Origin of the sequence: Lysobacter sp. (assembly GCA_013141175.1) — a bacterium.
Classification (GTDB): Bacteria; Pseudomonadota; Gammaproteobacteria; order Xanthomonadales; family Xanthomonadaceae; genus Lysobacter_I.
Map to the genome: position 1 here is coordinate 3,673,611 of JABFRN010000001.1, position 57,671 is coordinate 3,731,281.

The 57,671-nt window shown below is 64.4% G+C and carries 48 protein-coding genes and 3 pseudogenes (2 of these 51 cut by a window edge); 32 read left to right on the forward strand and 19 right to left on the reverse strand.

The features are described 5' to 3' along the window. Together cphA and HOP03_16205 are read left to right on the forward strand one after the other, a co-directional pair. Positions 1 to 1,955 carry the 3' portion of a cyanophycin synthetase gene (gene cphA, locus HOP03_16200; GenBank protein ID NOT89701.1) on the forward strand. Its footprint begins 838 nt before the window's first position, so the window shows 1,955 of its 2,793 coding nt (coding positions 839-2,793); the start codon falls outside the window, past its left edge; the stop codon is at positions 1,953 to 1,955. A 101-nt stretch (positions 1,956 to 2,056) separates the two neighbouring features. Further along, the gene (locus HOP03_16205; protein NOT89702.1) at positions 2,057 to 3,757 is read left to right on the forward strand and encodes a Mur ligase; all 1,701 of its coding nucleotides are present in this window, start codon (positions 2,057 to 2,059) and stop codon (positions 3,755 to 3,757) included. A 12-nt stretch (positions 3,758 to 3,769) separates the two neighbouring features. Here HOP03_16205 and HOP03_16210 read toward each other — a convergent pair whose 3' ends face one another. Both HOP03_16210 and HOP03_16215 read right to left on the reverse strand, forming a co-directional pair. Beyond that, positions 3,770 to 4,183 (reverse strand): M28 family peptidase, encoded by a 414-nt coding sequence (locus tag HOP03_16210; GenBank protein ID NOT89703.1) that lies wholly within the window; start codon positions 4,181 to 4,183, stop codon positions 3,770 to 3,772. Then, positions 4,158 to 4,685, reverse strand: a pseudogene (locus HOP03_16215) (M28 family peptidase). The gene HOP03_16210 and the pseudogene HOP03_16215 overlap by 26 nt, the downstream one beginning before the upstream one ends. A 193-nt stretch (positions 4,686 to 4,878) precedes the next feature. Here HOP03_16215 and HOP03_16220 point away from each other — a divergent pair. After that, complete coding sequence (locus tag HOP03_16220; protein ID NOT89704.1) at positions 4,879 to 5,526, forward strand: response regulator transcription factor; 648 nt, start codon at positions 4,879 to 4,881, stop codon at positions 5,524 to 5,526. Between the two features lie 18 nt (positions 5,527 to 5,544). On the opposite strand, the gene rne is transcribed toward HOP03_16220, so the two are convergent. Next, the gene (gene rne, locus HOP03_16225) at positions 5,545 to 8,604 is read right to left on the reverse strand and encodes a ribonuclease E (GenBank protein ID NOT89705.1); all 3,060 of its coding nucleotides are present in this window, start codon (positions 8,602 to 8,604) and stop codon (positions 5,545 to 5,547) included. Positions 8,605 to 9,117: 513 nt separating this feature from the next. On the opposite strand from rne, the gene HOP03_16230 reads away from it, so the two are divergent. Both HOP03_16230 and HOP03_16235 read left to right on the forward strand, forming a co-directional pair. After that, positions 9,118 to 10,095, forward strand: coding sequence for an RluA family pseudouridine synthase (locus tag HOP03_16230; protein NOT89706.1), 978 nt, complete (start codon positions 9,118 to 9,120; stop codon positions 10,093 to 10,095). Between the two features lie 84 nt (positions 10,096 to 10,179). Beyond that, positions 10,180 to 11,442 carry a hypothetical protein gene (locus HOP03_16235; protein ID NOT89707.1) on the forward strand — a complete coding sequence of 421 codons (1,263 nt, stop codon included), beginning with the start codon at positions 10,180 to 10,182 and terminating at the stop codon, positions 11,440 to 11,442. A gap of 405 nt (positions 11,443 to 11,847) precedes the next feature. On the opposite strand, the gene HOP03_16240 is transcribed toward HOP03_16235, so the two are convergent. The 3 genes from HOP03_16240 to HOP03_16250 all read right to left on the reverse strand — a co-directional run bounded on the left by HOP03_16240 (position 11,848) and on the right by HOP03_16250 (position 13,479). After that, the gene (locus HOP03_16240; GenBank protein ID NOT89708.1) at positions 11,848 to 12,567 is read right to left on the reverse strand and encodes a thioesterase; all 720 of its coding nucleotides are present in this window, start codon (positions 12,565 to 12,567) and stop codon (positions 11,848 to 11,850) included. Between the two features lie 119 nt (positions 12,568 to 12,686). Further along, positions 12,687 to 13,133 carry a hypothetical protein gene (locus tag HOP03_16245; GenBank protein ID NOT89709.1) on the reverse strand — a complete coding sequence of 149 codons (447 nt, stop codon included), beginning with the start codon at positions 13,131 to 13,133 and terminating at the stop codon, positions 12,687 to 12,689. A gap of 4 nt (positions 13,134 to 13,137) precedes the next feature. Next, on the reverse strand, positions 13,138 to 13,479 hold the full coding sequence (locus tag HOP03_16250) for a 4a-hydroxytetrahydrobiopterin dehydratase (GenBank protein NOT89710.1): 342 nt from the start codon (positions 13,477 to 13,479) through the stop codon (positions 13,138 to 13,140). A gap of 100 nt (positions 13,480 to 13,579) precedes the next feature. Between HOP03_16250 and HOP03_16255 the strand changes: the two genes are divergently transcribed. Both HOP03_16255 and HOP03_16260 read left to right on the forward strand, forming a co-directional pair. Further along, positions 13,580 to 14,173, forward strand: coding sequence for an NfuA family Fe-S biogenesis protein (locus tag HOP03_16255; GenBank protein NOT89711.1), 594 nt, complete (start codon positions 13,580 to 13,582; stop codon positions 14,171 to 14,173). 133 nt (positions 14,174 to 14,306) lie between these two features. Beyond that, complete coding sequence (locus HOP03_16260; GenBank protein ID NOT89712.1) at positions 14,307 to 15,860, forward strand: hypothetical protein; 1,554 nt, start codon at positions 14,307 to 14,309, stop codon at positions 15,858 to 15,860. A 67-nt stretch (positions 15,861 to 15,927) separates the two neighbouring features. Here the strand turns inward: HOP03_16260 and HOP03_16265 are convergent, their stop codons facing one another. Both HOP03_16265 and HOP03_16270 read right to left on the reverse strand, forming a co-directional pair. Continuing rightward, positions 15,928 to 16,377 (reverse strand): c-type cytochrome, encoded by a 450-nt coding sequence (locus HOP03_16265; protein NOT89713.1) that lies wholly within the window; start codon positions 16,375 to 16,377, stop codon positions 15,928 to 15,930. A gap of 11 nt (positions 16,378 to 16,388) precedes the next feature. Next, entirely contained in the window at positions 16,389 to 16,742 is a 354-nt protein-coding gene (locus tag HOP03_16270; GenBank protein ID NOT89714.1) for a cytochrome c, read from the reverse strand. Positions 16,743 to 17,057: 315 nt separating this feature from the next. Between HOP03_16270 and HOP03_16275 the strand changes: the two genes are divergently transcribed. The 4 genes and pseudogenes from HOP03_16275 to HOP03_16290 all read left to right on the forward strand — a co-directional run bounded on the left by HOP03_16275 (position 17,058) and on the right by HOP03_16290 (position 25,049). Beyond that, positions 17,058 to 18,206, forward strand: a complete 1,149-nt coding sequence (locus HOP03_16275) for an efflux RND transporter periplasmic adaptor subunit (GenBank protein ID NOT89715.1) — start codon at positions 17,058 to 17,060, stop codon at positions 18,204 to 18,206. Between the two features lie 97 nt (positions 18,207 to 18,303). Then, a pseudogene (locus HOP03_16280) lies at positions 18,304 to 19,884 on the forward strand (efflux RND transporter permease subunit). 255 nt (positions 19,885 to 20,139) lie between these two features. Next, a pseudogene (locus tag HOP03_16285) lies at positions 20,140 to 21,945 on the forward strand (efflux RND transporter permease subunit). Beyond that, complete coding sequence (locus HOP03_16290) at positions 21,942 to 25,049, forward strand: efflux RND transporter permease subunit (GenBank protein NOT89716.1); 3,108 nt, start codon at positions 21,942 to 21,944, stop codon at positions 25,047 to 25,049. The pseudogene HOP03_16285 and the gene HOP03_16290 overlap by 4 nt, the downstream one beginning before the upstream one ends. 31 nt (positions 25,050 to 25,080) lie before the next feature. Here HOP03_16290 and HOP03_16295 read toward each other — a convergent pair whose 3' ends face one another. The 5 genes from HOP03_16295 to rpmJ all read right to left on the reverse strand — a co-directional run bounded on the left by HOP03_16295 (position 25,081) and on the right by rpmJ (position 28,999). Then, entirely contained in the window at positions 25,081 to 26,328 is a 1,248-nt protein-coding gene (locus tag HOP03_16295) for a TraB/GumN family protein (GenBank protein NOT89717.1), read from the reverse strand. Positions 26,329 to 26,404: 76 nt separating this feature from the next. After that, positions 26,405 to 27,307 carry a carbon-nitrogen hydrolase gene (locus HOP03_16300; protein NOT89718.1) on the reverse strand — a complete coding sequence of 301 codons (903 nt, stop codon included), beginning with the start codon at positions 27,305 to 27,307 and terminating at the stop codon, positions 26,405 to 26,407. Then, a complete protein-coding gene (locus HOP03_16305; protein ID NOT89719.1) occupies positions 27,304 to 28,341 on the reverse strand; it encodes an agmatine deiminase family protein in 1,038 nt (345 codons plus the stop codon). The genes HOP03_16300 and HOP03_16305 overlap by 4 nt, the downstream gene beginning before the upstream one ends. 2 nt (positions 28,342 to 28,343) lie before the next feature. Then, positions 28,344 to 28,673, reverse strand: coding sequence for a hypothetical protein (locus tag HOP03_16310; protein ID NOT89720.1), 330 nt, complete (start codon positions 28,671 to 28,673; stop codon positions 28,344 to 28,346). A 200-nt stretch (positions 28,674 to 28,873) separates the two neighbouring features. Then, positions 28,874 to 28,999 (reverse strand): 50S ribosomal protein L36, encoded by a 126-nt coding sequence (gene rpmJ, locus HOP03_16315; protein ID NOT89721.1) that lies wholly within the window; start codon positions 28,997 to 28,999, stop codon positions 28,874 to 28,876. 175 nt (positions 29,000 to 29,174) lie between these two features. On the opposite strand from rpmJ, the gene HOP03_16320 reads away from it, so the two are divergent. From HOP03_16320 to galU, 8 genes are all read left to right on the forward strand, one after another. Next, complete coding sequence (locus HOP03_16320) at positions 29,175 to 29,876, forward strand: (d)CMP kinase (GenBank protein ID NOT89722.1); 702 nt, start codon at positions 29,175 to 29,177, stop codon at positions 29,874 to 29,876. A gap of 191 nt (positions 29,877 to 30,067) precedes the next feature. Then, complete coding sequence (gene rpsA, locus HOP03_16325; protein NOT89723.1) at positions 30,068 to 31,798, forward strand: 30S ribosomal protein S1; 1,731 nt, start codon at positions 30,068 to 30,070, stop codon at positions 31,796 to 31,798. Between the two features lie 87 nt (positions 31,799 to 31,885). Next, positions 31,886 to 32,188 (forward strand): integration host factor subunit beta, encoded by a 303-nt coding sequence (locus HOP03_16330; GenBank protein ID NOT89724.1) that lies wholly within the window; start codon positions 31,886 to 31,888, stop codon positions 32,186 to 32,188. Between the two features lie 35 nt (positions 32,189 to 32,223). After that, positions 32,224 to 32,652, forward strand: coding sequence for a DUF1049 domain-containing protein (locus HOP03_16335; protein ID NOT89725.1), 429 nt, complete (start codon positions 32,224 to 32,226; stop codon positions 32,650 to 32,652). A 1-nt stretch (position 32,653) separates the two neighbouring features. Then, a complete protein-coding gene (lapB, locus tag HOP03_16340; GenBank protein NOT89726.1) occupies positions 32,654 to 33,832 on the forward strand; it encodes a lipopolysaccharide assembly protein LapB in 1,179 nt (392 codons plus the stop codon). Further along, positions 33,833 to 34,849, forward strand: a complete 1,017-nt coding sequence (locus tag HOP03_16345; GenBank protein ID NOT89727.1) for a glycosyltransferase family 4 protein — start codon at positions 33,833 to 33,835, stop codon at positions 34,847 to 34,849. Then, positions 34,846 to 36,759 carry a polysaccharide biosynthesis protein gene (locus HOP03_16350; protein NOT89728.1) on the forward strand — a complete coding sequence of 638 codons (1,914 nt, stop codon included), beginning with the start codon at positions 34,846 to 34,848 and terminating at the stop codon, positions 36,757 to 36,759. The genes HOP03_16345 and HOP03_16350 overlap by 4 nt, the downstream gene beginning before the upstream one ends. Continuing rightward, positions 36,759 to 37,673 carry a UTP--glucose-1-phosphate uridylyltransferase GalU gene (galU, locus tag HOP03_16355; protein NOT89729.1) on the forward strand — a complete coding sequence of 305 codons (915 nt, stop codon included), beginning with the start codon at positions 36,759 to 36,761 and terminating at the stop codon, positions 37,671 to 37,673. Before HOP03_16350 ends, galU begins: the two co-directional genes overlap by 1 nt. A gap of 188 nt (positions 37,674 to 37,861) precedes the next feature. Here the strand turns inward: galU and HOP03_16360 are convergent, their stop codons facing one another. From HOP03_16360 to HOP03_16370, 3 genes are all read right to left on the reverse strand, one after another. After that, entirely contained in the window at positions 37,862 to 39,067 is a 1,206-nt protein-coding gene (locus tag HOP03_16360) for an acetyl-CoA C-acyltransferase (protein ID NOT89730.1), read from the reverse strand. A 90-nt stretch (positions 39,068 to 39,157) separates the two neighbouring features. Further along, positions 39,158 to 41,530, reverse strand: coding sequence for a 3-hydroxyacyl-CoA dehydrogenase/enoyl-CoA hydratase family protein (locus tag HOP03_16365; protein NOT89731.1), 2,373 nt, complete (start codon positions 41,528 to 41,530; stop codon positions 39,158 to 39,160). 65 nt (positions 41,531 to 41,595) lie between these two features. Further along, entirely contained in the window at positions 41,596 to 42,225 is a 630-nt protein-coding gene (locus HOP03_16370) for a TetR/AcrR family transcriptional regulator (protein NOT89732.1), read from the reverse strand. A 261-nt stretch (positions 42,226 to 42,486) separates the two neighbouring features. Between HOP03_16370 and ndk the strand changes: the two genes are divergently transcribed. From ndk to HOP03_16420, 10 genes are all read left to right on the forward strand, one after another. After that, on the forward strand, positions 42,487 to 42,912 hold the full coding sequence (ndk, locus tag HOP03_16375) for a nucleoside-diphosphate kinase (protein ID NOT89733.1): 426 nt from the start codon (positions 42,487 to 42,489) through the stop codon (positions 42,910 to 42,912). Between the two features lie 4 nt (positions 42,913 to 42,916). Beyond that, complete coding sequence (gene rlmN / locus HOP03_16380) at positions 42,917 to 44,098, forward strand: 23S rRNA (adenine(2503)-C(2))-methyltransferase RlmN (GenBank protein ID NOT89734.1); 1,182 nt, start codon at positions 42,917 to 42,919, stop codon at positions 44,096 to 44,098. An 87-nt stretch (positions 44,099 to 44,185) separates the two neighbouring features. Next, a complete protein-coding gene (locus HOP03_16385; protein ID NOT89735.1) occupies positions 44,186 to 45,025 on the forward strand; it encodes a helix-turn-helix domain-containing protein in 840 nt (279 codons plus the stop codon). 255 nt (positions 45,026 to 45,280) lie between these two features. Then, positions 45,281 to 45,913, forward strand: coding sequence for a tetratricopeptide repeat protein (locus HOP03_16390; protein ID NOT89736.1), 633 nt, complete (start codon positions 45,281 to 45,283; stop codon positions 45,911 to 45,913). 61 nt (positions 45,914 to 45,974) lie between these two features. Continuing rightward, complete coding sequence (gene bamB / locus HOP03_16395; protein NOT89737.1) at positions 45,975 to 47,138, forward strand: outer membrane protein assembly factor BamB; 1,164 nt, start codon at positions 45,975 to 45,977, stop codon at positions 47,136 to 47,138. Between the two features lie 103 nt (positions 47,139 to 47,241). Beyond that, positions 47,242 to 48,657 carry a ribosome biogenesis GTPase Der gene (der, locus tag HOP03_16400; GenBank protein NOT89738.1) on the forward strand — a complete coding sequence of 472 codons (1,416 nt, stop codon included), beginning with the start codon at positions 47,242 to 47,244 and terminating at the stop codon, positions 48,655 to 48,657. Positions 48,658 to 48,718: 61 nt separating this feature from the next. Then, positions 48,719 to 49,306, forward strand: coding sequence for a molybdenum cofactor guanylyltransferase (locus HOP03_16405; protein NOT89739.1), 588 nt, complete (start codon positions 48,719 to 48,721; stop codon positions 49,304 to 49,306). Beyond that, positions 49,303 to 50,526 carry a molybdopterin molybdotransferase MoeA gene (locus HOP03_16410; GenBank protein ID NOT89740.1) on the forward strand — a complete coding sequence of 408 codons (1,224 nt, stop codon included), beginning with the start codon at positions 49,303 to 49,305 and terminating at the stop codon, positions 50,524 to 50,526. Before HOP03_16405 ends, HOP03_16410 begins: the two co-directional genes overlap by 4 nt. Before the next feature lie 115 nt (positions 50,527 to 50,641). Next, the gene (gene moeB / locus HOP03_16415; GenBank protein NOT89741.1) at positions 50,642 to 51,790 is read left to right on the forward strand and encodes a molybdopterin-synthase adenylyltransferase MoeB; all 1,149 of its coding nucleotides are present in this window, start codon (positions 50,642 to 50,644) and stop codon (positions 51,788 to 51,790) included. Between the two features lie 58 nt (positions 51,791 to 51,848). Next, positions 51,849 to 52,772 carry a DUF2272 domain-containing protein gene (locus HOP03_16420; GenBank protein ID NOT89742.1) on the forward strand — a complete coding sequence of 308 codons (924 nt, stop codon included), beginning with the start codon at positions 51,849 to 51,851 and terminating at the stop codon, positions 52,770 to 52,772. A gap of 22 nt (positions 52,773 to 52,794) precedes the next feature. Here HOP03_16420 and HOP03_16425 read toward each other — a convergent pair whose 3' ends face one another. The 3 genes from HOP03_16425 to HOP03_16435 form a co-directional block, all read right to left on the reverse strand. Then, on the reverse strand, positions 52,795 to 53,568 hold the full coding sequence (locus HOP03_16425) for an alpha/beta hydrolase (GenBank protein ID NOT89743.1): 774 nt from the start codon (positions 53,566 to 53,568) through the stop codon (positions 52,795 to 52,797). A gap of 40 nt (positions 53,569 to 53,608) precedes the next feature. After that, positions 53,609 to 54,247 (reverse strand): CatB-related O-acetyltransferase, encoded by a 639-nt coding sequence (locus tag HOP03_16430; protein ID NOT89744.1) that lies wholly within the window; start codon positions 54,245 to 54,247, stop codon positions 53,609 to 53,611. 115 nt (positions 54,248 to 54,362) lie between these two features. After that, positions 54,363 to 54,668, reverse strand: a complete 306-nt coding sequence (locus HOP03_16435) for a DUF1244 domain-containing protein (protein ID NOT89745.1) — start codon at positions 54,666 to 54,668, stop codon at positions 54,363 to 54,365. A gap of 62 nt (positions 54,669 to 54,730) precedes the next feature. Here HOP03_16435 and folD point away from each other — a divergent pair, with 62 nt between their 5' ends. The 3 genes from folD to guaA all read left to right on the forward strand — a co-directional run. Next, positions 54,731 to 55,597 carry a bifunctional methylenetetrahydrofolate dehydrogenase/methenyltetrahydrofolate cyclohydrolase FolD gene (gene folD, locus HOP03_16440; GenBank protein NOT89746.1) on the forward strand — a complete coding sequence of 289 codons (867 nt, stop codon included), beginning with the start codon at positions 54,731 to 54,733 and terminating at the stop codon, positions 55,595 to 55,597. 136 nt (positions 55,598 to 55,733) lie between these two features. Further along, entirely contained in the window at positions 55,734 to 57,191 is a 1,458-nt protein-coding gene (guaB, locus tag HOP03_16445) for an IMP dehydrogenase (GenBank protein NOT89747.1), read from the forward strand. Positions 57,192 to 57,325: 134 nt separating this feature from the next. Beyond that, positions 57,326 to 57,671 carry the 5' end (the start) of a glutamine-hydrolyzing GMP synthase gene (gene guaA, locus HOP03_16450; protein NOT89748.1) on the forward strand. 1,247 nt of this gene lie beyond the right edge of the window, so the window shows 346 of its 1,593 coding nt (coding positions 1-346); its start codon is at positions 57,326 to 57,328; the stop codon falls past the right edge of the window.

The window sequence follows — 57,671 nt, forward strand, 5'->3', positions numbered from 1 at the left end:
TCCGCCTCCGCACCGATGAGGAAGTGGTCGAAGGCTTCCTGAAGGCGAAGGAGATTTCGCGTTCGGTCATCGTCGAGACCTATCTCGAGGGCGACGATCACCGGCTGCTGGTGGTCAACGGCGAGCTGGTCGCCGCGACCCGGCGCACGCCGGGGCATGTGGTCGGCGACGGCCAGCACTCCGTGCGCGAACTGGTCGATATCGTCAATCAGGATCCGCGTCGCGGCGTCGGCCACGAGAAGGTGCTGACCCGCATCGAACTCGACGCGCAGGCCGAAATGATGATGGCGCGCGAAGACGTGACCGCCGACAGCGTGCCCGAAGCCGGCCGCATCATCTATCTGCGTTCCACCGCCAATCTGTCGACCGGCGGCACCGCGACCGACGTGACCGACATCATCCATCCCGACAACCGCGAAATGGCGGTGCGTGCGATCAAGGCGATCGGTCTGGACGTGGGCGGCGTCGATTTCCTCAGTACCAACATCGCCGAGAGTTACAAGAACATCGGCGGCGGCATCTGCGAAGTGAATGCCGCGCCGGGGTTCCGCATGCACGTGTCGCCGAGCGAAGGCAAGTCGCGCGATGCCGCCGGCCCGGTGATCGACATGCTGTTCCCGCAGGGCACGCCGTCGCGCGTGCCGATCGCGGCGATCACCGGCACCAACGGCAAGACCACCACCTCGCGCATGCTCGCGCACATCGCCAAGATGACCGGCTTCACGCCGGGCCTCACCACCACCGATGGCGTGTACATCGATGGCCAGCGTACGGTCGAAGGCGATATGACCGGGCCGGTGTCGGCGCGCATGGTGCTGGCCGATCCGCAGATCGATTTCGCGGTGCTGGAAACCGCGCGCGGCGGCCTGCTGCGTGCCGGCATGGGCGTACCGAAGGTCGACGTGGGCGCGGTGCTCAACGTGCAGTCCGATCATCTCGGCATGAAAGGGATCGACACGCTGGAGCAGTTGGCCGAGGTCAAACGCATCGTCATCGAAGTGGCCGAAGACTGCGCGGTGCTCAACGCCGACGACCCGAACGTGCTGAAGATGGGCGGCTACACCGACGCCAAAGTGCTTTGCTACGTCACGCTCAATCCTTCGCACGGGCTGGTCCGCGAACACATCCGCGCGGGAGGCCGTGCCTGTGCGCTCGAAGCGGGCGTCAACGGCCAGATGATCACGCTGTACGACAAGGGCAGCCATATCCCGCTGCTGTGGACGCACCTGATTCCGGCGACGCTGGAAGGCAAGGCGCTGCACAACGTGCAGAACGCGATGTTCGCGGCGGCGATGGCCTTTTCGATGGGGATCAAGCTCGATGCGATCCGCCAGGGCCTGCGCACCTTCGACAGCACGTTCTTCCAGGCACCGGGCCGGATGAACGTGTTCAACGAGCATCCGTTCAAGGTGCTGTTCGACTATGGCCACAACGCGCACGCGGTCGCGGCGATGGCCGATCTCGCCCAGCGGCTCGAAGTGACCGGTCGCCGGATCGTGGTGGTCGCCGGTCCCGGCGATCGTCGCGATGAAGACCTGCGCGAGATCGCCAAGGCCGTGGCCGGCGGTTTTGATCACTACATCTGTCGCCGCGACGACGGTCTGCGCGGGCGCGCGCCGGACGAAGTGCCGAAGCTGATCGCCGCGACCCTGCGCGAACAGGGTGTCGCCGATCACCAGATCAGCATCATCCCCGACGAACAGGACGCGATCGACGCCGGATTGCGCATGGCCCAGGCCGGCGACGTGCTGCTGGTCTTCGCCGATACGCTGGTGCGCTCATGGAAGCAGATCATCAAGTTCAAGCCCGAGGGCGTGGCCGAGAAAGTGGCGGTCGTCGCTGCGGCGAACGTCGATGCGGAGGAGACGACGGAGCCGCACTTCTCGCCCGAACAGTGGGAAGGCGTGAGCCGCGACGAGCGCGGCATCTTCATCTCGCGGGAGAGCGACGACTGAGCGCCGTGATCGGATTGTCGGGCGAGCCGCCGTTCGAGGATTCGCGGCGGCTCACCGGATCGAATGTTTATTTCGCAGGCTGCGGCGCTGCGCTGGAAACCATGGGCCCGCAGGCGCGCGATCCGGTCGCCCTCGCGGCGTGGTGGATGCGCGCCAACGCGGCGCGCGAAGCGCTGGGCTGGGCGGCCACCGAACCGGTGGTGCGCGTGCACCGCACGGCGACGTCGCTGGCCTTCACCGCCCCTGCGGATCAGCTCTACACCGCGACCGAAATCAACGAATGGGCGTGGTGCGCCAGCGTGGCCTTCCACGACTTCCACGCGCCCGGGCATCCGTCCACGCACGACACCGCGTCCGCGCTGCATACCTTGCAGCGTTTCGCGGCGGAAGAGCGCTGCCCGGATGCGATCGCATTGCTCGATGCCGCGCGGGCGCACGGCGTGCCGGCGCTGCACGACGACGATGCCCTGAGCCTCGGCCTCGGTAAGCATGGGCGGACATGGCCGATCGACGCATTGCCGTCGGTGGGCGATGTGCCGTGGACGACGCTCGGCACGATTCCCGCCGCGCTGGTCACCGGTTCCAACGGCAAGACCACCACCGTGCGCCTGATCGCGGCGATGCTGCGTGCGCAAGGGCTGCGCACCGCGCATTCCTGCACCGACGGCCTGTTCGTCGGTGGCGGCGCGAGCGATGCCGCCGATGTCGAACGCCTCGAAAGCGGCGACTATTCCGGCCCGACCGGCGCGCGCCAACTGCTGCGACGCACCGACGTCGAAGCCGCCGTGCTCGAAACCGCGCGCGGTGGCCTGCTGCGCCGCGGCCTGGCGCTGGCCGACGCGGATGTCGCGGTCGTCACCAATATCAGCGCCGATCACTTCGGCGAATACGGCGTGCATTCGGTCGAGGATCTGGCTGCGGTCAAGCTCACGGTGGCGCGCGCAGTCGCAGGCGAGCGCGCATCCGGCGGTTGGCTGGTGCTGAATGCGGACGATCCGCTGCTCCGCGCGCAGGGACCGCAGACGGCGCCGCGCATTGCGTGGTTCGCGGTCGACGATCAAGCGTTACCGGCGGATGCGATGGCGCTGCCGCGCTGCGCAACGCGCGATGGCCGCCTGTTGCTGGACGATGGCGTCGAAACGCTCGATCTCGGCGCCATCGCCGCGATGCCGCTGACGCTCGGCGGTCGCGCTCGCCACAACATCGCGAACATCGCTGCGGCTGCGCTCGCAGCGATGCTGATGGGCGTGTACGTGGAGACGATCCGCAAGGTGCTCGCGGAGTTCGGCCGCAGCCATGCCGACAACCCCGGCCGCCTGCAGCACTGGGCGTTCGCGGGCATCGAAATATTCCTCGACTACGCCCACAACCCCGATGGCATGACGGCGCTGCTCGACATCGCACAGGCGCGACGCGGCGATGGGCGGATGGCGCTGTTGCTCGGCCAGGCCGGCAATCGCGGCGACGAACAGGTGCGGGAATTGGCGGCGGTCGCCGCGCGTTACGCGCCGGATCTCGTGGTGGTGAAGGATATCGACGGCTACCTGCGCGGGCGCGAAGCAGGCGAGGTCGCGCAGGTCATCCGCGATGCATTGCTGCGACACGGCCTGTCCGAATCCGCGCTGCCGGTGCGCCTGCGCGAAGCCGATGCCGCGCGCGAAGCCCTGGCCTGGGCGCGGCCGGGCGATGTGCTGGTGCTGCCGGTGCACAGTCTCGACGCGAAAACCGAAGTCGCGGGTCTGCTGGATGCGCTGCAGGCGAGCGGCTGGCTGCCGGGACAGGCATTGCCCGACGCCGGCTGAGCGGGAGTGTACTTACTGCGTCTGCGCGTCCCACGCGCGGATCGCGGCTTCCACGGCATCGATGCCTTTCGCCGCCGCCGCATCGTCGATATGCGCCATGGTGTCGTTGTCGGTATGGATCACCTTCATCGCTTTCGGCACCCGCAGGGGCTTCCGTCCCTCGAACATGCCGATGATGCCCGGGATTTCGTCGCCGCCGACCAGCGAGTAGGAGACTGCCGGCCAACCTGCCTTGAGAAACGGGATGTGGTCGCTGGGTGGATAGCGATCGCCGGCAACGATCCGCATCCGCTGCGCCTGCGCAGCGTCGTGGCTGGCGGCGACCAGCGGATGCGCGGCATCGCGGCGCATCAGCCATAGGGTGTCGCCCCAGCCGAACACGTCGAAGTTGATGTAGAGCGCGGGCTTTCCGGCGTTTTTTTTCATCGTTCTGTTCGATATACGCATGGGCGCCGAGCAGCCCGCGTTCTTCGAGGTCCCAGAACGCGGCCTTGACCCGATGGTGCACGAGCGGCCGACGTTTCAGACGTTCGGCCAGCGCCAGCACGGCAGCGCTGCCCGTAGCGTTGTCGGTGGCGCCACGACCGGCATGGACACGGTCGGAGTGCGCGCCGATCAGCAGCAGCGGCGCCTCGGCAGGACCGCCGACATCGGCGATCAGATTCTCGCCCTGCAGATTGCCGGACACGAACGGCTGTGCGGCGACCGCCATTCCGGCGTTGAGCAGACGCTGATGCAGATACGCGCGGCGTCCGGCGTTGTCCTCGGCATCGGCCATGCGGCGGACGTCCATATGCCAGGTGCCGTGCGCGGTGTTCTTCGTGATGTCGCGATGAGCGGGCGCGCGTGGTTGGCTGGACGCGCAGGCGGCGACCAGCAAAGCCGGGAGTGCGATCGTACCGATCAGTGCGAGGCGGCATACGGACATGTTGATCGGGACCAGCAGGCGAAAGGCAGGAGCGTGCCAGAGAAACCGGGCGGGGTGCGGTGCCGGAAGTCACCGGCCCCGGATGCGCCGACCCGGGGTAGGCATTTTCCTACCCCGTAAAGCGGCGAAGTCCGCTTGTCCGCATCGGCGGCCTTGCCTAGTCTGTGCGCAGGACGACTCCACAGGGACCGACATGACGATCCGCGTATTCCTTCTCGACGATCACGCGCTGGTGCGCAGCGGCATGCGCATGATGCTCTCGGCCGAAACCGATATCGACGTGGTCGGCGAAGCCGACACCGGCGAGATCGCGCTGCCGATGATCCGCAAGCTCATGCCCGACATCGTGTTGTGCGACCTGCATCTGCCCGGCATCAGCGGCCTCGAAGTCACCGAGCGCATCGTCAAGGGCGACTATGGCTGCAAGGTCGTGGTGGTGTCGGTGCTGGAAGACGGACCGATTCCGAAACGATTGATCGAAGCCGGCGCGTCCGGCTATGTCGGCAAGGCCGGCGACGCGGCCGAGCTGTTGCGTGCGGTGCGCGATGTCGCTCGCGGCAAGCGCTTCCTGGCCAACGGTGTGGCCCAGCACTTGGCGCTGGCGGGTATCGGTGGCGGAGCGTCGCCGTTCGACAGCCTGTCGCCGCGCGAGTTGGAAGTGGCGATGCTGTTGGCGCAGGGCCTGCGTCAGGAAGAGATCGCGAAGCGGCTCAGCCTCAGCGCCAAGACCGTCAACACGCACAAGGCGCGTCTGTTCGAGAAACTGGAGATCCAGGACAGCATCGCGCTGGCCCGGCTGTGTTCGCAATACGGGTTGAGCGATCCCGCGCGCGTCGTGTGACGCGCGCGGGGCGACCCATCAAGCTTTGAGGCTGTCGGTGTCGTCGCTGGAGGCGTCGTCGGTGCCGGAAACCGCCACCGTGGCATCCGGTAAAGGATCGAACAACTGCAGACCGATACCGTACTGCGGCGCCGCGATGTCGTTGGCGAGTTCTGCCGCGACTTCCGGCGCAGCGACGATCACCGCAGGCTCCGCAACGGGTGTCGCAGCTGGCGCAGAAACGAATTCCACGACCGGTGCTTCCACGGGGACCGCCGCGACCGGAACCGCTTCGGCAGCGGGTGCGTCGATGATTTCGGCGGCGTGGGGCACGACAGGTGCCGTCTCGGCAATGCTTGTTTCGACAGTATCCGTCTGGATTGCGGCTGTCTCGACAGCGGCCAGTTCTGCGGGGGCAGGCTCAATGGCGGCGATGGTGCGCTCGACCGGTACGGTTTCGATCACGGGCTCTGCTTCGATCCGCGCGGGCGCGGGCGCCATCGACGTCTCGGCTGCAGGCGCAGGCGGTGCGACTTCGACGGCAACGGGTGCAGTGGCGACGACAGGCGCGCGCTCCGCGACAGGCAGATCGTCGAAATCGAACTCGGGCTGATTGCGATCGACGGCGGACTGGGGCTCGTCGCTGGTCAACGCATCGTCGGCCATGACTTCGCCGGCAACGGCGCCTTCGCCATTGCCACGACGACGACGGCGACCGCCACGACGACCGCGACGACGACGGCTGCTGCCGTCCTGTGCGGCGTCATCGCCGCCGTCGGCTGCGAATTCCTGATCGCCCATCTGCGCATCATCGGTCGTCGTCGCTGCGGTATCGATCTCACCGGTCGACAACATTGCTGCAGTCGTCAACGGTACGACCGGCTGCAGCGCAATCGCTTCGATCGGCGGCAGTGCCTGTGGCTTCGGCGCTTCGGCCGCAGCGGCCACCGCACGCTCTTCGCGACGGGGTTTGTCGGGATTCGCGGCTTTGGGCAGCTGTTGTTGCGGCTGCGGCTGCGGCGATGGCGGTTGAGGCGGGTTTTGAGGTGGCCGCGGCTGCCCTTGTTTCTGCTGCTGCGGCTGCTGCTGACGTGGCGCTTGCGGCTGGCGCGGTTCGCCTTGCTGCGGCTTCGGTGCCTGGCCCTGTGGCGCGTTGCGCCGCTGATCGTCGCGGCGCTCATCCCGGCGCTGATCGCGCTGGCCTTTTGGACCACGCTCATCCCGGCGCTGATCGCGACGCGGACTACCGTTGCGGTCCGGACGTTCGTTGCGATCGCGACCCTGCTGAGAACCGGACTGCGGACGGCTGGGGGCCGGAGCGGGCGATGGCTCACTGCCGAACAGACCTTTCAACCAACCCATGAAGCCACCGGGCTTGGCGGCCGGGGTGGGCTGCGCGAACGCAGGTGCGGGGACCGACGCCTGTTGCGGCTGCGCTTGCACTGCGGCTGCGCGGGGCGCTTCCTCGCGCTCCTCCCGGTCTTCGCGCATCGGTGCGGGACGCGCCGGTTTGACGTTGGTCACGGCCGGCGCTGCAGGCACATTGAGGTTCGCCTTCGTCAGCGCGATCGTCGCCAGCTTGCGCGGCGTGCCGCGCTGGTAGCTCGGCTTCGAAGTCTCTTCGGTCAGCTCGTTCTCGCGGATGCGGGTGACTTCGTAATGCGGCGTGTGCAGCGATTCGTCGGCGACGATCACGATCGGCGAGTCGTGGCGCTTCTCGATCTCGCTCAGTGCGCGGCGCTTTTCATTGAGCAGATAGTTGGCGATCTCCACCGGGACCTGTACCAGCACCTGGCCGGTGTTGTCCTTCATCGCGTGCTCTTCGGTGAGCCGGATGATCGACAGCGACAGCGATTCGATGCTGCGCATGCGGCCATGACCGTCGCAGCGCGGGCAGACGAGCTGGCTGGATTCGCCGAGGCTCGGGCGCAGGCGCTGGCGTGACATCTCCATCAGGCCGAACTTGGAAATGCGGCCGAGCTGGACGCGGGCGCGGTCGTGCTTCAGCGCCTGGGCGAGGCGGTTTTCGACGTCGCGCTGGTGCTTGTTCGACGCCATGTCGATGAAGTCGATCACGACCAGACCGCCCAGATCGCGCAGACGCATCTGGCGCGCGACTTCATCCGCCGCTTCGAGGTTGGTGTTGAACGCGGTCTCCTCGATGTCGCCGCCCTTGGTGGCGCGCGAGGAGTTCACGTCGACAGCGGTCAGCGCTTCGGTCTGATCGATCACCAGCGAACCGCCGGAAGGCAGGCGGACCGAGCGCTCGTAGGCGTTCTCGATCTGCGATTCGATCTGGAAGCGGTTGAACAGCGGGGTGTCGTCGGTGTACGTCTTGAGCTTGCGCAGGTTCTGCGGCATCACCTGCTCGACGAACTCTTTCGCTTCTTCGTACATCTCCGGCGTGTCGACCAGGATCTCGCCGATATCGGCGCGCATGTAGTCGCGCAGCGCGCGGATGATCAGGCGCGATTCCTGGTAGATCAGGAACGGAGACGGTTTCTTCAGCGCGGCTTCGGCGATGGCTTTCCAGACGCTGAGCAGGTAGTCGAGATCCCACTGCAGCTCTTCGGCATCGCGACCGACGCCTGCGGTGCGGATGATGACGCCCATTTCATCGGGAATCGCGAGCACATCCATCGCCGCCTTCAATGCGGCGCGGTCGTCGCCTTCGATCCGGCGCGAGACGCCACCGGCGGTGGGCGAGTTCGGCATCAGCACCATGTAACGGCCGGCCAGCGAAATGAACGTGGTCAGCGCCGCGCCCTTGTTGCCGCGCTCTTCCTTGTCGACCTGGACGACGATTTCCTGGCCTTCGCGCAGGAGTTCCTTGATGCCGGCCTTGTGATGGTCCACACCGGCCTGGAAGTAGTCGCGCGAAATTTCCTTCAAAGGCAGGAAGCCGTGCTTTTCCCCGCCGTATTCGACGAAGGCCGCTTCCAGCGACGGTTCGAGCCGGGTGATCCGGCCTTTGTAGATGTTGGACTTCTTCTGTTCCTTGGACGGCCGTTCGATATCGATGTCGTAAAGCGTCTGGCCGTCGACGATCGCGACGCGCAGTTCTTCTGCCTGCGTCGCATTGATCAGCATGCGTTTCATGGTCTTGCGTTCCTCACGCGCATCAACCCCGCTCGAGAGCGGGCGCGCGGAACGCCATGGGCGTTTTCGCCTCTGGAGACTGCCGGCGGCACCGTCGCGCGCTTGTCCCGTCCGGAGGCGGGCCTGCCGATCGGCAGGCGCGCGGCATGCGCCGCTTGAAGTATTCCAGCGCTGCAACACCACGGCGAACCGCGGGAGCGCTTGTTGTTCTCAACGTGTTACAGGCCGGCTGCCTGCGTCGGCTGCGCTTGGGGCGCGACGATGCGGCGGCACGGGACGTGTTCAGCACGAGTGTCTGACGCACCCGGCGATAACCGGCTTTGCCGACAAGCCGCTAACATGGCCGCCCCGAGGGCGGTGGTCGCGTACTGCATCGGATATCGCGGAGGAGGCGGGCTTTCGGCCCATTCGAGCGACGAGACGCCAAAGCGTCTTTGTCGCTAACTCCCTGCGAAATCAACCCCTTATATCGCGCGGCGAGTGTAACAGATCACCACCCCGGATCACGACCCCATGACTGAACCAGCGCATTCCCCACCACCGGCGGGCAAGGTCCGCCTTGTCCGTATCGACGAGGACCGGGCCGACCAGCGGCTGGACAATTTCCTGTTCGGTCAGCTCAAGGGCGCACCCAGGTCATTGATTTACAAGATCATCCGCAGTGGTCAGGTGCGCGTGAACGGCGGTCGGGCCAAGGCCGAAACCCGGTTGGAGGACGGCGACGAGGTACGGATTCCACCAGTGCGGTTGGCCGAGCCGGGCGAAAAGGGCACGCCGGCGCGCGGCCTGCTGGATGCCATGGCCGCCAGTATCGTGTTCGAGGACGCCCGGCTTCTGGCGATCAACAAGCCGACCGGCGTCGCCAGCCACGGCGGCAGCGGGATCAGTTTCGGCGTGATCGAGACCCTTCGCGCCCTGCGCCCGAAGGAAACGCTGGAGCTGGTCCACCGGCTGGATCGCGATACTTCCGGTCTGATGATCATCGCCAAGAAGCGTTCGGCCCTGCTCGAGCTGCAGGCGCTGATGCGCGAAAGCGATGCCGACGACGGCCGCGGGATCGCCAAACGCTATCTGACCCTGCTGGTCGGACGGATGCCCGACGGCACCATGAGCGTCGACGCGCCGCTGCATATCGGCCTGCGCCAGGGCGGCGAGCGCCATGTCCAGGTCCACGCTGGCGGCAAGGCTTCGCTCAGTCATTTCCGGGTACTGGAGCGTCGCGGCGGACATTCCTATTGCGAAGTGCGGATCGAGACCGGCCGGACCCATCAGATCCGCGTCCACGCGCAGCACATCGGCCATCCGGTTGCGGGCGACGACAAATACGGCGACCCGGAAGTCAACAAACGCCTGCGCGAACAGCTCGGCCTGAAGCGGCTGTTCCTGCATGCCGCATCGCTGGAATTCGCATTGGACGGCGGTCGCGTGCCGTATGCGCTGGACGCGCCGTTGGCGACGGAGCTGGTGGATGCGTTGGATCGGTTGGGGTGATGCGGGGGGCGGCATCTGAAAACGGTGCGTCTGTAAATGCAACAGTTGTCAGGCGACAAGGTGACAATGCCCAAGAGGACAATCATGGAAGAGCATATGCATTCTGAAGAACAGCTGTTTACTGTCGATCTGGGAGGCAACGGCGGCATGCTGGAGCCATACGGCTGCCTAGAGCTCCAGGCCTGGTTGAACAAAGAGATCGAATATTGGCGGGCGTTCGGAATGCCCGGCTTTCACGACTTTCCCGGCTATCTGGGTGGAATTTCCGAGAAGATTGGTGGCTTGCGTGAGGCATCTCATTTGTCCATGCGCCTCGCTGAACTTGGAAGAGAATCGAAGCTCAGTCGCGATATTCCCGGAGAGCAAAAAGATATCAGGCGAATCCAGTCGCTGATCGGTCAGATTTACCTGCTCGATGCGGACAAAGCGGACAAAAAACCTTTGCCGCACAGCTCGAGCGCCATAGCCAAAGCGATCGACCACATTCGGGAGCAGTATGGAATGGATGCGGCCCGTTACTTCGCGGCATTGCAAGTGCCATCGGATCGCAGTCCTCCTCACCCTAAATCGATCGAAGAATGGTACGGCGTGTTTGCGGGACTGATGTTCATCGATGCGAAGTCTGCGGTCGCAGACCTGAGTATCGGTGCGAATCAGCTCGCCTTCGATGCGCTTCGCGGCGACATGTCACGGCTGTTCGAAGGCAATACACAACGTCTTGTGCAGATGGAGCATGATCATCGGGTTTGGGCCGGACGAGGCGAGGTGCTCGTTGATAAAATCAATACGGCATTCGAGTCGTCCCAAGCGATGCGCGAGCAGCAATACGGCGCATTGATTTTAGCCCATGAAGAGAAAATGACGCATATCCGGGAGATATTCCGCAACGAGTCCGCGTTGCACGCACCGGCTGAGTATTGGAGTGTGAAAGCGTTGATGCATCGTCGTGCGACCAAGTTTCTCGGGGCGCTGTCATTCGTCGCGATCTTCGCTTCCGCATGGTTCGTAGGCACCAATGTGCACGACATTCTTAGCAATACGAAGAGCGGTGAACTTCCCGAGACTTGGCGGCTCGGTCTTTTGGCCGTGCTGGGCGTATTCTCGGTGTGGGCGGTTCGGTTGGTGGTACGGATGTTCCTGAGTCATCTTCATCTGGCTGGAGATGCAGAAGAACGTGTCGTCATGCTGAAGACCTATCTGTCTTTGTTACAGGATGGAAAAACCGATTCTGCTGAAGATCGCCATCTGATTTTGCAGGCGCTCTTCCGCCCTGCTACGGACGGTATCGTCAAAGACGAAGGTGTGCCGACGTCAGTGTTTGAATTGTTGACCCGGAATTCGAAATAGGTGAAGCACTTTTCTGTTGAGAACATGGTCGAGAACGGACCTGGACTCTCGTTCCACGGTGCGCTCCCGGTTGCTGCAGGCCGACTTGTCGGATGTCGCTGGCGAAGGGATGCAGGGGCCGTGGAAATCATGCACATGCACATGAATCGGCATTTTTATACCAAGCTGCCGACAGTGGTGTGTCGAGCCAAAGTAGCCACTGGCGAACCATTTTTCCTTCGCTCGCAGCTTGCGTCGATGCATTGAGCAGTTGCGAAGACTCCGTCCATGAGGGGTCTTCGGAGGCCATGTGCGACGCGAATGGCCGACTCGTAGGCGAGCTCATTTGCGCTTTCCTTGAATCTGGGCTTGTTACTCCCGGTGTGGTCGTTATTCGCAAGTGCCTTTGACAGGTTCGGATTGTGGTTAAACCACCGGAATCGCTCCAACTCCGCCTGTTGATCCGTGCAACTCCGCACCGATCATCGTCAGCAGTTCGGCCTCGTGCGTGAGATGGAAAAGATGCCCGGCTTCGATCGGCAGCAGGCGGACATCGGCGCTGCTTTTCGTCCGCCAACCGTCCATGTCCGCAGGGTCGACCATCCGGTCGTCGTTGCCATAATAGACGACGATGGGGCGATCCAGCGGCGCCCGCTCACGGTAAGCGTAGGTTTCGACCAGCGAAAAATCCCCACGCAGCATCGGCAACAGCATGGCCATCAATTCAGGCGAATCGATGATCGATTGCGACATGTTGCCATAGCGGCCCAGTCCCTTCACCAGATCGGCATCGGCGAGTGCGTGGAGTTGCGGATGCGGGGATTTTCGGTCCGGCGAGCGGGTGGCGCCGATCAGCAGCCGCTCCGGCTGGCGCAGCCCCATTTCGCGCAGGCGGTGGGTCAGCTCGAATGCGATCAGGCCGCCGAGGCTGTGGCCGTAGAACACGAATGGACGGTCCAACCGTGTTGAAATCTGTCCGGCAAGCGCGTCGATCAGTGGCGCCATCGACGTATACGCCGACTCGACGATCCGCGATTCGCGGCCCGGCAGGCGTGTCGCCAGCACATGCGCGCCGGGCAGGGCTTTGTTCCATTTGCCGAAGACGCTGGCGCCTCCGCCGGCATGGGCGAAAGCGAACAAGCGCACCGGTGCATCGGATCCTTGTCCGAAGTCTGTGAACCAGATGGGGGCGGTAGAGGACATGAGCGATGGGCTTCCGGTGCGGGTGCGATGCTTCCTGCTGGTCACTGCAAGGGCGAGTGGATCTAGCGGCGCGCTTCGCGGTGCGCAAGCATCCTCGCATACAGCGCCAAAGCCAACCCCGCGAAGCCGGCAAACAGCCAGCCCCAGGGGATGTCGCCTGTTTCGCCGTCGACACGCACGTGTTGCGGATCGCCTTCGACGTAGCGCACCGGGATGCGCTCACCTTCGGCCAGTCGCCGGGCCTCGTCGCCCGAGACATGCTTCGCCGGCACCGCGACTTCGCCGCTGGCGGTGACGTACTTCACATTGATGGTGCGGGCCTGGTAATTGCCGTCGCGGGCGATCAGCCATTTCGGCGGATCGGTGGCGACCATCAGTGCATCGTGTCCCTTGAACCGGAACATCGCATTCTCGTAAAGCGTCATTCCGCCCATCATGAAACCGGTGCCGGAGAGAATGAACAACAGCGCTATGAACGTGTATTTGCCGGTCGGACCCTGCATGCTCATTCCATCAATGGATCAGTGCGTCGGCTTTCGCCGCGCAGATGAAGTCGTTTTCGCTGAGGCCGCCGACATCGTGGGTCGAGAAGCGTACTTCGCAGCGATCGAAGTGCACGCCGAGGTCGGGGTGGTGGTCCTCGCGGTGGGCGATATGCACCAGCGCATTGACGAACGACATCGTGCGGTAGTAATCCGGGAAGGTGTAGGTCTTCACAAGCGCATGCCCGTTCTCGGCCAGTGTCCAGCCGGGCAGTTGCGGCATCAGCTCGGCGATCTGGGCGGGCGGCAGGCGATGCTCATGGCCCCGACGCGGGATGCAGTGGGCCTGGGCCAGTGGAATGAGGTCGGACACGGCAAAACTCCTGGGTGGGATCGGGCCAAGCTGAACGCTGTTCCGCCAGCGTAACGAAAGGCCGACGAGCACGAGCGGATGGGGCCGCTAGAATAGCCCGATGATCCAGATTTCCGAATCCGCCCAGTCGCATTTCCGCCGTTTGATCGAACGCGAGGCCCTGCCGGGGCTTGGCGTACGCTTGAGCGCCATGCATCCCGGCACGCCGCGTGCGGACGTGCGTCTTGAGTTCGCCGAGCCTCATGACCTGCAGGGCGACGAATGGGCGGTGGATTGCGAGGGTTTCACGCTGTGGTTGGATGCAGGCAGCGTGCAGTATCTCGATGGTGCCGAGATCGATTACACGACGCAGGCCACCGGCGGGCAGTTGCAGATCCGGGCGCCGAAGATCAAGGGTGAGGTGCCCACCGAATCGGCATCGCTGGTGGAACGCGTGCGCTGGCTGGTCGAACACGAGATCAATCCGCAACTCGCCCAGCACAAAGGGCATGTTTCGGTCCAGGAAATCACCGCCGATGGCGTGGTCCTGCTCAACTTCGGCGGTGGTTGCCACGGCTGTGGGATGGCCGATGTGACTTTGAAGCAGGGGATCGAGAAAACCCTGATGGAGAAAGTGCCGGGCGTGACCGCAGTACGCGACGCGACCGACCACGCCAGCGGAACGGCACCCTACATCGCGCGTTCGTCGAACTGACCGGCTGCGCCGCGTGTTTTCCGCCGCGGAACTGATCGAGACCCTTCACGCTCGTGACGGGCGTCGTTGGCCATTGCATACGGATCGTCCGTTCGGCACGTTTCCGCCGACCTGGCGGGCCTGGTTCCTGGCGATGAACGAGCGCCCCGGTGCCGTCATGGGCGCACCGGTGGTCGATTACCTCAATGTTCTGCTGACCAGAGCTCCGGGCAGAGCGCCTGCTGCGAGCGTCGAACTGGGCCGTTGGAAGGCGTTCGCGAGTCTTGCCCGTCAGCAATGGGATCCGGCGCCGCGCGATCAGCGTGGCGTTCGGCGCATCGCCGTCGTGACTTCGGGCCTGCTGCACCTGTTCTTCGCGCTGATGCTGCTTTGGGTGGGCTACGTGGCGATCGGCGACGCCCCGCCAGAGGCGCGCGAAGCGGGCGAATCGGTACAGGTCGAATACATCGGGACAGGCACACCCGCCGAGACGGGTGCTGCACCGGCGCCCGGCGAGACGGATGCGCCTGCTGCGGCAAGTGCGGGGGCGCCATCACGGACGGCCGCCGCCTCGCCGCCGCCGACAGCCTCCTCGTCCGCCCGGCAGGAAAACAGCAACGATCAACCACCGCAGCCAGCACAGGCGGTCAGCGCCCAATCCCTGGTGGTGACCGAAACCGCCCAGCCCGATATCGATTTCACCCTGCCGGCGCCGGTTCCGCGCGATCTGTCGCTGCCGCAGCTGGAGATTGCGACTCCGGAACTGACCACCGAGATCGCCAAGGTCGAAACCTTCGAGCCACGTCCTTCGGTGCGTGTGCTCGAACGTCCGACGCCACAGTCGCCCACGCCGACCGTGCCCACGCTGCGTACTGGAATCGCGGAGATCGAAGTGCGGCAGCCGCTGCCGCAAGTCGAGGTGCGCGCATTGCCGCAGACGCCAGTACGCGCGCCGCAATTGCGCGAGCCCACGCTGCGGGCCACACCGAGTGAAATCCAGGTGCGGGCCCGCCCGGCGCCGACGGCCGCGCCAACCGCTGCGGCTTCGCCGACGCCTGCGCCTTCTGCGCCGGCAAACACCGCAGCAGCGGGGCGTTCGCCATCCACGGCCACGGCAAGCGTTCCAGCGGCGGGTGGTAGACCGCAGGCGCAGGGCACCGGGCGTCCGGCCAGCGTCGCGCCGTCGGGTGCGGGGCCATCGCCATCGCCGCGCCCGGGCACTGCCGCCAGCCCGACCCGCAGCGATGACTGGGGCGACTCCAATCGCAATGTACCCGGCAACAGTACCGCCGGCCGCAATCCGGGCCTGTTCAACAGCGATGGCACCGTCCGCCTGCCCGGCGATGGCGGTCGCGCGGGCGGCGGGTTGCCGCCGGGTACGGTCATCGAGGACTTCGAGAAGATCGATCGCATGGGCACATGGCTGAAGCGCCCGCCATTCGACTACACGCCCACGCGTTTCGACCGTTTCTGGGTGCCCAACCGTTCGCTGCTGGAAGAATGGGTGAGCCGCGGGATCAAGAAAGTGGCGATCCGGATCCCTGGCACCACCAAGCGGATCGAATGCACGGTGTCGCTGCTGCAGGCGGGTGGCGGCTGCTCGCTCTACGACCCCAACCTGCAGGATCAGGAAGCCATCGCGCGTCCACCGCCGGATGTGCCGTTCAAACCGGAGCTTCAGGAAGACAAGGACAGCCTGAAAAAATAATCGCGTGCCTACGTAAAAGGGAGCCTCTCGGCTCCCTTTCGATTTGGAACGCACGGCTTCAACGTGGTCAGCGGTTGTGCAGATCGCCCAGCGGACCTGCCTGCGAAGCGAAGTATGCGGCGAGGTCGGCGATCCCCTGATCGTCGAGCTTGCCGGCCTCGGCCGCACCCTTGATCTGGACGGACATCAACGCATGGTCACGACCACCGTCGCGATACTGCTGGATCGTATGGAAGAGGTAGTCCTGGTATTGACCGGCAAGGACCGGATAGGTCGCATCGATCGGTTTGGCACCACCAGCGCCGTGGCAGTCGACACACGCCTGGCCGGTCGTGCTCAATGTCTTGTCGACCGCGATCAGTGCGCCGCGGGCCCCGTCGCCATCGTAGGCACCGATATGTTTGTGTGCAGCCTCGTGGGCCTCGCCTCCTGCCGCCGGTGCTTCGGTTTTCGAGCAGGCAGCAAGGACAAGGCCGATGGCCAGGGTTAAGGCGATCGCAAGGGGGCGTTTCGTCATGCGGGCGGCGCTCACTTCTTCAGACTCGAAAGGTAGGCGGCAATGTCGGCGATGTCCTGCTCGGAAAAGCTCTGCCCCTGCGCCTGCATGGTCGGGTGCTTGCGTCCACCCTGCTTGTAGGCGGTCAGCGCATTGACCAGATACTCGGGCGTCTGCCCGGTGATTTTCGGGACCTGGTAGTTCGGGTAGGCATTCTTGTAGCCGGTGACGCCGTGGCAACCCTGACAGGTGTAGGTCAGTTGCTTGCCTCTCTCGGGAGAGCCGGTAGCGGGAGTCTGCGCATGCGCTGCGAGCGAGGCGAAGAGAAAAAGGCAGCCGGCGAGCAGCGGAAAACGATTCGGCGATCGGATCATGTCTGGCGTCATGTCAGGGCAGTGGTGTCGGGCTTGACTACGGATCGGGGCACAGGCTTCGCACTGCTTGGCATGTCGTTTGAGGTCCACACCGAGCACCGTCGCGAGCGTGCAATCCGAACAGTATAGCGTGCGCCCAAAGCGTGTCATGTCCTTTGTCGCGGTCTCGCCCGGGACGGGCGGTCGGCCGGGCATCATGGTGCGCGCCGCCGATGCCGTTGGACTCGCGCGCATGACACGGGTCACCATGACCTCTGGCCGATGCTGGTCGCTGAAGGGTGATATACCTTGATACAACACCTCACAACCATCCCGACGATGCCCACAATGCCTGCTGATCCCTCATCGCGTCCACCGGTCAGCAAGATCGCCCATGCCCGTGTTTTCGGCATTGCGATCCTGGTCAGCTGCCTGGCCCTGACGGCCTGTAAATCCGGCGCTGACGGCGATGCCGACAAAGCCAAAGCCGAGGCGGAGGAGAAGAAGGCCCAGGACGCCGTACCTGTGGAAGTAGCCCGAGTCTCGCGCCGGGCGATCGCCGCCAGTTACACCGGCACCGCGCCTCTGGAAGCCCGGGGCGAGTCGCAGGTCGTCGCCAAGACATCCGGCGTCGCGCTGCAGGTGCTGGTCGAAGTGGGCCAGCAGGTGCGGGCGGGGCAGGTGCTGATCCGGCTCGACTCCGACCGTGCCGCACTGCAGGCGGCGCAGAGCGCGGCGCAGATGCGCAAGCTCGAGGCCAACTACCACCGTTCGCTGCAACTGTCGAAGCAGCAGCTCGTCAGCGCCAACGATCTCGATCAGCTCAAGTTCGACCTCGAGAACGCGCGTGCGGTGAACCGGCTCGCGAATCTCGAAATGTCCTACGCCAACGTGACCGCGCCGATTTCAGGTGTGATCGCCGAGCGTTCGATCAAGGCCGGCAACTTCGTCCAGATCAACACGCCGATTTTCCGCATCGTCGACACCTCGCGACTGGAAGCGACGCTCAATGTCCCCGAGCGCGAATTGGCCACGCTCAAGGCCGGTTTGCCCGTGCAACTCCAGGTCGATGCCTTGCCCGGGCGCCCGTTCCAGGGTCGCGTCGATCGCGTCGCGCCGGTGATCGATTCCGGCAGCGGTACGTTCCGGGTGATCTGCGCGTTCGAAAGCGGCGGCTTGCTGCAGCCGGGCATGTTCGGCCGGATCAAGATCGACTACGACCAACGCGCCGATGCGCTGGTCGTGCCGCGCGTCGCGCTGCTCGACGATGAGGGCGACCCGGCGGTATTTGCGGTGAAGAGCGGCAAGGCCGCGCGCGTGCCGGTCAAACTGGGCTATATCGACGGGCAATGGGCGGAAATCCGTTCGGGATTGGCCGAAGGCGCCCAGGTCGTGGTCGCGGGCAAGACCGCGCTGCGCGACGGCACGTTGGTCCAGGTGCTCGGCGCGCCCGGCGCGAAGCCGGCGGTCGCAGCAACTGCGGCAAAGCAGAACTGAGCCTGGGGGCCACGTGAGCAAGGACAACGCAGTGCACGGCTCGACGGGCCCGTTCAATCTTGTCGAGTTCTCGACCCGGCGTCGCGTCACCATTGCGATGATGACCATCACGCTGGTGCTGTTCGGCGTGATCGCGCTCGGAGACCTCAAAGTCAACCTGTTGCCGGACTTGAGCTATCCGACGCTCACGGTACGCACCGAATACACCGGCGCGGCGCCCTCCGAAATCGAAACCCTGATCAGCGAGCCGGTGGAAGAAGCCGTGGGCGTGGTCAAGGGGCTGCGCAAGCTGAAGTCGGTCTCGCGGACCGGCCAGAGCGATGTCGTGCTCGAGTTCGCATGGGGCACCGACATGGACCAGGCCAGCCTGGAAGTGCGCGACAAGATGGAAGTCGTGCAGTTGCCGCTGGAAGCCAAAAAGCCCGTGCTGCTGCGCTTCAATCCGTCGACCGAGCCGATCCTGCGCCTCGCGCTGTCGCCGAAGGTCGCTGGGGACGAGGCCGATGCGATCCGTCGGTTGACCGATCTGCGTCGTTACGCAGACGATGATCTGAAGAAGAAACTCGAACCGGTCGACGGCGTGGCGGCGGTCAAGGTCGGCGGCGGCCTGGAGGACGAGATCCAGGTCGATATCGACCAGCAGAGACTCGCCCAGCTCAACCTGCCGATCGCGACGGTCGTGAGTCGCCTGCAGCAGGAAAACATCAATATCTCCGGCGGTCGCCTTGAAGAAGGCTCCCAGCGTTATCTTGTGCGAACCGTCAACCAGTTCGCCAGCGTCGCCGAAATGCGCGAGATGCTGGTTACCACGCAGTCCGGCGGCAACAGCGCAGCCGACAGCGCGGCGCAGCAGATGGCCCGCGTCGCCGCCGCCAGCGGCGATGCGGCCTCGATGGCCGCCGCTGCATCGGTGCAGAGTTCGAGTTCCGGATCGTCTTCGGCAGTGGCCGGCGGCATGCCGGTGCGGTTGAAGGATGTCGCCGATGTGCGTCAGGGCTACAAGGAGCGCGAAGCGATCATCCGTCTGGCCGGCAAGGAAGCGGTCGAACTGGCGATCTACAAGGAAGGCGACGCCAACACCGTCGCCACCGCCGACGCGATCGCCGCGCAGCTCAAGCGGATCGAGGACCAGATCCCCGACGATGTCGAGCTGACGACCATCGACGACCAGTCGCAGTTCATCCGCAATGCGATCAGCGACGTCAAGAAGGATGCGGTGATCGGCGGCCTGCTCGCGATCCTCATCATCTTCCTGTTCCTGCGCGACGGCTGGAGCACGTTCGTGATCTCGCTGTCGTTGCCGGTCTCGATCATCGCGACCTTCTTCTTCATGGGCCAGTTCGACCTCAGCCTCAATGTGATGTCGCTGGGAGGATTGGCGTTGGCGACCGGTCTGGTGGTCGACGACTCGATCGTGGTGCTTGAAAGCATCGCCAAGGCGCGGGAGCGCGGCCTCGGCATTCTCGAAGCCTCGATCCAGGGCACCCGCGAAGTCAGCATGGCGGTCGTCGCGTCGACCCTGACCACGATCGCGGTGTTCCTGCCGCTGGTGTTCGTACAGGGCATCGCCGGCCAGTTGTTCCGGGACCAGGCACTGACCGTCGCGATCGCGATTGCCATCTCGCTGGTGGTGTCGATGACGTTGATTCCGATGCTCAGCGCACTGAAAGGGCGCCCGGCATCGGGTTATGCCGACGAGCCGGCGCATCCGCAAAACGAGGAGATCGCGGCTGCGCATCGCGATGTCCTATCGCTGGTGAAGCTACCGCTCGGGCTGCAGATGCCCGTGGCCATCCGTTGGTTGTTGACCATCGCAGCCTTTCCGATCATGTTCCTGCTCGGCAGTCTGCTGTCGGTCAGGAATATGAATTTGTTGTTCGTTTGGCCGCTCGGATTGACATGGTCCGCTGCAGCAAGATGGATGTTGTGGCTTGTTCTGTTGGCTCTCAGGATTGTCGTCTTCCCGATGTGGATGATCTTTCTGTTCTTGTCCTTGTATGGCGCGCCGATTTGTTATGGGCTGGCGCGATTCGTGATTGCGGCCTGGCGTCTCGCGTCCAAGATTGTCGGGCCGGTCATGCGCAAGCTCAGCGATCTGGCGATGGCGCCGTACTCGCGCGCCGAACGCGGCTATCTGCGCCTGCTGCCCGCAGCGCTGACCCGGCCGGCGCTGGTGCTGTCCGCAGCGGCCATCGCGTTCGCCGGGACGCTGGCGCTGGTGCCGATGCTGGGCGCGGACCTGATTCCGCAGTTGGCCCAGGACCGTTTCGAAATGACGGTCAAACTGCCGCCCGGCACGCCGCTGCGCGCGACCGACGCATTGGTCCGCGATTTGCAGCTCAAGCACAGCAAGGACGATGGTATCCGCACGATGTTCGGCGTCAGCGGCAGCGGCACGCGGCTGGACGCCAACCCGACCGAGAGCGGCGAGAACATCGGCAAGCTGACGGTGGTGATGGCCGATGGCGGCAGCAAGGACATCGAAGCGGCGCAAACCGATCGCCTGCGCAAGACGATGGAGGAGACTCCGGAAGCCCAGGTCGATTTCGCCCGCCCCGAGCTGTTCAGTTTTTCGACGCCGCTGGAGATCGAATTGCGCGGACAGGATCTGGCGTCGATCGAACGCGCGGGCCAGCAGATGGCGGCGATGTTGCGCGCCAATCCGCACTATGCCGACGTCAAGTCGACGGTGGAGCAGGGCTTCCCGGAGATCCAGATCCGCTTCGACCAGGATCGCGCCGGTGCGCTCGGCCTCAGCACGCGACAGATCGCCGACGCGGTGGTGCAGAAAGTGCGCGGTGAAGTGGCCACGCGTTACAGTTTTCGCGATCGCAAGATCGACGTGCTGGTACGCGCCCGGGAATCGGATCGGTCATCGCTGGAAGACATCAAGCGTCTCATCGTCAATCCGGGCAGCGATCGCCCGGTGACCCTCGACGCGGTGGCCGAAGTGGTCGCCACCACCGGCCCCAGCGAGATCCATCGCGCCGATCAGGTGCGCGTGGCGATCGTGTCGTCCAACCTGCGCGATATCGACCTCGGCGCCGCGGTTCGCGAAGTCGATCAGATGGTCGCGGCGAAGCCACTGGATGCGGACGTGCGCATGCACATCGGCGGCCAGGGCGAAGAGCTGAAAGAGTCGATCAATTCGCTGATCTTCGCTTTCGCACTGGCGGTGTTTCTCGTCTACCTGGTGATGGCCTCCCAGTTCGAATCGTTGCTGCATCCGTTCGTCATCCTGTTCACCATCCCGCTGGCGATGGTCGGCGCGGTGCTGGCCTTGTTGCTGACCGGTTCAACCGTTTCGGTCGTGGTGTTCATCGGTCTGATCCTGCTGGTCGGTCTGGTGACCAAGAACGCGATCATCCTGATCGACAAGGTCAACCAGTTGCGCGAGGAAGGCGTCGCCAAGCGCGATGCGCTGGTCGAGGGCGCACGCTCGCGCCTGCGCCCGATCATCATGACCACGCTGTGCACGCTGTTCGGCTTCCTGCCGCTGGCGCTGGCCTTCGGCGAAGGTGCGGAAGTGCGCTCGCCGATGGCGATCACGGTGATCGGTGGCCTGCTGGTGTCGACGCTGCTGACGCTGGTGGTGATTCCGGTGGTCTACGATCTGCTCGATCGCCGGACCGACGGTTACTACCTCGAACGTGGCCGCCGTGCGCGTCGCGAGGCGCTGGAAGCAGCCGATGCCATCGATCATGAGGCCGGTACGGTTCCGGGCGAGGGCACGGCATGAGCATCGCGGAACTCAGCATCCGTCGACCGGTCACGGCAGTGATGCTGTTCGTGTCGCTGTTCGTGATCGGCCTGATCGCCGCACTGAGGCTGCCGCTGGAGGCGTTTCCGGAAGTGTCGCCGCCTTTCATCTTCGTGCAGATGCCGTATTCCGGCTCGACGCCGGAGGAGGTCGAGCGCACGGTGCTGCGTCCGGTCGAAGAAGCGATTTCGACGATGTCCGGCGTCAAACGCATGGATTCGTCGGCGCGTGCCGACGGAGCCAATGTGTTCCTGCAATTCTCGGACTGGGACCGGGATGTGGCGATCGCCGCGTCCGAGGCGCGCGAGCGGATCGACGCGATCCGCGACGACCTGCCGGACGATCTGCAGCGCTATTTCGTGATGAAATTTTCGACCACCGATCAGCCCGTGCTGCGGGTGCGCCTGGCGGCGCAGAGCGATCTGACCGGCGCCTACGACATGATCGAGCGCGAGTTCAAGCGCAGGCTCGAACGCATTCCCGGTGTCGCACGCGTCGAGATTTCAGGGGCGCCACCGAACGAAGTGGAGATCGCCGTCGACCCGGACCGGCTCACTGCGCACGGCGTCGGTATCAATGACCTGAACATGCGTCTGCAGGCGGTCAATTTCTCCGTTTCCGCAGGGCAGATCAATGACGGTGGCCAACGCATGCGCGTGCAGCCGGTCGGAGAGCTCGGCGATCTCGATCAACTGCGCAACCTGGTGGTCGACGGAAAGGGCACGCGCCTGCGCGACATCGCCGATGTCCGCTTCAAACCGTCGCGGATGAACTACGGCCGCCGTCTCGACGGCAGGCCCGCAGTCGGCATCGACGTGTTCAAGGAGCGCAACGCCAACCTCGTCGAGGTGTCGCGCAACGCGCTCAACGAAGTGGAGAACATCCGCAAGGAGCCGGCGCTGCAGGATGTGCAGATCAAGGTCATCGACAACCAGGGCGACAATGTCACCACGTCTCTGCTTGAACTGGCCGAAGCCGGCCTGATCGGATTGCTGCTGTCGATCGCCGTGCTGTACTTTTTCCTGCGGCACTGGGCATCGACCCTGATGGTCACGTTGGCGATCCCGATCTGCTTCGTGATCACCCTCGGCTTCATGTATTTCTCCGGAGTCACGCTCAACATCCTGTCGATGATGGGGCTGCTGCTGGCGATCGGCATGCTGGTCGACAATGCGGTCGTGGTGGTCGAGAGCATCTATCAGGAGCGCGAAAAGAATCCCGGCAATCCGCGCCTCGCATCGATTCTGGGCACGCGGCACGTCGCCATCGCGCTTTCGGCCGGCACGCTCTGCCATTGCATCGTTTTCCTGCCGAATCTGTTCGGCGAAAGCAATTTCATCAGCATCTACATGTCGCAGATCGCGATCACCATTTCCGTCTCGCTGCTGGCCTCCTGGCTGGTCGCGGTGAGCCTGATCCCGATGGCATCGGCGCGGATGAAGACGCCTCCGGTGGTGCGCAGCGCGAGCGGCATCATTCCGCGCCTGCAGCACCGCTATGCGCAGCTGTTGCGTTGGTCGCTGGAGCATCGCGGCAAGAGCATCCTCGGCATCGTGCTGATCATCCTCGTCAGCCTGATTCCGATGAAGATGACAAAGGTCAACATGTTCGGCGGCGATGAGGGCGGCGAGGCCAATGTCTACTATCAGTTCAAGGGCAGCTTCACCAAGGAACAGATGTCGGACGAAGTGCTCACGGTCGAGAATTTCCTCAACGCCAACCGCAAGCGTTTCCACATCGAACAGTTGTACTCGTGGTACAGCGAGGATGGTGGTGCATCGACCAAGATCACGTTCGACACGGAAAAGGCCGAACGGCTCAAACCATTGATCGATACCCTGAGCAAGGAGCTGCCGAAATCCGCGCGCGCGACGATCGGGATCGGCAACAACGACGGTCCGGGCGGTGGTGGTGGCGGTCCCAACGCGGAGAGTCTGCAGGTGCGTCTGGTCGGCGATTCGACCCAGGCGTTGCGCGAGCTCGCGGATGACGTGATTCCGATTCTCGCCAGGACTCCGGGGTTGCGCGACGTACGCATCGATTCCGGCGACCAGAACAGTGAATTGTCGATGCGCGTCGACCGCGAGCGGGCGGCGGCTTTCGGCTTCAGTGCGGAGGACGTTTCGCGCTTCGTCGGTCTTGCCCTGCGTGGCGCCCCGCTGCGCGAATTCAAGCGCGGCGAGAACGAAGTGCCCGTATGGGTACGCTTCGCCGGGGCCGAGAAGTACGGCGTCGCCGATGTTGCGGCCTTCACGGTGCGCTCGCCGGATGGCCGGATGGTTCCGCTGCTGGCGATGGTCGATGTCACCGTGAAGCCTGCCGCCACCGAGATCACGCGCGCCAACCGGCAGACCGCATTGACGATCCAGGCGAACCTGGTCGATAAAGTGACGCCGGAGGAAGCACGCAAGTCCATCGAAGAAACGTTGAAGAAAATCTCGTTTCCGGCGGGCTACAGCTTCACCTTCGATCAGAGCAACGGCTTCGACGACGGCGAAGCGATGCAGCAGATGATGTTCAACCTGATCATCGCACTGGTGATGATCTATGTGGTGATGGCGGCGGTCTTCGAGTCTCTGATGTTTCCGGCAGCCATCATGTCCGGCGTGCTGTTTTCGGTGTTCGGCGTGTTCTGGTTGTTCTGGCTGACCGGCACGGAGTTCAACATCATGGCCTTCATCGGCATCCTGGTGCTGATGGGCGTGGTGGTGAACAACGGGATCGTGATGATCGAGCACATCAACAACCTGCGACGACGCGGCATGTCGCGCACCGATGCGCTGGTCGAAGGCAGTCGCGAGCGCCTGCGCCCGATCCTGATGACGATGGGCACGGCGATCCTGGCGATGGTGCCGATCGCGATGGGCAACACGCAGATGGGCGGCGACGGACCGTCGTACTTCCCGATGGCCCGCGCCATCGCCGGAGGCCTGGCGTTCTCGACGATCGTCAGTCTGCTGTTCCTGCCGACCATCTACGCGATTCTCGACGATATGCGCGCCGCCACCGCGCGCACGATCCTGCGGGCGAAGGGCAAGCAGGGCGTGCCGGCAGCGGCGGTTGTCGCGATCAACGCCGAATGATGATCCGCGAGGCTGGGCCTCGCGGGTTGTTTCAAGACATCAACTTGCCGAGGATTCTTGCGCCACCGATCCAGATGCCGGCCATGCTTCCGAAGTTGGTGAGCAGGAAGTTCAGCAGCGTGCGCGAGACCCGGTTGCGATACCAGCCGCGCAGGGTCTGCACATCGTCGCGCAATCCCAGGAAGTCGGCATAGGTGGGTTTGCGGATGCGGGCTTCGACCAGCGCGCTGAAGGTGCCGGTGGGCACGCCCATGCGAAAGGGCTTGAGCGGTGCCAGCAGGGCGGCGGTCAGGATGCTGAGCGGATGTCCGCCCGCGATCAGGCAACCCAGCGCCGCGAGCGAGGACGTGAACATCACCCACTGTTTCAGCAGTTCGGCGCCCATCTCGAAACCGCCGTGCCAGAAACCGAAGCCGATGCCGCCCACGATCAGGCAGGTCAACGCGATCTTGAACCACGGGATCCTGCTCTTTTTGTGCACGTACTCGAGGCCCGTGCGGATCGATCCGGGCGACTCGGTGTCTTCACGCAGATGCTTGGCCAGCCCCTGCAGATGTCCGGCACCGACCACCGCCAGCACTTCACGGCCGCTGTCCTGCGTCTGTATTTCGCGCAGACGCGCGGCCATGTAGGCATCGCGTTCGGCGATGACGGTGTCGTAGAGCGCCGGACTGTCGGCGGCGAATTCGCTGAAGCTCGCCTCCAGCATGTCGCCTTCCTTTAAGCCTTCGATCTGTTCGTCCGAGACTTCCTCGTTGCCGAACAGCGAGGCCATCAGCCCGACGGAGACTTTCGCGCGCCCCCACCAGCCCAGGCGCTGCATCGCGCGCCTGAAGGTCAAACCGACATCGCGATCGATCAATTCCAGCGCCAGCCCGCGTTCCCGCGCGTCGAGCACAGCGGCCTTGAGTTCGGCGCCGGGCTCGATGCCCAACTGTTCCGCGAGTCGCCGCTGGTAGGCGGCCAGCGCGAGATTCGCGGCGAATACCGCGGTCTTGCCTTCGCGCAGCACTTTCACCAGGTCAAGTTTCGCGAGCGCATCGGGATCGGTCAGCGCCTGTGCGCGCTGTGGGTCGAGTTCAACCGCGATGGTGTCGTAGTCGCCGGTTGCGATCGCCGCCCGCACCACGTCGACGCTGGTTTTCGATACGTGAGCCGTGCCCAGAAGGGTGTAGCGGATGCCGTCGCGCTCGACGATCGCATGGGGTTGACCATGGAGTGGGCCAACGTCGACGGGATCCTCTGCGGCGGGGGAAACGTCGGTGGTGTGGTCGCTCATCGTCATCCGGATGTGGGGAGGAAAGAACCGGCGCTTCCGGCGCCGGGTGTGCCTGCGTTTCGAGCAACGACATCGATCAGTCGCGATAACGCTTCAGCAGATCGCCGTAGGCGTCGATACGGCGGTCGCGCAGGAACGGCCAGATCCGGCGCACGTGTTCGCTTCGGGCCATGTCGAGCTCGGCCATCAGGATCGTCGCTTCGGTACCGGCTTCGGCGAGGAACTCGCCCTGCGGGCCGAGGATATGGCTGCTGCCCCAGAAATCGATGCCGGCGGTGCCGAGTGGAGAAGGCTCATGACCGACGCGATTGCACGACAGTACCGGTATCCCGTTGGCGACCGCATGACCGCGATGGCTGAGGAGCCATGCATTGCGCTGGCGATCCTTTTCCGCCTGTTCGTCGCTGGGGTCCCAGCCGATGGCTGTTGGATACAGCAACAGTTCCGCGCCTGCGAGCGCCATGAGCCGCGCCGCTTCCGGATACCACTGGTCCCAGCACACGAGCACGCCAAGCCGGCCGACCGAGGTGTCGATCGGCGTGAAGCCGAGATCGCCGGGCGTGAAGTAGAACTTTTCGTAGAAGCCCGGATCGTCCGGGATATGCATCTTGCGGTACTTGCCGGCGGTGCTGCCGTCGGCGTCGAACACCACCGCGGTGTTGTGGTACAGCCCGGCGGCGCGGCGTTCGAACAGCGAACTCACCAGCACCACCCCATGGAGTTTCGCCAGCGCGGCAAGACGCTCGGTACTGGGGCCGGGAATCGTTTCGGCGAGATCGAATTCGTCGACGGACTCGTGCTGACAGAAGTACGCGCCGTTGTGCAGCTCCTGCAACAGCACGAGCTTCGCGCCGCGCTTCGCAGCTTCGCCGACGCGAGCCTCGATCGCCGACAGATTCGCCTCGGCGTTGCCATCGCCCTGATCGATGACCGCCTGTTCCTGGATCAGTGCGACCGGCACATGGGTGCGCTTGCTCATGCGATGAGCCCCTCGGGTAATTGCATGGTCAGGCAATGCAGACTGCCGTTCTGCCAGATCAGCGGCCGGCAGGGCACCGGCACGATCGCACGACCGGGGAAGGCTTCGGCCATCGCTTCCTGCGCGCGCGCATCCGCGACATCGCCGTAGGACGGGATGAGTACCGCAGCGTTGATGATCAGGAAATTGGCGTAACTCGCGGCCAAGCGACGCCCCTCGTCGAAGACGGGTTTCGGCCAGGGCAGTGCGAACAATCGATACGGCGTGCCGTCGCGCGTGCGCAGCGAGGCCAGCTCGGCGGCCATCGCCTGCAGCTCGGGGTAATGGGTGTCGGTGACATCATCGCAAGCCTGGTAGACGATGACGTCCTCCGCAGCGAAGCGGGCGAGGGTGTCGATATGCGCGTCGGTGTCGTCGCCTTCCAGATAGCCGTGGTCGAGCCAAAGCACACGGTCCTGGGCGAGCCAGCCGGACAATCGCGTGGTCAACGCTTCGCGCGAAGCATCCGGATGACGTTCGTGCAGGCAGCGCCAGGTCGTGAGCAGGGTGCCGGCGCCGTCGGTTTCGATGGCGCCGCCTTCGAGCGCGAAGTCGATCTCATGACGTTGCGCATCGGCGAAGACGCCTTGCGAGACCAGCGCTTCGATCAAACGATCGTCGCGGCCGGCTTCGAATTTGCCGCCCCAGCCGGTGAAGCGGAAATCGAGCAACCGGAAGGATCGGGATTCGCTCGAACGCAAAGTCACCGGCCCCGAGTCGCGCAGCCAGGTATCGTCGTATTCGACGGTGATGAATCGCACGCGATTCATATCGACGCGCGCCGAGCGCAGTCGGGCCTCGGCGTAAATCTGCAGGTCATCGTCGGCGATGCAGATCACCGCCGTCTGGAATGCGGTAATCGCCGCAACGAGGGCGATATAGGTTTCCTCGACATCGACCAGACGCAGGGCCCAGTCGGTGCCGTCGTGAGGCCAAGCGATCAATACTGCGGATTGTGGTTCCCATTCCGCAGGAAAACGATACGTTCCAATCATCGTCAGCGGATCGGCGGTTTCGGTCCGACTTCGTTGGCGCCGGCACGGATGGCGACGGCATCGATCACGCGATCCTTCTCGAAATAGACGACGAAGTTCGAATAGGTCCAGCGGTTGATCGTCGGCCACTTGCGGCTTTGACCGCCGCGTGGTGCGAGACGCTGTGCGGGCGCACCGAATTTGCGTTCGACATCGGCCATGCGCATGCCGCGTGCCGGGAGTGTCATGCCAGCCTCTCCGTTCACGCGCTCGATCAATAGCGTCTCGGCGAAAGCCTGTGGGGCGGCCACGAGCAGCGCGGCGGCGAGGATGGCAATGGAGAGATGGCGCATGGGGGAATCTCCTCAAGCGGAATGCGGATGGCATGCGGAGGCGGGCGCCCACGCGGTCCGGTCGATTGTAAGCGCATCGCCACGAAGCGCGCGATCATCCCGGGCCGGTGCCCAGACGCGACAAAGGCCGCGAGAAGCGGCCTTTGTCCGGAACTGCGATCGAGGCGCGATATCTCGACGCCTGATCGAAAACCGCTGGATCAGCGCTGACGCGCCTTGAAGCGGGGATTCGACTTGCAGATCACGAAGACCTTGCCACGGCGGCGGACGACTTTGCAGTCGCGGTGACGGGCCTTCGCCGACTTCAGGGAGGACAAGACCTTCATGTGGAACCTCGGCGATAACGCAGTTGGGTGAATGGGAATGACGCGAAAGGTGACGCAGCCGCCTATTCTGCCGACATTTCGCAGGTGATTCAAGTGGTTGCATCCGCAAGGCCCCGGTCGCAGGACAAGGGTGCCGGCTACAATGGCCGTCCCGCAACCTTCGCCGAGACCCGACATGCCCGATCCTGCCGTCCCGACGCCAAGTACGGACAACCGTGCTGTCGCTGTCCTGACCATCGATGGCCCGTCTGGATCCGGCAAGGGCACGATCAGCCGGCTGATCGCGTCCCGGTTGGGTTGGCACTACCTGGATTCGGGCGCTCTGTATCGCGGTGTCGGCGTCGCGGCCAGTTGGGCAGGTCTTGATCTCGCCGACCCGGCAGCCTTGGTCCGCTGTGCTTTCGATGCCCAGATCCGTTTCGAGGAAGCCGCCGACGGCGAGCTGCGGGTGATCGTGAACGGGGTCGACGCCACCGACGAACTGCGTACCGAAACCGCCGGTGCGGCGGCGTCGGCCATTGCCGCAGTGCCCGAAGTCCGGTCGGCATTGAAGGAGCGGCAGCGCGCATTTCGACGCCCGCCGGGACTGGTTGCCGACGGCCGCGATATGGGTACGGTGATCTTCCCCGATGCTGCCTTCAAGGTGTTTTTGACCGCCAGCCCCGATGAGCGGGCCGAAAGGCGCTATAAGCAGTTGAAAGACAAGGGGGTTTCCGTTATCTTCGACGACCTGCTGCGGGAAATCCTCGCCCGCGACGCCCGCGATGCCAATCGCGCGGTGGCGCCCTTGCGACCGGCCGACGACGCCGTTTGCATCGACACCACCGGCCTTGGCATCGACACGGTCGTCGAACGCGTGTTGGCACTCGTGACCTGACGCGCGGGGGTCGTTTCGGCGACCCGAACGAGAGGTTTCATGCGGCAGGCCCAAGGTCCGACGTATCCGGTGCGCACGCATCGGGCGGCGGTTTTTTCACTTCTCACTCTTACGGCCACAGGCAATCCCGCCCAGGCCCCTACGGGTGGACCGGTGCTCGACATGGCGTTCGGCGGATTCGTTCGACGCGCATGCGCTCCGGTCTATGTCATCTACAGAGCAATCAATCCATGACCGAATCATTCGCAGAACTGTTCGAACAGAGCGCGGCAGCCAATCTGTCCAAGCTCAAGCCCGGCTCCATCGTGATCGGCACCGTCGTCGATGTCCGCACCGACGTGGTGGTCATCAACGCCGGCCTCAAGTCCGAGGGCATTGTCCCGATCGAACAGTTCCGTAACGACGCCGGCGAGATCGACGTCGCAGTCGGCGACACCGTGAAGGTGGCGCTGGACTCCCTCGAAAACGGCTTCGGCGAAACCGTCCTCTCCCGCGACAAAGCCAAGCGCGCGATGGTGTGGGACGAGTTGGAAGAAGCGCTGGAAAAGAACGAAACCATCACCGGCCGCATCAGCGGCAAGGTCAAGGGCGGTTTCACCGTCGACATCAAGGATGTCCGCGCATTCCTGCCCGGCTCGCTGGTCGATGTGCGTCCGGTGCGCGACCCCGTGTATCTGGAAGGCAAGGAGCTCGAATTCAAGCTCATCAAGCTGGACCGCAAACGCAACAACGTGGTCGTTTCCCGGCGCGCCGTGGTCGAGAGCGAGCATTCGGAAGAGCGCGAGCAGTTGCTCGAGAAGCTGGTCGAGGGCGCCAAGCTCAAGGGCGTGGTCAAGAACCTCACCGATTACGGCGCGTTCGTGGACCTCGGCGGCATCGACGGCCTGCTGCACATCACCGACATGGCCTGGAAGCGCGTGCGCCATCCGTCCGAAGTGGTCGAAGTCGGCCAGGAACTCGAAGTCCGCGTGCTCAAGTACGATCGCGAGCGCAATCGCGTCAGCCTCGGCCTGAAGCAGCTGGGCGAGGATCCGTGGGACAACATCGCCCGCCGTTATCCGTCGAACATGCGCATGTTCGGCAAGGTCTCCAACGTCACCGATTACGGCGCGTTCGTCGAGATCGAGCCGGGCGTCGAAGGCCTGGTCCACGTGTCCGAAATGGATTGGACCAACAAGAACGTCAACCCGTCCAAGGTCGTGCAGGTCGGCGATGAAGTCGAAGTCATGATCCTCGACGTGGATGAAGAGCGTCGCCGCATTTCGCTGGGCATGAAGCAGTGCTCCTCGAATCCGTGGGAAACCTTCGCCGCGATCCACAAGAAGAACGACAAGGTGTCGGGCCAGATCAAGTCGATCACCGATTTCGGCATCTTCATCGGTCTGGATGGTGGCATCGACGGCCTGATCCACCTCTCGGATCTGAGCTGGAACACCACCGGCGAAGACGTGGTCCGCAACTTCAAGAAGGGCGACAACCTCGAAGCCGTCGTGCTCGCGGTCGATCCGGAGCGTGAGCGCATCAGCCTCGGCGTGAAGCAGCTTGAACAGGATCCGTTCGGCCAGTTCATGGCGACCAATCCGAAGGGTACGAAGATCACCGGTACGGTGAAGGAAGTCGACGCGAAGGGTGCCATGATCGATCTGGGCGACGGCATCGAAGGTTATGTCGGCGCGCGCGACATCAGCTACGACCGCGTCGACGACGCCAGCCAGCATCTGAAGGTCGGCGACAAGATCGAAGCCAAGCTGATCGGCATGGACCGCAAGGGTCGCACCCTGCAGTTGTCGATCAAGGCGAAGGACGAAGCCGAGACCCAGGAAGCGATGGCCGAGTACAACAAGGTCTCCTCCGATGCCGCGAGCGGCACCACCAAGCTCGGCGCTTTGTTGCGCGAGCAGTTGGACAGCCGGTCCGAGTAATCCGCACCATGGTCTGCGGCGGCCCGGATCGAACCGGGTCGCCGCCGTACCTGTCTCCTGCGGCCCTTTGAAGGATTGCGAACGCCCATGACCAAGTCCGAACTGATCGAGATCCTGTCCCAGCGTCAGAGTCATCTGAAAGCCGACGACGTCGATCTTGCGGTCAAGTCGCTGCTGGAAATGATGGGTAGCTCGCTGGCCGAAGGCGAGCGGATCGAAATCCGCGGCTTCGGCAGCTTTTCCCTGCATTACCGCCCACCCCGCACGGGCCGCAACCCGAAGACGGGAGATGCCGTGGCGCTGCCCGGCAAGCACGTGCCGCATTTCAAGCCCGGCAAAGAGTTGCGTGACCGGGTCAGCGGCGTCATCCCACTGCCGTCGGAAGATTGATCCCGACCAGGCAGTGATGCGGTTCGAGGCCTGCCATGGCCTTCTTCGGGCGCCGATCCGGGATGCTGCCGGCTTCCGTTGGCTTCGATCCATCGTCATCGATCGTCTGGCGGCATACACTGGCGGCGTTTCAATTGCGATTTCCGTCCCACTTCGGCGAGCCCCCGCATCCCATGCGTCCATTGCGCGCACTAGCTGCTTTCCTGTTCCTGATCGCTGGGGTCGTTCTGGGTGCCTTGAATCCGACGCCGGTGATGGTCGATCTGGGTCTGGTCCACCTGCGTGCCGGGCTGGGCGTGATTCTGCTGTGCGCGCTGCTGGTGGGCGTCCTGGTGGGCGGCCTGGCGATGACCGCATCGGTGGTCCTGCCGTTGCGCCGGGAATTGCGGCGCAGGCGGAAGACCGAACCGGAGCGCGGCCAGACGGACGCGTCGACACCCGATTTCTCCTCACCGGAGCCCTGAGATGGCCTTTGTCTCCGAATGGTTCTGGTTCTTTCTGCTGATTCCGCTGGCAGCGGTGATCGGATGGGTGATCGGTCGACGCGGTGGTGAACGCCATAGCGACCATCAGGTCAGCAGGCTTTCGACCACCTACTTTCGCGGCCTCAATTACCTGCTCAACGAACAGCCCGACAAGGCGATCGAACTGTTCCTGCATGTCGCCGAACTGGACAAGGACACATTCGAGACTCAAGTCGCGCTTGGGCATCTGTTCCGCCGCCGTGGCGAAGTCGATCGCGCCATTCGCCTCCACCAGGGGCTGGTCCAGCGGCCCGATCTGAACGATCAGCAGAAAGTGCAGGCTTTGCTCGCACTGGGCGAGGACTACATGCGATCCGGGCTGCTCGATCGCGCCGAAACCGTGTTCAGCGATCTCGCCAAGCTCGACGACCGCGCGCCGCAGGCACTGCGTCATCTGATCGACATCTATCAAGCCGAGCGCGATTGGCAGCAGGCGATCGACAAGGCATCGCGCTTCGAAGCGGTGACCGGCGAGTCGATGGGCAAGTTGATCGCGCAGTTCGAGTGCGAACTGGCCGAACGCCATCGCGCCGCCGGCGACAGCGATCAGGCGCGTGCGGCGATCGCGCGCGCCTATGCCGCCGATTCGAATGCCGTCCGTGCCGGCATGCTCGAAGGCAGGATCGAGTACGACGCCGCACATTATCCGGCGGCTATCCGTGCTTACGAGCGCGCCGCCCGTCACGATCCGGATTACCTGCCCGATATCCTGCCATCGCTGTCGGTCTGCTATGAGCGCGTCGGCGATCCCACTGGCGCACGCAACTTCTTCACCGAAATGTGCGAGCACTACCGTGGCATCGCGCCGGTGCTGGCGTTGACACGACTGGTCGAAACGGGGGAGGGCATACATGCGGCCCGCGACTATCTGGCGTTGCAGCTGAAGGAACGTCCTTCTGTGCGGGGCGAGGCGGCATTGATCGACCTGAGTCTTGCCGACCACACCGACCCCATCGCAACCCTGCACGATCTCAAGCATGTCACCGAACAACTGCTGGTCCGCAATCCCAGCTATCGGTGCAAGAGTTGCGGTTTCGGGGCCCGGAGTCATCACTGGCAATGCCCGAGCTGCAAAGCGTGGGGCACGGTGAAGCCGTTGCTCAACTACGCCGTGGTCTGAATGGATCCGTTGTCGGCGGGTTTGATCGGCTGGTGCGCGCTGTTCGCGGCCATCGGTGCTGCGGGCACATGGATGGCACGTGCCTACGCCCTGCAGCGGCAGTTGGTCGATCAACCCGGCGAGCGTCGCAGTCATCGCGTCGCAACCCCTCGCGGCGGCGGCATCGCGATCGCGCTGGCGTTCCTGATCGCATTGGTGGCCATGATCCTGAGGGAGCCACGCGAGATCGTTCTGTTGGCATGCGCCGGTTTCGGCCTGCTGCTGGTCGCGGGCATTGGTTGGATGGACGACCATCGTCCGCTGTCGCCGTGGCTGCGGCTCACCGTGCATGCGGTTGCTGCGGGTTGGTTGGGTGTCGGCTTCTATCTGTCTGGTGCCAGCGGTGCTGTCGCGATCACGACATTCGCATCGGCACTGGTCTTGGTGAATATCTGGAATTTCATGGACGGCATCGATGGCCTCGCAGCGACGCAGGCGGTGCTGGCCGCTGCGGCCTTCGTTTTCCTGACAGGCAGTTTGCTTGCGATTCATCTCGGGTTGGCGTTGATCGCGTCAACCTTGGCGTTCCTGCCGTTCAATTTTCCCCGGGCCAGTATTTTTCTTGGGGATGTGGGCAGCGGGGCGTTGGGCTTTGCGTTGGCGCTGATGTTGGGAATGTCTCTGGATGCCATGCCGCTTCAGGCCTGGCCGCTGGTTTTCCTCCCACTGAGTGCGTTCCTGCTCGATGCCGGCCTCACCTTGTCCATGCGGATGTTGCGTGGAGAACGCTGGTGGATGCCGCACGTCGAACATGCGTATCAGCGCTGGGCACGCTGCACCGGCCGTCATCCGCCGGTGACAGCGGGATACGCGGTTTGGACGTTGCTGATGTGTGTGGGCATGGTGCTGCTCTGGAAAAGAAATCCGAGAGGGATGGAGATGGTGGTTCTGGTGTGTCTGGCGATCGGATGTGGGTTCTGGTACGGATTGCGTCGTTACGCGACCGCGGATGACGTGAACAGGGAGACAGGCGCATGAGCAGCATGAAAGATCGCCTTGCCGGCGCATGGCCGCGGACCGCGATTGTCCTGCACGATCTGTGCATGGTCGCGCTGTGCTGGACGGGACTGGTGCAGTTCCGTTACGCGATGCAGGGTGCCGCCGTCCTGCCTTCGGTATGGTCCACCGAAATGCTGCTGGTATTGGTGGCGCAAGGCCTGGTGTTCTGGCAGGTCGGTCTGTACCGCGGCGTGTGGCGGTTCGCCAGCGTCCCTGATCTCGTGAATATCCTCAAAGCGAGCATGTTCGGCCTGCTCGCCATTCTGTTGGTGCTTTTCATCTACAACCGGCTGGGCCAGGCGCCGCGCTCGGTGCTGGTGATGTATCCGCTCGTGTTGACGCTCATGCTGGGCGCACCTCGCCTGTTGTATCGCTCATGGAAAGACCATGGACGGATCAACAGCGACAAGTCGGCAGTGCGGGTTCTGATTCTTGGTGCGGGACAAGCGGGCGAAGCCCTGGTTCGCGATCTGCGCCGCACCGGCGCCTACCAGCCGGTAGGCTTTCTCGACGATGCGAGCAAATTGCGCGGCAGTCATCTGCACGGGGTCCCGGTGTTGGGCCGGATCGACGATCTGATCCATATCGCCCCGGAAACCGCAGCGAAACTGCTGGTGATCGCGATGCCTTCGGTCGATGCGGAACGCATGCGCCGGGTGATCGAAGCCTGCGAACGTACCGGGCTGCCGTTCCGGATGGTGCCGCGTCTCAATGACATTCTCGAAGGACGTTCGCTGCCCGGCGAGCTCAAGGAAGTCGCGATCGAGGACCTGCTCGGCCGCGATCCGGTGGTGCCCGACTGGAAAGCGATGCGCGACTGGCTCGGCGGGCGCAGTGTGCTGGTCACGGGCGCGGGTGGCTCGATCGGCTCCGAACTCTGTCGCCAGTGCGCCCGACATGGCGCCAGCAAGATCGCATTGGTGGAGATCGACGAGCTCGCGTTGACCACGACCCAGATGCGGCTGCGACGCGATTTTCCGGGCATCGAACTGGCGCAGGTGCTGGGCGACTGCGGCGACCCTGCGGTCATGCGCCACGCGCTGGATCTGGTGAAGCCCGACGCAGTCTTCCATGCCGCCGCATATAAACAGGTGCCCTTGCTCGAGGCGCAATTGCGGGAGGCGGTACGCAACAACGTGCTGGCGACCGAAACGGTTGCTCGCGAGAGTGCCGCGGCAGGCGTCGGCACGTTCGTACTGATTTCCACCGACAAGGCCGTCGATCCGGTCAACGTGCTCGGCGCAACCAAGCGTCTGGCGGAGATGTTGTGCCAGTCGCTGGCGGACCCGAGGTCGACCCGGTTCGTCACCGTGCGTTTCGGCAATGTGCTCGATTCCGCCGGAAGCGTGGTGCCGCTGTTCCGCGAGCAGATCCGCAGCGGCGGCCCGGTGACGGTGACCGATGCCGAGGTCACGCGATTCTTCATGACCATTCCCGAAGCCTGCCAGTTGATCCTGCAGGCCTCCGCGATCGGCTCGCAGCAGGCGATCTACACGCTCGACATGGGCGAGCCTGTGTCGATCCGTTTGCTCGCCGAACAGATGATCCGTCTGGCCGGCAAACAGCCGGGGCGCGACATCGCGATCGTCTACACGGGTCTGCGCCCGGGCGAAAAACTGCACGAGACCCTGTTCCATGCGGACGAGCGCTATCGTCCGACCTCGCATCCGAAAATCCTGCAGGCGGCGCCCCGGCAGGTGCCTGTCGACGTCATTGCCGCGTCGCTCGTACGCATGCGCGAAGCGAGCATCCGCTACGATCTGGACGCGCTGGCGACCATGCTGCGCGAGGCGGTGCCCGAGTTCGTGCCCGCAGCGGCGGGCGGCGATACCCATGCGCACGCAGCGACGGTGGTAGCATTTCCGGCCCGTAACGCGCGTAGAACCTGATGTCTTCGAACAGTTCCGCTCCCCGTATCCGCAAGGCGGTTTTCCCGGTTGCCGGGCTCGGTACGCGTTTCCTGCCGGCGACCAAGACGGTGCCGAAGGAAATGCTGCCGATCGTCGACAAACCGTTGATCCAGTACGCGGTGGACGAGGCGGTCGAGGCCGGTTGCGACACCCTGATCTTCGTGACCAACCGCTACAAGCATGCGGTCGCGGATTATTTCGACAAGGCGTACGAGCTCGAACAGAAGCTGGAAAAATCAGGCAAATACGAACAGCTCGATCTGATCCGGAATATCCTGCCGCCGCATGTGCGCGCGGTATTCGTGACCCAGGCCGAAGCCCTCGGGCTGGGGCATGCGGTGCTCTGCGCCAAGGCCATCGTCGGCGACGAACCTTTCGCGGTGCTGCTGCCGGACGACCTGATCTGGAACCGTGGCGACGGCGCGTTGAAACAGATGGCGGATGCGGCCGAAGCCACTGGCGCCAGTGTGATCGCGGTCCAGGACGTGCCGCGCGAACAGACCGGCAGCTACGGTATCGTCGCGACCGACGCGTTCTCGGGACGTTCGGCACGGATCCGCGCCATCGTCGAAAAGCCCAGGCCCGAGGTGGCGCCGAGCAATCTTGCCGTGGTCGGCCGGTATGTCCTCGACGGCCGGATCTTCGACCTGCTCGAACGGACAACGCCCGGTGCAGGCGGCGAGATCCAGCTGACCGACGCGATCGCAACTCTGCTCGCCGAGAAGCCCGTGCATGCCTACCGGTTCCAGGGCACGCGCTTCGACTGCGGCACCCATCTCGGGCTCATCGAAGCGACGATCCGCTATGCACTGGATCACGAGACGCTCAGCGACGCCGCTCGCGGCATGATGAAGAACGCACTCAGCGAACTCGGTGTGGTCGATCTCGACTGAACCGGTTGATGCCGTCGCGGTGTCCGCCCAATTGGCGGCTGTTGCCGCTTCCGACATGGCCTTCAACGCATTGATTCGACGCACGCGTTCGGCCAAACGTGCGCTAACGCCTGCATCGGTCGTAAAAAAGAAACGGGGCGCGTGATCGCACCCCGTTCTGAATCGCGGAAACGTGGCCGGGCGCAGGATCAGAGCGCTTCAAAGATCCCTGCCGCGCCCATGCCGGTGCCGATGCACATCGTCACCATGCCGTATTTCTGCTGGCGGCGACGCATGCCGTGCACGATCGTCGCGGTGCGGATCGCACCGGTCGCGCCGAGCGGGTGTCCCAGTGCGATCGCGCCGCCGAGCGGATTGACCTTGCCCGGGTCGAGCTCGCAGGTGCGGATGACCGCCAGTGCCTGCGCAGCGAAGGCTTCGTTGAGCTCGATCCAGTCCAACTGATCCTTGCTCAGACCCGCCTGCTTGAGCGCTTTCGGAATCGCGGCGATCGGGCCGATGCCCATCACTTCCGGGCGCACGCCCGCGACCGAGAAGCTGACGAAACGGGCCAGCGGGGTAAGGCCGTAGTCCTTGATCGCCTGTTCCGAAGCCAACAACACCGCGCCGGCGCCGTCGCTCATCTGCGAACTGTTGCCGGCGGTGACCGTGCCGCCGAACTGGCCATTGCGGAACACCGGCTTGAGCTTGGTCAGGCCTTCGATCGACGAATCCGGTCGCGGGCCTTCATCGTTTTCGATCAGCGCCTTCTTCAGGTGCACGGCATTGCCGGCGAGATCCGGGATACGCGAGACCACTTCGTACGGCGATATTTCGCTGCGGAACTCACCGGCCTGGATTGCGGCCATGGCCTTCTGGTGCGAGGCGAGGGCGAAGGCGTCCTGGTCTTCGCGCGAGACCTTCCACTCCTCGGCGACCTTCTCGGCGGTGATGCCCATGCCATAGGCGATGGCGATGTGATCGTTGTCGAACACGCTCGGCGCCATCGCGATCTTGTTGCCCATCATCGGTACCATCGACATCGATTCGGTGCCGCCGGCGAGCATCAGGTCGGCGTTGCCGAGGCGGATCTGGTCGGCAGCCATCGCCACCGCCTGCAGGCCCGACGAGCAGAAACGGTTGATGGTCTGCGCAGCGATGGTGTTCGGCAGGCCGGCCAACAGCAGGCCGATACGCGCCACGTTCATGCCTTGCTCGCCCTCGGGCATCGCGCAGCCGATGATGGCGTCGTCGATGCGGGCAAGGTCGATGCTTGGCGCCTGGGCGACGACGCTGCGCAGCACGTGCGCCAGCATGTCGTCGGGACGGGTGTTGCGGAAAACGCCTTTGGGAGCCTTGCCGACCGGCGTGCGGGTGGCGGCGACGATGTAGGCGTCCTGGATTTGCTTGCTCATGGATTGACTCCGGATTCGAGATTCGTGTTGAAAGGATTCGGCGGAGATCCGGGCTGCATGTCTGCGAGCCCGGATCGTCTACTTCGAATCTCAGTTCCTCAAAGGTTTGCCTGTTTCAAGCATGTGCTTGATCCGGGCCTGGGTCTTCGGCATCTGCGCCAATGCGACGAAATGCTCGCGTTCCAGGCGGATCAGCCACTCTTCGTCCACCAGCGCGCCACGATCCACGTTGCCGCCGCACATCACCGTGGCGATGCGGGTGGCGATTTCGGCGTCGTGCGGCGAAATGAAGCGGCCTTCCAGCATGTTCGCCAGCATCATCTTGAAGGTGGCGATACCGACATCACCTGCGACCTGGATACGGCGTGCGGGCATCGGCGGTCGGTAGCCGGATTCGGCCAACGAAAGCGCCTGCTGTTTGGCGATATGCAGCAGTTCGTAGGCATTGAAGGCGACCACGTCGTCCTTGCGCAGCAGGCCCATTTCCTTCGCTTCGACCGCCGAGGCCGACACCTTGGCCATCGCCACATTCTCGAACAGCGGCTTGAGTTGGGCGAACACGTCGCCGCCCGGCCCCGCCGCCTGCGAAGCGCGGACCGCGAACTCCTTCAGACCGCCACCGGCCGGCAGCAGACCGACGCCGGCTTCCACCAGGCCGATATAGCTTTCGAGATGGGCTACGGTACGGGCGGTATGCATCTGGAACTCGCAGCCGCCGCCAAGGGCGAGGCCGCGCACCGCGCCGATCACCGGCACCAGCGAATACTTGATCCGCTGGCTGGTGGCCTGGAAGTTGGCGACCATCGCCTCGAAGCCTTTCACGTCGCCGGCCTGGAGCAGACCGAGCGCGCCGGAGAGATCGGCACCGGCCGAGAACGGCTCTTTCGGCTGCCAGATCACCATGCCGCGGAAATCGCGTTCGGCGATCGCGATGGCTTCCTGCAGGCCGTTGAGCACATGGTCGTTGACCGTGTGCATCTTGGTCTTGAACGAGGCCACGGCCACGCCGTCGCCGTCGTGCCACAGGCGCACGCCGTCGTTTTCGTACACGGTTTCGCCGGGCGCGAAGCGCTCGCCCAGCAGCGGATCGGGGAAACGCTGGCGCTTGTACACCGCCAGTGCCGAACGCGGCAGATTGGCCGATTTCGCCGGGCTGAAGCTGCCGTCGGCGGCATGCACGCCATCGCGGCCGTCCAGCACCCATGCCGGGAGCGGGGCGTCACTCATCGCCTTGCCGGCAGCGATGTCATCGGCGATCCACTGCGCCACCTGCTTCCAGCCGGCGGCCTGCCAGGTCTCGAACGGACCGAGCGCCCAGCCGTAGCCCCAGCGGATGGCCAGATCCACGTCGCGCGCGGTGTCGGCGATATCGGCCAAATGGTAGGCGCTGTAGTGGAACAAGTCGCGGAACATGGCCCACAGGAACTGCGCCTGCGGGTGCGCGCTCTCGCGCAATTTGGCGAACTTGTCCGCCGGGTTCTTGATCTTCAGGATTTCGACCACTTCAGGCGCCGCGCCGCGGTCCGAGGCGCGATAGTCCTGCTTTTCCAGATCGAGGACCACGATGTCCTTGCCGACTTTGCGGAAGATGCCGGCGCCGGTCTTCTGGCCCAGCGTGCCCTTCGAGATCAGCGCACCCAGCCAGGCGGGCGCGTTGAAGTATTTGTGCCACGGGTCGTCCGGCAGGGTGTCGGCCATCGTCTTGATGACGTGTGCCATGGTGTCCAGACCGACCACATCGGAGGTGCGGTAAGTCGCCGATTTCGGGCGACCGGCCAGCGGGCCGGTCAGGCCGTCGACTTCGTCGAAGCCGAGCTTGAACGCATGGGTGTGGTGGATCGTGGCCAGAATCGAGAACACGCCGATACGGTTGCCGATGAAATTCGGGGTGTCCTTGGCGTAGACCACGCCTTTGCCGAGCGTGGTGGTGAGGAAGGTTTCGAGACCTTCCAGCACCGCCGGCTCGGTGGTCCTGGCCGGAATGAGTTCCGCCAGATGCATGTAACGCGGCGGGTTGAAGAAGTGCACGCCGCAGAAACGATGACGAAGTTCTTCCGGAAGAACTTCCGACAACTTGTTGATTCCCAAGCCGGAAGTGTTGCTGGCGAGGATCGCGCTGGGGGAGACGAAGGGGGCGATCTTCTTGTACAGATCCTGCTTCCAGTCCATCCGCTCGGCGATCGCTTCGATGATCAGGTCACAGCCGCGCAGGTGCTCCAGCCCGGTGTCGTAGTTGCCCGGAGTGATCGCTTCGGCCAACGACTTGCTGGCCAGCGGCGCCGGCGAGAGCTTGCCGAGGTTGGCGAGAGCCTTGAGCACCACGCCGTTGGGGTCGCCTTCTTTCGCGGCGAGATCGAACAGCACCGTATCGACGCCGGCGTTGGTCAGGTGGGCGGCGATCTGCGCACCCATGACACCGGCCCCGAGGACCGCGGCACGCCGTACAAGCGGTTTCTGAGACATGTTCTATATCCTGTTGATTACGTTTGGGTTTTTAATGAAATAAAGCTGGACGAATGATGTGCCCGTCAGTTGATCTTGCCGGCCTTGAAACCTGCCGAAGCGAAGCGGATCAGTTCCTGTGCGGCGCGCTGGCGATGCGCGGTTTCGGCGACGCCGCTCGGGCGTTTGATCATGCCGAAGTCGGCCATGGCGTAGGTCAGGGACCCGGCCAGGAAGTCGAGTCGCCAGTACAACTCTTCCTTGCTCAGGCCGGGCATGCAGCCGGAAATGGCCTTGGCGAACTCGCGCAGCACGTGCCCGTACTGTTCCGACAGGAACCGGCGCAGGCCGTCGTTCTTCTCGGCGTAGGCGCGGGCGATCACGCGGATGAAAGCGCCGCCGCCGTGGCGGTCCTGCGCCATCGCCAATGCCGGTTCGACGAAAGCGGCGAGTATCGCGTCGAGGTCCGCCGGATCCGCCGCGACGGCCGACTGCAATTGCGACAGGCGCTGCGCACTCATTTCGTCCATGCGTCGGCGGAAGACCTCGTTGACGAGATTTTCCTTGCTGCCGAAGTGGTAGTTGACCGCTGCGATGTTGACGTCGGCCTGGCTGGTGACCTGGCGGAGCGATGTGCCGCCGAACCCGTATTGGGCGAAGAGGGTCTCCGCAGCGTCGAGGATCCTTTCCTTGGTCGAGAACTGGGCTTTGCTCATGGATCGGTCCGGGTCCGGGGAAGGGCATCGAAAGGCGATTCGCGGCGACTGGCTGAATCAAACGCTTGTTTGAGCCTACACCGAACCGGGCCGGGCTGCAAAACGTGACCGTCGACAAAGGTGCAAGGAGACCACGCGCCGGGTTAGAATCCTCTGCAGCCTAATCGGCTAAACCCGCGTCCACACGCGGGTTTTTCCTTCCCCTTCATGTTATCTTTCGGCCGCTCGACTGCAGCCGACTACTCCCCGGAGACTTTTCTCATGGCGCTGGAGCGCACCATTTCGATCATCAAACCCGATGCCGTCGCCAAGAACGTCATCGGTCAAATCTATTCGCGTTTCGAGCAGGCCGGTCTCACGGTCGTCGCCGCGAAGATGAAGCATCTCTCGCGCAAGGAAGCCGAAGGCTTCTACGCCGTGCATCGCGAACGCCCGTTCTTCAACGCGCTGGTCGAATTCATGACCTCGGGCCCGGTGATGATCCAGGTACTGGAAGGCGAGAACGCCGTGCTCAAGAATCGCGAGCTGATGGGCGCCACCAATCCGAAGGAAGCCGCCGCAGGCACGATCCGCGCCGACTTCGCTTCCTCGATCGACGCGAACGCCGTGCACGGTTCGGATTCGTTGGAAAACGCAGCGATCGAAACCGCGTATTTCTTCGCGGCGACGGAACTGTGCCCGCGTTGATGCCATGAACGAGGTCGCGCAAAAGCAGAATCTGCTCGACCTTGATCGCGAAGGTCTGGAGTGCTTCTTCGCCGACACGCTCGGCGAGAAGCGCTACCGCGCGCACCAGGTGATGAAGTGGATCCATCACCGGCATGTCACCGACTTCGTCGAGATGACCGATCTCGGCAAAGCGCTCCGCGCCAAGCTCGAAGCGCACGCTGAAGTGCGCGTGCCGCTGGTCCAGCTCGACAAGCCTTCCGAAGACGGCACCCACAAGTGGCTGCTCGGCATGGACGGCAAGAATGCGATCGAAACCGTTTACATTCCCGACAAGGGCCGCGGCACGCTGTGCGTGTCCTCGCAGGTCGGCTGCGGTCTGAACTGCCAGTTCTGCTCCACCGCGACCCAGGGCTTCAACCGCAATCTGTCGACCGCCGAAATCATCGGCCAGGTCTGGGTGGCCGCTCGCCACCTCGGCAACGTTCCGCACAAACAGCGCAAGCTCACCAATGTCGTGATGATGGGCATGGGCGAGCCGATGCTCAATTTCGACAACGTCGTGCGCGCCATGAGCGTGATGCGCGACGATCTGGGCTATGGCCTAGCCAACAAGCGCGTGACCCTGTCGACGGCCGGCGTGGTGCCGATGATCGATCGCCTCGCGGTGGAAAGCGACGTGTCGCTCGCGGTGTCGTTGCATGCGCCGAACAATGAACTGCGCAGCCAACTGGTGCCGCTCAACAGGAAATATCCGATCGAAGAACTGATGGACGCCTGCGTGCGCTACGCGCTGCGCAAGAAAGGCACCTCGATCACGTTCGAGTACACGCTGATGAAGGGCGTCAACGATCAGCCGCAGCAGGCGCGCGAACTGGTACGCCTGCTGCGCGCGTTCGACAACGCGGTGCAGATGAAGGACGCGGCGAAGGTCAACCTGATCCCGTTCAATCCGTTCCCCGGCACGCGTTTCGAGCGCCCGGACGAGACTGCGATCCGCGCGTTCCAGAAACAGCTCAACGACGCAGGCATGATCGCGCCGGTCCGCCGCACCCGCGGCGACGACATCGATGCGGCGTGCGGCCAGCTGAAAGGGCAGGTCGCCGATCGCACCCGGCGCCAAGCCGAATTCAACAAGACGCTCGAATCGCGCGGGGGGCGCGGCGCGGGCGGCAACGAACCGGGGACAGTCCATGCCGCTGCATGACCGGCTGCTCCTCATCCACCGATCCGACGCCTCGGTGGGCGTCGTATTCGCACCAGCAGGACGCTTTGCTTTGGGGAGCAGCACGCAATGACATCCTCCGAGACCGGCATGCCCGAGAGCGCTCGTGGCATCGGTGAACGTCTTCGCCAGACCCGCATCCGTGCCGGCCTGACGCCATCCGAGGTCGGGTCGCAGCTGAAAATGCCGACCTACGCCATCGAAGCCCTCGAACGCGAGGACTGGGCCCGTATCGGCGCGCCAGTCTTCATCCGGGGACAGTTGCGCAGCTACGCGCGCTTGCTGGGGCTTCCCGCGGACGCGATTGTCGAAAGTCTCTCGATGCCGATCGATGCCCCGGCCGAACTGGTCCCGCAGACCTACACGCCCAGAATGCATCTGGTCGCCGAGCAGACCAAGATGCGTCTGGTGTATGTGGTCCTGACCGCGGCGATCGCAGTGCCGGTGTGGCTGGCGACCCGTTCGCACCTCGACAGCGCCGTCGACACGGTGTCGCTCGATGCCGATGCGCCGCTTTCGTTGCCGCAGCAGGGGATGTCACCGAGCGCGACCACACCGCAGCAAGTCGATACCGCATCGGCTGCTCGGGCGGCACCTCTGGTCGCTTCGATCACGCCGCCGATGCCGCAACGCGCCGTGTCGAACGCGGATCTGTCGGTCACCTTCAGTGGCGAAAGCTGGGTCCGCGTCAGCGCGCCGGACGGCACCGTGATCGAGCAGACACTGGTCCAGCCCGGACAGCAGCGCGTGTTCAAACCCGGGCAGGTCGGCAAGGCGGTCCTCGGCAACGCCCAAGCCGTCTCCATGCAGTATCGCGGTCAAGCGATCGACCTGACGCCTTACATCCGAGCGAATGTGCTGCGCTTTACGGTATCCTCTGACGGCTCACTCCAGCCGGTCGATCGCTGAGGGGGCCCGGCACAGTCCGGGCTTCCCGCACCTGCCATCCGTGTCGGAGCGATCAGGAAACATCGCGTCACGCCACCAATCCCGTCGCAGTGCCGATGCTTCTCCATGCACGGCGGCCATTTCCGACGATGGCCGGTTCCGACGGCCGGGATTCAGGCGCCGCTTGCTACAACGTCGCGGCGATATCGCGGCGCGATGCGTTTCCGCCAAACCCTCCACAGACACCGCCGCACTCAACAGACACGATACCGACCCATGGCGATCGACGATCTCCTCGACGAACACGAACAAAGCGAACGCGTACGCACTTGGCTGCGCCAGAATGCCGCCGGCCTCATCGGTGGTGTTGCCCTTGGATTGGCCGCGATCTACGGCTGGTTCTGGTGGCAGGATCAGGTCAATGCCAAGCGCACGAAGGCCAGCAACGACTACCAGATCGTTGTCGAGCAGATCAGATCCGGCAATCTCAAGGAAGCCCAGGCCAAGGCCGGTGCCCTCAAGGAAACCCCGTTCGCCGCGCTTGCGGCGCTTGATCTGGCCAAGGCGCAGGTCGACGGCGGGCAGCGCGATGCCGCCATCGCCACGCTGCGATCGATCAAGATCGACGACACCGTGATCGCACCGGTGGTTTCGCAGCGTCTCGCCCGGCTGCTGATGGATGCCGGTAAGAACGAAGAAGCACTGAAATTGCTGACTGGCCTGGACGATGCCGTCGCCCAGGAAGTTCGCGGCGATGCGCTGTTCGCGCTCGGCCGCAAGGACCAGGCTCGCGATGCCTACACCAAGGCGCTGGCCTTGCTGGATGTCGCGGCGCCGCAGCGCCGACTCGTCGAACTGAAACTGACGCAGGCCGGCGGCACGCCGCCCAAACCCGAATCCGCCTCTTGAGCACGTCACATTGAGCAAGCCGAACACGATGAACCCCCATTCGATTTCGCGCGGACGCGTCATGTTCCGCGTCGCCTTCCTGACCGTCGTGGTCGCGCTGTCCGGTTGCAGTACCGTCAAGGGCTGGTTCGAGATCGGCGACAAATCCAAGAAAGCCGCCAGCAAGCCTGCCGAGCTGACCGAATTCACGCCGTCCACCACCGTCTCGCGCTTGTGGACGGCAAAGGCTGGCAGCGGCGAACCGCGCATCGGCGTTGTCCAGGCACCCACCGTCGCCGATGGTCGTGTCTACGCGGCAGCCATCGAGGGCGGTGTCCGCGCTTTCGACCTGCAGACCGGCGCCAGCGTATGGCAGTACAAGACCAAGTTGTCCGTCTCCGGCGGTCCCGGGGCAGGTGAAGGTCTGGTCGTGGTCGGTACGCTGGATGGCGATGTGATCGCGCTGGATGCCGCGACCGGCACCGAGAAATGGACCGCGAAGGTCAACAGCGAAATCATCGCCGCGCCGACCATCGGCCAGAGCACGGTGCTGGTGCGCTCGAACGATGGTCGCATCACCGCGTTCGACGCAGCCAACGGCCAGCGCCGCTGGTTCTGGAACCACGATCTCCCGTCGCTGACCGTCCGCGGCAATGACGCGCCCGTCCTCGGTCCGGGCTTCGTGTTCGTCGGCAACGATGACGGCACGCTGGCTGCACTGTCCATCGTCGATGGTCGTCCGCTGTGGGATCAGGCGATCGGTCTGCCCGACGGCCGCACCGAACTCGACCGCATGGCCGACGTCGACGGCTCGCCGGCGCTCGATGGCGCCACGCTCTTCGCCACCAGTTACAAGAAGCAGACGCTCGCGATCGATGCGCCCAGCGGCCGTCCGCTCTGGTCGCAGGATCACGGCGGCGCGGGTCGCGTCGGCGTCGCCAGCGATCGCGTGATCGTTGCCGATCCGGCGGGTGTGGTCTGGGCGCTCGACAAGAATGGCGGCTCGGCGATGTGGCAGCAGGCCGGTCTGGCCCGACGCATGCTGTCCGGCGCTGCGGTGCAGGGCGATTTCGCGGTTGTCGGCGATTACGACGGCTATCTGCACTGGCTGCGGCTGGACAACGGCGATTTCGGTGCCCGCGTCCGCGTCGGTCGCGACCCCGTGCGCGCTGCGCCGGTCGTGGTCGATGGCGTGCTGATCGTACAGACCGCATCCGGCGATCTCGGTGCCTATCGGCTGCAATAACCGGCCCGGATGACATTCTCCAGCGGCCCCGGGTAGTCTCACTGCCCGGGGCCGCCTGTTTCATGCTTCCCTATCCAAACCTCCTCGACTTCGATCCGATCCCATGCTGCCGCTGGTTGCCCTCGTAGGCCGTCCCAATGTCGGTAAATCGACGCTCTTCAACGCGTTGACCCGCACCCGCGACGCGCTCGTCCACGACGAGCCGGGCGTGACCCGTGACCGCAATTACGGCGTCTGCCGTCTCGTCGAAGACCGGCCGTTCGCGATCGTCGACACCGGCGGCATCGCCGGCGAAAGCACGCATCTGGAAAACGCCGGCCTGGCTGGTGCGACCGCGCGGCAATCGCGCGCCGCAGCAGAGGAAGCCGATCTCGTCTTGTTCATCGTCGATGGCCGCGAAGGCCCGTCGTCGCTGGACGACGAAATCCTGCGCTGGCTGCGCAAGACCGCACGCCCGGTGGTGCTGGTCGTCAACAAGACCGATGGCATCGACGCCCGCGCCGCGCTGGCCGAATTCTCGCGCTACGGCATCGCCGATGTGCTCGCGATCTCGTCCGCGCACCGGCACGGCATCGATCATCTGCTCGACGATGTGATGGCGCGTCTGCCCGCCGAGGGCGACTCCGCAATCCTGGACAACGATCCCGAGCGCGTGCGTATCGCCTTCGTCGGTCGCCCCAATGTCGGCAAGTCGACGCTGGTGAATCGCATGCTCGGCGAAGAGCGGATGATCGCGTCCGAAGTGCCGGGCACCACCCGTGACTCGATCGCCGTCGATCTGGAGCGCGATGGCCGCAAATACCGGCTCATCGACACCGCCGGGATCCGGCGCAAGGCGAGGGTGGAGGAAGCGGTCGAAAAATTCTCGATCGTGAAAACCCTGCAGGCCATCGAGCACTGCCAGGTCGCGGTGATCATGCTCGACGCCACCGAAGGCGTGACCGATCAGGACGCCAGCGTGCTCGGCGCGGTGCTCGATGCCGGTCGTGCGCTGGTCGTCGCGGTCAACAAGTGGGATGGCCTGAGCACCTACCAGCGCGAACAGACCGAAGGCCTGCTGTCGCGCAAGCTGTCGTTCGTGAACTGGGCCGAGGCGGTGCATATCAGCGCCAAGCACGGCTCCGGCCTGCGCGAACTGTTCGCGGCGATCCATCGCGCGCATCATTCGGCCACGCGCCAGTTCAGCACCTCGGAAGTCACGGTGGCGATGGAAGTCGCCTACGAAACCAATCCGCCGCCGACGGTTCGCGGCCACGTGTCGAAAATGCGTTTCGCGCATCCGGGCGGCGACATGCCGCCGACCTTCGTCGTCCACGGCTCGCGCTTGCGCAGTTTGCCGGAGAGCTATCGGCGCTATCTGGAAAACTTCTTCCGCAAACGTTTCAAACTGGTCGGTACCCCGGTGCGTTTCGTGTTCAAGGAAGGCGAGAATCCGTACAAGGACAAGAAGAACGTCCTGACCGAAGGCCAGCAAGCCAAACGTCGTCGCCTGATGCGGCATGTGAAGAAGAACAAATAGAGCGGACTGATCCTCCATCCGGCTGTCGAAAGCCAGCTCCCCGCGCGAAGTGAAAGCTCCCATCTCCCCCGGCGACATCACCCTCGGTCTGCTCGCAGGCGGCAAGGCCTCGCGTCTGGGCGGTATCGACAAGGCATGGCTCGAACGCGACGGCATGCCGCAGGTCCTGCGCTGGCAACGCCGGTTTTCCGGTGAGGCCGCCGCGTTGCTGGTATCGGCGAATCGCGATCTCGACCGCTACGCTGCGCATGGTCTGGCTGCGCTCCCCGACCGCACACCCGACGCAGGCCCGCTCGGTGCGCTCGACACGCTCGCGGCGGCCTGTACGACCCCTTGGTTGTTCACGCTGCCGGTGGACTTGATCGGGACCAACGATTGTCTCTTGCGCACGCTCGCGAGCCAGCGTGGCGAAGACGGCGCGTTCGCGGTCGACGACGATGGCGCGCAGCCGCTGGTGGCGCTGTGGCGTTGCGACGCACTGCTCGTCGCCTGCAAAGAAGCCCTCGTGGCCAACGATTGCGCCATCCATGCGCTGCAGTCGCGATTGAAGATGACCCGGGTGGTTTTCTCCGGCTTCCGATTCGGTAATCTCAACACCCCGGACGATCTCCACAACGCCGGCATCGCGACGGACATCCCATCGACATGAGCTTTCCCACCCGCATCGGTTTCGACGAGGCGCGTCGCATCATCGGCGAAGTCGCCGCACGCCGACGCATGCCCGCAGAGCGTGTCGCGCTTGCGAAGGCGCACGGGCGGGTGCTCGCGCAGCCGTTGACCGCGCGGTTGCCGCAACCGGGTTTCGACAATTCGGCGATGGATGGTTTCGCGCTGCGCCATGCCGATCTCGATGCGGAAGGCGAGTCGGCGCTGACGCTGGTCGGCGAGCAGTTCGCAGGCCGGGCGCAGGCGCTGACGGTCGGCGTCGGCGAATGCGTGCGTATCACGACCGGCGCGCCATTGCCCGTTGCTGCCGACACCGTCGTGATGAAAGAGAACACCCGGCTCGATGGCGACATCGTGCGCATGCTGCTGAACCCGCGACCGGGCCAGCATGTCCGCCGCGCAGGCGAGGATGTGCAGGTCGGGGATGCCTTGCTGGCTGCAGGACAGATGCTCACGCCGAGCCGGATCGCCTTGGCCGCAGGGCAGGGCATGGATCGCCTCGAAGTCGCGCGTCGGCCGACGGTCGCGGTGTTCACCACGGGCGATGAACTGGTCGAACCCGGATTGCCGCTGCGGCCGGGCGAGCTGTACAACAGCAATCGCGAACTGTTGATGGGCCTGCTGCGCGCCGACGGCTTCGAGCCCGTCGCGTGGCCGAATCTGATCGATGATCCCGCCGCGATCGATGCGGGTCTGCGCCATGCCGGGCATGCCTTCGATGTGGTGATCACCTGCGGCGGCGTGTCCGCAGGCGAGAAGGATCACCTCCCGGAATTGCTGCAGGCCGAAGGCATCGTGCATTTCTGGAAGGTGCGGATGAAACCCGGCATGCCGGTGCTGTTCGCCGATGGCGGCCGTCTCGGTGACGCGCAGTTCCTGTGCCTGCCGGGCAATCCCGTGTCGGTCCTGGCGACGTATCTCACCCTCGGCCGTGCGCTGCTCGATGGCCTGCAGGGGCGAGTCGAACCACGACCGCGCTTGCGCGCACGGCTCGACACGGCGTGGCGGAAGACGCACGATCGCCTCGAATTCCTCCGTGGCCGTCTGTCTTGCGACGATGAAGGCCGACTGCACGTACAGCCCAACCCCGCCGACGGCTCGCATCGCATGCGTGCCGCCGCCGACAGCGATGCGTTGATCGTGCTGGCTGAAGGCGAGCAGAGGCTGGAGGCGGGGAGTGCGGTGGATGTGCTGCCGTATTGAAAACCCTTCCTGTCATCCCGAGCGCAGCGAAGGACCTGCTTGATTGCGTCCGGCATCGAGAAAAAAGCGGGCATTTCTCTGCACTCGCGTCGACCGCATTACACTTCGCGAACCCATGACTATTTTTGATATCACCCCGTCGGAAGCCCTCGATCGCCAACGCCGCGGCGCTGTGCTGATCGACGTTCGCGAGTCGCACGAGCGCGCGCTGGGCATGGCCGATGGCGCGCACGGCATCGCGATGGGCGAACTGATCGCAGCCGCAGCGGAACATTTGCCGGAGAAGGCCGTCGAAGTGCTGCTGATCTGCCAGAGCGGGATACGCTCGCTGCGCACCGCCGAAGCGTTGGCCGCACAGGGCTACGCGAACGTCGCGTCGGTCGCTGGCGGTACGCAGCGCTGGATCGCGGAATCCTTGCCGATCGTGAAACCTGTCGGCGGCATCGATGCGGATGACGTCGATGCGGATTTCGCCGAGCGCTACTCGCGCCACCTGCGCCTGCCGCAGGTCGGACTGGAAGGACAGCGAAAACTCGAGGCGGCGCGCGTGCTGCTGGTCGGTGCCGGCGGGCTCGGTTCACCGGCCGCGTATTACCTCGCAGCTGCAGGCGTCGGCATGCTGCGCATCGCAGACGACGACGTGGTCGACCGCAGCAACCTGCAGCGGCAGATCCTGCATGCCGACGCGCGCATCGGCACCGCGAAGGTCGACTCCGCCGCGATCGCGCTGTCGGCGCTGAATCCGCGCACCCGCATCGAGACGATCGCCGAGCGCGTGAACAGCGCGAACGTCGAACGCCTGCTCGATGGCGTCGATATCGTGGTCGACGGTGCCGACAATTTTCCGGCACGCTATCTGCTCAACGATGCCTGCGTGAAACTCGGCAAGCCGCTGGTCTACGGTGCGGTGCATCGTTTCGAAGGCCAGGCCAGCGTGTTCGACGCCGGCCGCCGTCGAGGTACCGCACCGTGCTATCGCTGTCTGTTCCCCGAGCCGCCGCCACCGGAGGCCGCGCCGAACTGCGCCGAAGCCGGTGTGCTCGGCGTGCTGCCGGGCGTGATCGGCCTGATCCAGGCAACGGAAGCCATCAAGCTGATCCTGGACATCGGCGATCCGCTGATCGGGCGCTTGCTGCAATTCGATGCGCTGTCGATGCGCTTCCGCGAAACGCGTCTGCAGGCGGATCCGGGGTGTGCGATCTGCGCACCCGGGACGCCGTTCCCGGGTTATGTCGACTACGCTGCCTTCTGTGCCGGCGGATAGTCGTGCCGCAGCGTGCAGCAGCCGATATGCGCGGCGGAAAAAACGAGCGGAGCGAACGATGAGTCGACTTGCGATGTATCGGATCCTGGTGCTGGCGGCATCGGCGATGGCGTGTCACCGCGTCGAAGCGGCTAAAGTCTGCGAATTCCCCGCGCGCGAGATGGCGGCATCGGCATCTGCCGTGCGTATCGCGCAGATCGCATGCGATGAACACGCGCTCTGGCGCAGACCGTTCATCAATGCCCAGGGGCGCATCGTCAGGCTCGCGGCCATGGAAGGCGAGAAGGAAACGCTCGGCGACGGACAGACGCCGGCGTGGCGTCGGGTCGCGCACTACTGGAAGGCGTCGGGTCTGCTCGACAACAACGTTCGCTGGGAGAAGACCCAGATCGAACAGGGCGGGCAAGCGAGAAGAAATGGTGCATCCGATTGCGTCGGCGACGCGCAGGACTGGGCCGCAAAAGCCGCCTGTCGCGCCTTCCTGATCGATGTGCCATGGTCGGCGGTGTTCGTCTCGCATGTCATGAAGAGCGCAGAAATATCGGATTTCCTCGTTTCTTCGTCGCATTACTATTACATCCGGGACGCCGCGCGACGCCCGCTCGAAGGACCGTATCGGCTGGTCGATCCCGCCACCGAAAAGCCGTCAGTGGGCGATCTGGTCTGTTACCTGCGCGAAAAGAACCGGGTCTACGGCTACCGGGGATTGCTCGCATATCTCGGCGGCTCGGCCAAGCCGCTCGATTCGCATTGCGACATCGTGGTCGGCGTGGATATCGACGGCGACAGCAAGCTCTATGCGATCGGCGGCAATGTCATTCATGGCGTGACGATGCGGAAACTGAATCTCAACGCGCGGGGGCTGCTGTCTTTGCCGATGGAAAAGGAGGGTGACGATGCGCGGGTGTTCGAGATCGGGGACGAAAAGGATCACAACTTCAATCGTCAGGACTGGGCGGCTCTGCTGAAATTGAACAGATAGAATCCGTTCGCTTTTCGGACGCTCATCGCGACATGAATGCCGACAGGGCTTCGCCGAATGCCGCGTGGAGCGAAATATCGTTGTGATCGGCGGTATCGATGCGCACGACCTCCGGCGATATCGCCAGCGCGGCGATCAAGCGTTTCGTGCAGATCTCGGGGACGATATCGTCGCGTCCGCCATGCACGATCAGCACCGGCCGATTGAACGTGCGCAGCGCTTTCGCCGATTCGTAGCGTTCGTCCAGCAGCCAGCCCACCGGGAAAATCGGATAGTGCGCCTTTGCGGCGCCGATCATGCTGTCGAACGGCGTGATCAGCGCCAGCCGCTCCACCGGCCGCTGACCAGCGACCTGACTGGCGATGCCGCTGCCGAGACTGCGGCCGATCACCGCGATCCTCTGGCCGGGATGCCGCCGCCGCACTTCATCGAAGACGGCGAGCGCATCGGGCACCAGCGCGGCTTCGCTGGGTTCGCCGGTGCTGGCGCCGTAGCCGCGATATGCGACCAGATAGACGCTGCGGCCGGGAAACATGCGCACGAAATCTTCGCGGTTCGCTTCGATACGTTCGGTATTGCCGCCGAAGTAGAGGATCGGATCGGCCTGGTCGCGGTTCAACACCCAGCCCCGTAGCGTCGCGTCGGGACGTTTCAGTTCGAAATCGGTGCCGGCCGCATCGATGGTCGTGGTCCAACCGTAATAGATCATCTGCCGCTGCCTGGCGTGCAGGAACCAGCATGCGCCAGCATATGCAAGCGTGGTCGATGCGACGAATATCCACAGGAACAAACGCAATCCGCTTCTCCTAGATGCCCGCGAAACGCGTGCGTGCTGTTCAGTCTATCGCCAGGCCTGCGTAGCGTGCGAGCGCCATCAGGTCTTTGCCCTGGATCAGCGGCATGGCATCGTTGAGGCGGTCCTCGTCCCAATGCCACCATGCGATGCGTTCCATCAGATCGCGGCCGGTTTCGTCGAAACGATATCCGGCGACCTGGTTCGCGCCGACGACGATGGCATACGGTGGGACGTCCTTGGTCACGGTTGCACGCGCGCCGATGATGGCGCCGTTGCCGATACGGGCGCCGGACATGATCATCGATTCATAGCCCACCCAGACGTCATGGCCGATGACGATGTCGCCTGTCGGTGCCCACAGGAATTCGGGGCTGGGCAGGAAGTTGAAGGAGTGCGGCGTCAATGCTTCCATGCTGTGGCCATGGTTGCCGCCCAGCATGAACGTCGTGCCGGATGCGAACTGGCAGAAATTGCCGATGTGCAGCCGGTCGACCGGAAGATCGTTCACCGTGTCGAGTTCGGGGAACGAATACCTGACCCGCTTCTGGAACGGTTCCTTGTGGTAGTAACCGTTGTACCAACTATGTCGCCCTTCCGCCAAGACGATGCCTTTGTGCTCGCGGATGTCCGGATCGGTATCCAGACGCTGGCATTCCGTGAAATGCGAAAAGTAAGACATACGCGCGTCCTTTGCGGGTAGGGCTGTACCAATGTGTGGTGTTGGAGCTCACTGGATTATGACTGCATCGCATCGTGATTTCGATACGCGACGGGGCAATGCGCCGACCTGCGCATCAACGTGCCTGCGCTTTCTGTGCGGACTCGAAAGCGGCCAGTTGTCCAGGCGTCGCGTCCTTCTGGTATTTCGCCTTCCATTCGCCGAAGGGCATGCCGTAGACCGCTTCGCGGGCGGCGTCCTTGTCCAGTTCGATGCCGCGCTCGTTCGCAGCCTCGCGATACCAGTCCGCGAGGCAGTTGCGGCAGAAGCCGGCGAGGATCATCAGGTCGATGTTCTGCACATCGCGGCGTGCGTTCATCAAGTGGTCGCGCAGACGGCGGAAGGCGGCGGCTTCGAGTTCGGTGACGGTCTGCGGGTCCATGGCGGGCTTATCGGTGGGGACATCGGAGATAATAGGATGTCCTGTCATCCTGATCGAACTTCATGACCGCAAAGATCCTCGACGGCAAACGTATCGCCGATCGGCTGCTCGACGACCTCAAAGCGCTGGTCGATGTGCGGGTTGCGGCCGGCAATCTGCGCCCCGGGCTGGCGGTGGTGCTGGTCGGCGGCGACCCCGCGTCGCAGTCCTACGTGCGCAACAAGCGCCGCGCGGCGCAGAAGGTCGGTATCCGCGCCTTCGATTACGACCTGCCTGCCGGGACGTCCGAGGCCGACCTGCTGGCATTGATCGACCGTCTCAACGCCGATCCGGCGGTGCACGGCATCCTGGTGCAGCTGCCGCTGCCGGGCATTCCCGACGCGACCCGGCTGATCCACCGCATCGACCCGCGCAAGGACGTGGACGGTTTCCATCCCGAGAACGTCGGCCATCTGGCCCTGCGCCAGTTCGGCCTGCGGCCATGCACCCCGCGCGGCATCACCACGCTGCTGGCCTACACCGACCGAGCGGTGCGCGGGCAGAGCGCCACCATCGTCGGCGTGAGCAACCATGTCGGCCGGCCGATGGCGCTGGAATTGCTGATCGCCGGCTGCACCGTGACCAGCTGCCACAAGTTCACCCCGGCGGATGTGCTGCGCAGGCACGTGGGCGAGGCCGACATCCTCGTGGTCGCGGTCGGCCGTCCGGGCCTGATCCCCGGCAACTGGGTGAAGCCCGGCGCGGTGGTGATCGACGTCGGCATCAACCGCCTCGAAGACGGCCGCCTGGTCGGCGACGTGCAGTTCGATGCAGCCGCTGCCCACGCCAGTTGGATCACCCCGGTCCCCGGTGGCGTGGGGCCGATGACCGTGGCCACGCTGATGCAGAACACGCTCGAAGCCGCCGAGGCGGCCGAAATCGCCCCATAGGGTGCGCCTTGCGCACCGGTTTTTTTCAGCGCCCGCAGCGTGGTGCGCCAAGGCGCACCCTATTTGCGGTGTCCGGGGCGCCAAGGCGCACCCCATACGAAGTACAATGACGCGCTTCATTCCCACCGGACCGGCCATGCTCCGCATCCAGGCTGAAGCGCTCACCTACGACGACGTTTCGCTCGTCCCCGCGCACTCGACCGTCCTGCCCAAGGACGTTTCCCTCGCCACGCGGCTCACCCGCAATCTGCACCTGAACCTGCCGATCGTTTCGGCGGCGATGGATACCGTGACCGAAGCGCGTCTGGCGGTGGCGATGGCGCAGCTCGGCGGCATCGGTATCGTCCACAAGAACCTGAGCCTGGAACAGCAGGCCGCGCAGGTCGCCAAGGTCAAGAAATTCGAGGCCGGGGTCATCAAGGAACCGTTCACGGTCAGCCCCGACACCACCATCGGCGAAGTGCTGAAGCTGACGTGGGCGCGGAATATTTCCGGCGTGCCGGTGGTCGACGGCGGCCGGCTGGTCGGCATCGTCACCGGGCGCGACATGCGCTTCGAGACCAAGCTCGACGATCCGGTCCACCACATCATGACCAAGAAGGATCGCCTGATCACCGTGCGCGAAGGCGCCAGCGACGAGGAAGTGCTGTCCCTGCTGCACAAGCACCGGATCGAGAAGGTCCTGGTGGTCAACGACGCATTCGAGCTGCGCGGCCTGATCACGGTGAAGGACATCCAGAAGAAGCGCGACAACCCGAACGCGGCCTACGACGGCAGCGAGCGCCTGCTGGTCGGTGCGGCGGTTGGCGTCGGCGGCGATACCGAAGCGCGCATCGAAGCGCTGGCCGCAGCCGGCGTGGACGTGATCATCGTCGACACCGCGCACGGTCATTCGCAGGGCGTGATCGACCGCGTGAACTGGGCGAAGAAGGCTTATCCGCAGCTGCAGGTGATCGGCGGCAACATCGTCACCGGCGATGCGGCGCGCGCTTTGGAGGATGCCGGTGCGGATGCGGTGAAGGTCGGCGTCGGCCCGGGTTCGATCTGCACCACGCGGATCGTTGCGGGCGTGGGCGTGCCGCAGATCACCGCCGTGTCGATGGTCGCCGAAGCATTGCAGGATCGCATCCCGCTGATCGCCGACGGCGGCATCCGCTATTCGGGCGATATCGGCAAGGCGATCGTCGCCGGCGCATCCACGGTGATGATCGGCGGCCTGTTCGCCGGCACCGAGGAAGCGCCGGGCGAAACCGAACTGTTCCAGGGCCGCAGCTACAAGAGCTATCGCGGCATGGGCTCGCTGGGTGCGATGGAAAAGGGCTCGAAAGACCGCTATTTCCAGGACGCCAGCGACGCAGACAAACTCGTGCCCGAAGGCATCGAAGGCCGCGTGCCGTATCGCGGCCCGCTCGCGAACGTGGTGCATCAGCTCGCTGGCGGTCTGCGCGCGACGATGGGCTATGTCGGCAGCGCGACCATCGAAGAGATGCGCAAGAAGCCGGTGTTCGTGAAGGTGACCGGGGCAGGGCAGCGCGAAAGCCATGTGCACGATGTACAGATCACGAAAGAGCCGCCGAATTACCGGATGGGGTGAGGCAGGTCGCTTGCGCGGCACTGCCGCGCGGCCTGCCGAACGCGCGGCCATGGATGGCCGGGCTGGACTCTCCGAATGCCGATGATGTGCCGCCATGGACGGCATCGCCGCTCCCCATTCCGACTGCCGAAGACATGACCAGCACTCACGCCGACATCCACAGCGACGACATCCACGCTCACCGCATCCTGATCCTCGATTTCGGCGCGCAATACACGCAGCTGATCGCGCGGCGCATCCGCGAAATCGGCGTCTACTGCGAAATCTGGGCGTGGGACCACGATCCGGCCGACATCGCCAAATTCGCGCCGAAGGGCATCATCCTGTCGGGCGGGCCGGAATCGACGACCGAGGCAGGCTCGCCGCGCGCGCCGCAGCAGGTGTTCGACAGCGGCCTGCCGATCCTCGGGATCTGCTACGGCATGCAGACGATGGCGATGCAGCTCGGCGGTCACGTCGAGGGCGGGCATCACCGCGAAT

Bases quoted from the DNA above. Each gene is read 5' to 3' on its own strand.
- HOP03_16300 (NOT89718.1), bottom strand. From the start codon at position 27,307: ATGAGCAAGCGCACCCATGTGCCGGTCGCACTGATCCAGGAACAGGCG.
- ndk (NOT89733.1), top strand. From the start codon at position 42,487: ATGGCGCTGGAGCGCACCATTTCGATCATCAAACCCGATGCCGTCGCC.
- HOP03_16350 (NOT89728.1), top strand. From the start codon at position 34,846: ATGAGCAGCATGAAAGATCGCCTTGCCGGCGCATGGCCGCGGACCGCG.
- HOP03_16295 (NOT89717.1), bottom strand. From the start codon at position 26,328: ATGAGCGACCACACCACCGACGTTTCCCCCGCCGCAGAGGATCCCGTC.
- HOP03_16335 (NOT89725.1), top strand. From the start codon at position 32,224: ATGGCCTTCTTCGGGCGCCGATCCGGGATGCTGCCGGCTTCCGTTGGC.
- rpsA (NOT89723.1), top strand. From the start codon at position 30,068: ATGCGCTCCGGTCTATGTCATCTACAGAGCAATCAATCCATGACCGAA.
- rne (NOT89705.1), bottom strand. From the start codon at position 8,604: ATGAAACGCATGCTGATCAATGCGACGCAGGCAGAAGAACTGCGCGTC.
- HOP03_16275 (NOT89715.1), top strand. From the start codon at position 17,058: ATGCCTGCTGATCCCTCATCGCGTCCACCGGTCAGCAAGATCGCCCAT.
- HOP03_16290 (NOT89716.1), top strand. From the start codon at position 21,942: ATGAGCATCGCGGAACTCAGCATCCGTCGACCGGTCACGGCAGTGATG.
- bamB (NOT89737.1), top strand. From the start codon at position 45,975: ATGTTCCGCGTCGCCTTCCTGACCGTCGTGGTCGCGCTGTCCGGTTGC.
- guaB (NOT89747.1), top strand. From the start codon at position 55,734: ATGCTCCGCATCCAGGCTGAAGCGCTCACCTACGACGACGTTTCGCTC.
- HOP03_16255 (NOT89711.1), top strand. From the start codon at position 13,580: ATGATCCAGATTTCCGAATCCGCCCAGTCGCATTTCCGCCGTTTGATC.
- moeB (NOT89741.1), top strand. From the start codon at position 50,642: ATGACTATTTTTGATATCACCCCGTCGGAAGCCCTCGATCGCCAACGC.
- HOP03_16230 (NOT89706.1), top strand. From the start codon at position 9,118: ATGACTGAACCAGCGCATTCCCCACCACCGGCGGGCAAGGTCCGCCTT.
- HOP03_16385 (NOT89735.1), top strand. From the start codon at position 44,186: ATGACATCCTCCGAGACCGGCATGCCCGAGAGCGCTCGTGGCATCGGT.
- HOP03_16365 (NOT89731.1), bottom strand. From the start codon at position 41,530: ATGTCTCAGAAACCGCTTGTACGGCGTGCCGCGGTCCTCGGGGCCGGT.
- HOP03_16265 (NOT89713.1), bottom strand. From the start codon at position 16,377: ATGACGAAACGCCCCCTTGCGATCGCCTTAACCCTGGCCATCGGCCTT.
- HOP03_16430 (NOT89744.1), bottom strand. From the start codon at position 54,247: ATGTCTTACTTTTCGCATTTCACGGAATGCCAGCGTCTGGATACCGAT.
- HOP03_16205 (NOT89702.1), top strand. From the start codon at position 2,057: ATGGGCCCGCAGGCGCGCGATCCGGTCGCCCTCGCGGCGTGGTGGATG.
- HOP03_16260 (NOT89712.1), top strand. From the start codon at position 14,307: ATGAACGAGCGCCCCGGTGCCGTCATGGGCGCACCGGTGGTCGATTAC.
- HOP03_16370 (NOT89732.1), bottom strand. From the start codon at position 42,225: ATGAGCAAAGCCCAGTTCTCGACCAAGGAAAGGATCCTCGACGCTGCG.
- HOP03_16345 (NOT89727.1), top strand. From the start codon at position 33,833: ATGGATCCGTTGTCGGCGGGTTTGATCGGCTGGTGCGCGCTGTTCGCG.
- HOP03_16220 (NOT89704.1), top strand. From the start codon at position 4,879: ATGACGATCCGCGTATTCCTTCTCGACGATCACGCGCTGGTGCGCAGC.
- HOP03_16310 (NOT89720.1), bottom strand. From the start codon at position 28,673: ATGCGCCATCTCTCCATTGCCATCCTCGCCGCCGCGCTGCTCGTGGCC.
- rpmJ (NOT89721.1), bottom strand. From the start codon at position 28,999: ATGAAGGTCTTGTCCTCCCTGAAGTCGGCGAAGGCCCGTCACCGCGAC.
- der (NOT89738.1), top strand. From the start codon at position 47,242: ATGCTGCCGCTGGTTGCCCTCGTAGGCCGTCCCAATGTCGGTAAATCG.
- HOP03_16305 (NOT89719.1), bottom strand. From the start codon at position 28,341: ATGATTGGAACGTATCGTTTTCCTGCGGAATGGGAACCACAATCCGCA.
- HOP03_16330 (NOT89724.1), top strand. From the start codon at position 31,886: ATGACCAAGTCCGAACTGATCGAGATCCTGTCCCAGCGTCAGAGTCAT.
- HOP03_16410 (NOT89740.1), top strand. From the start codon at position 49,303: ATGAGCTTTCCCACCCGCATCGGTTTCGACGAGGCGCGTCGCATCATC.
- folD (NOT89746.1), top strand. From the start codon at position 54,731: ATGACCGCAAAGATCCTCGACGGCAAACGTATCGCCGATCGGCTGCTC.
- HOP03_16360 (NOT89730.1), bottom strand. From the start codon at position 39,067: ATGAGCAAGCAAATCCAGGACGCCTACATCGTCGCCGCCACCCGCACG.
- galU (NOT89729.1), top strand. From the start codon at position 36,759: ATGTCTTCGAACAGTTCCGCTCCCCGTATCCGCAAGGCGGTTTTCCCG.
- HOP03_16390 (NOT89736.1), top strand. From the start codon at position 45,281: ATGGCGATCGACGATCTCCTCGACGAACACGAACAAAGCGAACGCGTA.
- HOP03_16420 (NOT89742.1), top strand. From the start codon at position 51,849: ATGAGTCGACTTGCGATGTATCGGATCCTGGTGCTGGCGGCATCGGCG.
- rlmN (NOT89734.1), top strand. From the start codon at position 42,917: ATGAACGAGGTCGCGCAAAAGCAGAATCTGCTCGACCTTGATCGCGAA.
- HOP03_16245 (NOT89709.1), bottom strand. From the start codon at position 13,133: ATGAGCATGCAGGGTCCGACCGGCAAATACACGTTCATAGCGCTGTTG.
- HOP03_16235 (NOT89707.1), top strand. From the start codon at position 10,180: ATGGAAGAGCATATGCATTCTGAAGAACAGCTGTTTACTGTCGATCTG.
- HOP03_16435 (NOT89745.1), bottom strand. From the start codon at position 54,668: ATGGACCCGCAGACCGTCACCGAACTCGAAGCCGCCGCCTTCCGCCGT.
- lapB (NOT89726.1), top strand. From the start codon at position 32,654: ATGGCCTTTGTCTCCGAATGGTTCTGGTTCTTTCTGCTGATTCCGCTG.
- HOP03_16210 (NOT89703.1), bottom strand. From the start codon at position 4,183: ATGAAAAAAAACGCCGGAAAGCCCGCGCTCTACATCAACTTCGACGTG.
- HOP03_16320 (NOT89722.1), top strand. From the start codon at position 29,175: ATGCCCGATCCTGCCGTCCCGACGCCAAGTACGGACAACCGTGCTGTC.
- HOP03_16270 (NOT89714.1), bottom strand. From the start codon at position 16,742: ATGACGCCAGACATGATCCGATCGCCGAATCGTTTTCCGCTGCTCGCC.